Raw genomic sequence first — 57671 nt, forward strand, 5'->3', positions numbered from 1 at the left:
CCGCTGGCGGTTACCGATTATCTGGGCCTGACCAAGGGCACCGTGTCGCAGTCGCTCAAGGCGCTGGAGACCCATGGTTTTCTGACCAAGGTTCCGGACGCCCGAGACAAACGCAGCGTGCATCTGGAATTGACGACCACTGCACGCGAGCTGATCGACGCAGTGATGCCGCCGGATTTCCTGAGCAATGCCGCGCAACGCATGGGCGCGCGTGCCGGCGATCTGGAAGGCTTGTTGCTGGAGTTGCTGCGCAACATTCAACACAGCGAAAACGTACCCAGTTACGGGCTTTGCCGGACTTGTCGCTTCTACCAGACATCGACTGCCGGCGCCGTCTGCGGATTGACCGGCGAAGCGTTGGCCCCGCCGGAAATCGAACTGATCTGTCGCGAGCATCGGTTACCTGAAGAAATCCCTGTTTGATCTTCTTTGTGCCACGGCTGTGACTAATCCTCACGGCTCCCTGTTTTCTCTACGATGCGTAATGCCCCGTGACACTTGATCGCAAGCGTCTTTCCAGCGTGCACTAGGCTTTAAATGCCGGCCCATTACGGGCCGGCATTGCTGTTTCTGGAGGATTGTTTTTGATTCAAGGAGCGACCGATCATGGATGATCTGGTGAAAGAAGTGATTCCGCTGTTGCAGTACCTGATCCCGGGGTTTGTCTCGGCCTGGATTTTCTACACCCTGACGGCGTTCAAACGGCCGGATACGTTCGGGCAGATTGTGCAGGCGTTGATTTTCACGTTTGTGATTCACTGGATGGTGTTGGGGGTTGGAGCGGTTTGTGTGTGGGTGGGGGAGAAGGGGTTTTCTGTAGGGAAGTGGGATGCGAAGGCTGAAGCGTTGTGGGCATTTTTTGCATCGCTGGTACTCGGGTTGTTGGCCTGTTGCCTGTCAGCGAATGGCAAGTTACATGGTTGGTTGCGCAGCAGAAACGTCACGAAACAATCTTCCTACCCCAGTCAATGGTTCAGCGCATTTGCGAAATATGATCGCGTTATCACCCTGCATTTGGATGATGAAAGGCGCGTTCTAGGGTGGCCGGTGGACTGGCCACCCGAGTCAACCAGCGGGCAGTTTGTGATGCAGTATCCCTGCTGGATCAACGAGGATGGAACGGAGGTGCCTATTAGTGCGGAATTTTTGTTGATAGATTCCACAAGGGTTAAATGGGTTGAATTCAGCCCTGTATCAGAGGGTTCATCATGACCGCCAGAGCATCACAACCAATACCGCCACATATAAAGCGTCTTTTTGTAGGGCCGGACGGAAAGCGGCTGGAGAAACCATTGATCGAGGCATCAAAGGCACCTCCTCCGCCGAAGTACCCTCCATATCCTCATACCCATTCCTAGCCCCATCCATCCTTCACCGCCCGGCGAATGCCCTCCAGCAACATCGCAAACGCCGGGTTGTCGTTGTTCTCCCGCCAGATCAGATGCAGCTCGCTCTGAACCCCTTCGCCCAGATCGATCTCGCGAAACACCACACTCCTGAACACCACACTGGTCGCGCAACGCGGCACCAGCGCCAGGCCCATGCCCGCATTGACCAGCGCCAGAATCGTCAGCGAAGACCCCAGCCATTGCACGTAATCCGGAGCGACCCGGGCGGAGCGCAGCATGCCGGTGAGCAATTCGTTGAACGGCGGATAGGCCGCGTGGGAATACATCAGGAAGGGTTGCCCATCCAGATCCTTCACTGAAACGTCGTCTGCCTCCGCCAGTCGATGGCCGCTCGGCACCGCCAGCACAAACGGCTCGCGCACCAGACATTCGGTGGCGTAACCCGGCTCGAGCAATGGCGCGCGGACGATGCCCAGGTCGATGCGACGGGCACGCAGGGCTTCGTGTTGCTGATAGGTGTTCATTTCAGTCAGGTCGATCTTCACCTGCGGCTGCTTGAGGCGCGCCTCGGCGATGACCTTGGGCAGAAACTCGTACACCGCGCTGCCGACAAAACTGATGTTCACCGAACCGATATCGCCCTCGGCAAAGCGCCGGGCGGTGACGGCAGCCTGTTGCGCGCGTTCGAGCAGATTCTGCGCTTCGATGAAAAACGCCCGGCCGGCAGCGGTGAGCGCCACGCTGCGAGTGCTGCGGGTAAACAGTTCGACACCCAGGTGATGCTCCAGCAACTGGATCTGCCGGCTCAATGGCGGCTGGGTCATGTTCAACCGCTCGGCAGCGCGACGAAAGTTGAGTTCGGTGGCGACAGTGGTAAAGCAGCGCAGTTGGGTGAGTTCGAACATTGATCTAATCCAGGTATCAATCGAATGCCAAGTTAGATTAGACGGGATCAATTGCCCCGTCCATGATCGCTCTACGCCTCAAAGGCCACCGCTATCCCTACAAAAACAAAGATCGGGAGTCGCCCCTTGAATACCCTCCAGAGTCCGCCGGACATCACGGTACTCGCCCGCGCCGCTGCCAAGGTCAAGCGCCATGTGCTGCCGTTGTTCGTGGTGATGTTCATCGTCAATTACATCGACCGGGTCAACATCGGTTTCGTGCGCAGTCATCTGGAAACCGATCTGGGTATTGGCGCCGCTGCTTATGGCCTTGGCGCCGGTTTGTTTTTCATCGGTTACGCCTTGTTTGAAGTGCCGTCCAACATGCTTCTGCAACGCTACGGCGCCCGCGCCTGGCTGACGCGGATCATGTTCACCTGGGGCGCAGCGGCGATGGCCATGGCGTTCGTCAAAGGCGAAACCAGTTTCTACGTGCTGCGCTTCATCCTGGGCGCTGCCGAGGCTGGGTTCTTCCCTGGAATCATCTATTACTTCACCCAATGGCTGCCGGCCTCGGAGCGCGGCAAGACCATGGCGGTGTTTCTCAGCGGTTCGGCGATTGCTTCGGTGATATCCGGCCCGGTGTCCGGCGCGCTGTTGCATATCAGCGGTCTGGGCCTGCACGGCTGGCAATGGATGTTCCTGATCGAAGGCGCCGCGTCGGTGGTGCTCTGCGGGTTTGTCTGGTTCTGGCTGCAATCCCATCCGCGCCAGGCCAAGTGGCTGAGCGAAGAGGAGCGCGAGGCGCTGGTGGCCGCGATCGCCGAGGAGCAGCGTGCCCGCGAAGCAACCCACGTCGCCAAACCTTCGATGTTCAAACTGTTGGCTGACCGGCAGATCGCGCTGTTCTGCTTCATCTACTTCTCTATCGCCCTGACGATCTACGGTGCCACCTTCTGGCTGCCGAGCATGATCAAGAAAATGGGCAACCTCGGCGATTTCCAGGTCGGACTTCTCAACTCGGTGCCGTGGATCATTTCCATCGTCGCGATGTACGGCTTTGCGGCGCTGGCCGGCAAGTGGAAATTCCAGCAGGCGTGGGTCGCGCTGACTCTGGTGATCGCCGCGTTCGGCATGTTCATGTCCACCACCGGAGGGCCGATTTTCGCCTTCGTCGCGATCTGTTTTGCGGCCATCGGTTTCAAGGCGGCTTCGGCGCTGTTCTGGCCGATTCCGCAAAGCTATCTGGATGCGCGCATCGCGGCGGCGGTGATCGCGCTGATCAACTCCATCGGCAATCTGGGTGGCTTCGTTGCGCCGACCGCGTTCGGTTTTCTGGAGCAGACCACCGGCTCCATCGAGGGCGGCCTGTATGGTCTGGCCGCAACTTCGCTGGTGGCAGCAGTGGTGATTTTCTTCGCCCGCATGGCGCCCGGCACCAAAGGCAAAACCCCGGCAAAGCCTGAACCCGAGACCGCCGTTGCGCCGACGGCCAATCCGGTGGCGAGCCACTGATTCCGACTCAACAGGAGCGTCATTTTGAAAATTACTCGTGTCACCGTCACTCCGATCGCTTTCCGTGATCCGCCGCTGCTCAACGCCAGTGGCATCCACGAACCGTTTGCCCTGCGCTCGATCATCGAGATCGAAAGCGACAACGGCTATATCGGTCTCGGCGAAAGCTACGGCGATGCCCCGGCACTGGCGATCCAGCAACAGTTGCAATCGCAGTTGATCGGCCTCGATCCGTTCAACCTCAATCAGTTGCGTCGGATCGTTCAGGCCACGGTCGCTGCCCACAAACCGGCCAGTCTGGCGGGTGCCGAACTGGCGCCCGGTTCCCACGCCAGCAAGGCCGTCAGTAACGCGTATTCGGCATTCGAAGTGGCGTTTCTCGACTTGCAGGCGCGCTATTTGAATGTGCCGTTGGTGGACCTGTTGGGCGGGGCGGTGCGTGATGAAGTGCCGTTCAGCGCCTACCTGTTTTTCAAGTATGCGCAGCACGTTGATTCACCGTACAAACCGGACAACTGGGGCGAGGCGCTGAATGAACAGCAGATCGTCGCCCAGGCCGCGCGAATGATCGAGGCTTATGGCTTCAAGAGCATCAAACTCAAGGCCGGCACGTTGCCGCCGGAACACGAAGTGGCGTGCATCAAGGCGCTGAAAAAGGCCTTTCCCGGTTATCCGCTGCGCATCGATCCCAACGGCAACTGGTCGCTGGAAACCTCCATCCGCATGGCCGAGTTGCTGGGTGATGACCTGCAGTATTACGAAGACCCGACCCCGGGCCTCGAAGGGATGGCCGAACTGCACAAACGCACCGGGCTGCCGCTGGCGACCAACATGGTGGTCACCGATTTCGACGAATTCCGCCGTAGCGTCGCGTTGAACAGCATGCAGATTGTCCTCGCCGATCACCATTACTGGGGCGGCCTGCGCGACACCCAGACCCTGGCGAAAATGTGCGACACCTTCGGCCTCGGCGTGTCGATGCATTCCAACTCACACCTGGGCATCAGCCTGATGGCGATGGCTCACGTGGCGGCCGCCGTGCCGAATCTGGACTACGCCTGCGACACCCATTACCCGTGGCAGGAGCCGGATGAAGAAGTGATCAAGGGCGGCAAACTGCCGATCGTCGACGGCTGCGTGAAGATCACTCGTGCACCGGGCCTGGGGCTGGAACTGGATCACGATCAACTGGGCAAGCTGCATGACCAGTATCTGACCTGCGGCATTCGTCAGCGCGATGATGTGCGGCAGATGCAGCGCTACAAACCTGACTGGAAAGCGCTGAAGCCGCGATTCTGATCGAGCAAAACCAGAGGGCGCCAAACGGCGCCCTCAGTTGTTTCAGAGCGTGCGTATCAGCCAGTCGCGAAACGCCTTCAGCGACGCCAGCGACTCATTACGCGCCGGGTACACCAGGTAATAGCTGCGCCGGCTGCTGATCGGTTCACCCAGTTGCAGCAGCTCGCCGTTGTGCAACTCATCCTCCACCAGAATCCTCGGCACCAGCCCGATGCCGATATTGGCGCGCACCGCCTGGATCAGGTGCGAGGTCATCTCGAAACTCGGGCCGATGCGCATGCTGCGATGGGGCAGGGCGTGATGGCTGAACCACTCGGACCAGGCCTGAGCGTTGCTGCTGACGTTGAGCAGCAGTTGCCCGGCGATATCCTTGTCGGCAGTGAGACGTTCGGCATCGGACAACTGCGTGCTGGCGATCACCACCAATTCTTCAGTGTGCAGGCGGTGGGCGGTCAGCCCCGGCCAGTCACCGCCGCCGACGCAAATCGCCGCGTCGATTTCGCTGGTGTCGAAGTCGATCGTTTCGATGCGTGAATGCAGGTGCACTGTCATGCCCGGGTGCGCGGTGTAGAAATCCTTCAAGCGCGGCAGCAGCCATTTGGAGCCGAAGGTCGGCAGGGTCGCCAGGCGCAAACTGTGGATGCCCGAGCCAAACGCCATGGCCTTCAACGTCGCGCTGCGAATCTGGCCGAGGGCTTCGGACAGTTCGCGTTGGTACATGCGCCCGACGTCGGTAAGGATCACCCGCCGGCCTTCGCGGCTGAACAGGCGCATGCCGAGCATCTTTTCCAGAATCTGCACCTGACGACTGACCGCGCTCTGGGTCAGCGACAGTTCGTGGGCGGCGCGGGTGTAGCTTTCATGGCGTGCGGCGGCTTCAAACGCCAGCAGCAACGACATCGAGGGAGTGAGGGTTCGCGGATTCATTCGTTTTAGTCATGGATTGCGGGTCGATTTTACGGTTGTCCCGGCGTCGCTCTGCAATGAACATAAGGCCTATGAGATGGCGGGAGCGTGACGCAATCATTCATTGCGCACAACTGTTCACCGCCACACGGCCCGTTTTTGACCGAGATTGCCCTCCCGATGATTGCCCAGCTGTCGCCTTCCACCGCGCTGAACACCGATTACCAACAGTTTCTCAAAGCCCTTGAAACCGGCGGTTTTCGCGGCGAAATCAGTGCCGACTACGCCAGCCGCGTGGTGCTGGCCACTGACAACTCGATCTACCAGCGCTTGCCGCAAGCGGCGGTATTCCCGCGTGACGCCGACGACGTGGCGCTGCTGGCGCGCCTGATCGCCGAACCGGCGTACCAGAAAGTGGTGATCACGCCTCGCGGCGGCGGCACCGGTACCAACGGCCAGTCGTTGACCGATGGCATCGTCGTCGACTTGTCGCGGCACATGAACCGCATCCTCGAAATCAACGTTGAACAGCGTTGGGTGCGGGTGCAGGCCGGTGTGGTGAAGGACCAACTGAACGCCGCCCTGAAATCCGCCGGGCTGTTTTTCGCCCCGGAACTGTCGACCTCCAACCGCGCTACGGTCGGCGGCATGATCAACACCGACGCCAGCGGCCAGGGCAGTTGCACCTACGGCAAGACCCGCGACCACGTGCTGGAACTGCACATGGTCCTGCGGGGTGGCGAGCGCTTGCACGGTCGCCCGCTGGAAGAAAGCGAGCTGACAGCGGAGTGTGCTCGCGAGGGCCGGGCCGGTGAGGTGTATCGCTGTGCGCGGCAGATCATTGATGAGCAGGGCGAGCTGATCCGGGAAACCTTCCCCGATCTCAATCGCTGCCTGACCGGCTACGACCTGGCGCACCTGCGCGAGGCCGACAACCGTTTCAACCTCAACAGCGTGCTGTGCGGCGCCGAGGGTTCGCTGGGGTTTGTGGTCGAGGCCAAACTCAACGTATTGCCGATCCCCAAGCACACGATGCTGGTGAACATTCGCTACGCCGGCTTCATGGATGCCTTGCGCGATGCCCGGGCGCTGATGGCGCTCAAGCCGCTGTCGATTGAAACCGTCGACTCCAAAGTGCTGTTGCTGGCGATGCAGGACATCGTCTGGCATGGCGTCGCCGAGTACTTTCCGGAAAGCGCCGAGCGGCCGACGCTGGGGATCAACCTGGTGGAGTTCTGCGGTGACGATCCCGAGGAGCTGCAAGGTCGGGTCGAGGCCTTCGTCCGGCACCTGGGCACTGACGCCACAGTCGAGCGCCTGGGCCATACGCTGGCTGTCGGTCATGCAGCGGTGAATCGCGTTTATGGCATGCGCAAACGCGCAGTGGGTCTGCTCGGCAACGTCGCCGGTGAAGCGCGGCCACAGCCGTTTGTCGAAGACACCGCCGTGCCACCGCAACACCTGGCCGAGTACATCGCCGAACTGCGCGACCTGCTCGACAGCCATAAGCTGCAATACGGCATGTTTGGCCACGTCGATGCCGGCGTGCTGCACGTACGGCCGATTCTCGACATGAAAGACCCACAACAAGCCGCACTGGTGCGCCCGGTGTCGGACGGCGTCGCCGCGTTGACCCAGCGTTACGGCGGCCTGCTGTGGGGTGAGCACGGCAAGGGCCTGCGTTCGGAATATGCGCCGGCGTTCTTCGGTGAGTTGTACCCGGCGTTGCAAGCCTTGAAGGCGGCGTTCGATCCGTTCAACCAGTTCAACCCCGGCAAGATCGCCACGCCGAACATTCCCGGCGCTGTATTGTTGAAGATTGACGAAGTGACCCTGCGCGGCGAACTCGATCGGCAGATCGACGAAAAAGTCTGGCAGGACTACGGCGCGGCGATGCACTGCAACGGCAACGGCGCCTGCTACAACTTCGATCCCGACGACGCCATGTGCCCGTCGTGGAAAGCCACCCGCCAGCGCGCGCAATCGCCCAAGGGCCGCGCTTCGCTGATTCGCGAATGGCTGCGTTTGCAGGGCGAGGCGGGTGTTGATGTGTTGGCCGATGCCAGCCGCCGTCCGCCGTTTTTCAGCACATTGCTGCAGCGCTGGCGCAACAGTCGTGCGCAGGAACAGGACTTCTCCCACGAGGTGTACGACGCCATGGCCGGCTGCCTGGCGTGCAAGTCCTGCGCGGGGCAGTGCCCGGTGAAAGTGAACGTGCCGGACTTCCGCTCGCGGTTTCTCGAGCTGTACCACACCCGTTATCTGCGGCCGGCGCGGGATTATCTGATCGCCTCGCTGGAGTACACGATTCCGTACATGGCGCGGATTCCGTTGCTCTACAACGGCGTGATGGGCGCCTCGTTCAGCCGGCGCTTGATCGAGCGCCTTGGCGGCATGGTCGATGTGCCGTTGCTCAGCCGTTTCGATTTTTATGCGGCGATGCGTCGCTGGCAGGTTCAGCCGGCGTCGGTCGAGGTACTTTCGGCGCTGACCCAGGCGCAACGTGAACGCAGCGTGGTGCTGGTGCAGGACGCGTTCACGCGGTATTTCGAGGCGCCGCTGCTGGCGGATCTGATCGAGCTGATTTCGCGTCTCGGTTATCAGGTTTATCTGGCGCCGTTCAGTGCCAACGGCAAGCCGCTGCACGTGCAGGGTTTCCTGTCGGCGTTCAATCGCGCGGCGTTGCGCAATGCCGGGCAGTTGCGCGCGCTGGCCGAGATCGGGGTGCCGTTGGTGGGGCTCGATCCGGCGATGACTCTGGTCTATCGCCAGGAATATCTGAAAGTCCCTGGGATGGAGCAATGCCCGGAGGTGGCGCTGGTGCAGGAGTGGTTGCTCAAGGTCATGCCGGAGCAGGCCGATCAGCGCCGCGAGGACACCTTCCGCCTGCTGGCGCATTGCACCGAGAAAACCAACGCCCCGGCCGCCACCCGGCAATGGGAGCAGGTGTTCGAACGTGTCGGCCTGAAGCTGGCGACCCAGGCCACCGGGTGCTGTGGGATGTCCGGTACTTACGGACACGAAGCGCGCAATCGCGAGACCTCGGCGGTGATTTACGAGCAGTCCTGGGCGAAGCAGATCGAGGCGCCGGCGGAGAAGGGCGAGGCGCTGGCCACCGGGTATTCCTGCCGTAGTCAGGTCAAGCGCCAAGCCGATCGACAGTTACGCCATCCGTTGCAGGTCGTGCTGGAAACCCTGCGTACCGCGTGATCGCTGCTTGAGAACCACTGGCGATTGGATCGGTTTTTCATGTTATAAGGTAACGCAAATTATGCGGCCGCTTTCGGGCGGCTGCATCGATCAACCTTTCGATTGCGATACTTCCATGACGATTGCGGTTCCCCGTTCTGCCCCCTCGGCCACTGGCCGGTTGCTGTCCATTGATGCGCTGCGTGGCCTGGTGATTCTGTTCATGTTGCTGGACCACGTGCGCGAAACCTTTCTGCTGCATCGACAGGTCAGCGACCCGATGGACATCGCCAGCACGGAACCGGCGCTGTTCTTCAGCCGCACCCTGGCACATCTGTGCGCGCCGGTGTTCGTGCTGCTGACCGGGTTGTCGGCGTGGCTGTTCGGCGAGAAGTACGACGGCAAGGCTGACGTCAGTGCCTTCCTGTTCAAGCGCGGTTTGTTTCTGGTGGCGCTCGAATTCACCCTGGTGAATTTCGCCTGGACGTTCCAGCTGCCGCCGACCGTGATCTACCTGCAAGTGATATGGGCGATCGGCCTGAGCATGATCGCGCTGTCGCTGCTGGTCTGGCTGCCACGCTGGCTGCTGCTGACGTTGAGCGTTGCGATCATCGCCGGGCACAACCTGCTCGACGGACTGCACTTCCCGACCGAGTCGGCACTGCACGTGCCATGGGCAATCCTGCATGACCGCGGTTGGATCGAGGCCGGCGAGACTTTGCGTCTGCGCACCTCGTACCCGTTGTTGCCGTGGATCGGCGTGATCGGGCTGGGTTACGCGCTGGGGCCGTGGTTCGCTCGCGCAGCCGATGCCGGCGTGCGCCAGCGCCGTTTGTTGATCGGTGGTGTCGCCGGGCTGCTGGGCTTTGTGGCACTGCGGCTGGTCAACGGTTACGGCGAGAAACCCTGGGCTTTCGGTGACAGCGGTGTGCAAACCCTGATGAGCTTTTTCAACATCACCAAATACCCGCCGTCGCTGTTGTTCATCACGTTGACGGTGAGTGTCGGGCTACTGCTGTTGCTGGTGTTCGAGCGCGCGCAGGATCGACGCTGGATTCGCTGGCTGACGGTGTTCGGCTCGGCGCCGATGTTTTTCTACCTGCTGCACCTGTACGCGCTGAAGGTGCTGTACCTGATTGGCGTGGCGCTGTTCGGGCTCAATCAGGGCACCTATTTCGGTTTCTCGTCGGTGACGGCGGTGTGGCTGGCGGCGATGGTGCTGGCGGTCGCTTTGTTCCCGGCCGTGCGCTGGTTTTCGGCACTGAAGGCCCGACGCCGTGACATCGCCTGGTTGAAGTATCTGTAGAACGGCTCAGCTCGTTTTGCCCTCGCGGGCATTGCGGACGAAGTCGATAAACGCCTTGAGCGGCGCCGGTACATGGCGTCGGCTCGGGTAGTACAGGTGCAGGCCGGGATAGTACGGACACCAGTCCGCCAGCACCTGCACCAGCCGTCCGCTCGCCAAGTGCTCGCGAGCCATGTCCTCGAACACATACGCCAGTCCCAAGCCCTGCAACGCCGGGCCGATCATCAGGCTGACATCGCCCAGGGTCAGGGGGCCGTTGACCTCGATTTCCTGTTCAATGCCACCGCGTTCGAATTCCCAACGGTACATCGAACCGCTCGGGAACCGATGTCGGATGCAGGGAAGGGCATGCAAATCTTCAGGTTTCTGTGGCGCGGGATGTCGTTCGAAAAAACCGGGCGAGCCGACCACCACTGAACGCAGATTCGGTCCGATGGGCATCGACACCATGTCAGCTTCCAGCCGGTTGCCGAAGCGTACACCTGCATCGAATCCTGAGGCGACGATATCCAGCAGCGCATCGCTCTCGACTACTTCCAGACGAATATCCGGGTAAATCTTCAGAAACTCGCTGGCTATAGGCAGCAGCACCAGCTCGCACGCCTGGCGCCCGGAGGTAATGCGCAGATTGCCCGAGGGCTTGTCGCGAAAGTGATTGAGGTCTTCAAGCGCATCTTCGATATCGCGAAACGCCGGTTTCAGCCGCGCATACAACCGTTCGCCCGCCTCGGTCAGAGCCACGCTGCGGGTGGTGCGATTGAACAGGCGCACGCCGAGGCGATTTTCCAGCGCTCGCAATGAATGGCTCAGCGCCGACGGCGTCAGGCCCAGATCCACCGCTGCACGGCTGAAGTTCAAGTGCTGGGCAATGCAGAGAAAGATCGACAGATCCGTCGTGGACGGGTTTTTCATTTGTGAGTGCCTTTCACAAAGTCATGCAAATTTGTTGGGATTATCACATCAGTAGCACGGCTTTAAAGTCGACTCAACTCATCAAGAAGGCCCGGCAATCTCGCCAGGGTCACCGACAGGAGGAGTTGATATGCGTACCTGGCTGATTACCGGAGCTTCCCGTGGTTTTGGCACCCTTATCGCTGAACAGGCCCTGCGTGCCGGTGACGCGGTGATTGCCACCGCCCGCAACCCGCAAGACATCACCGACCGCCTCGGCGAACACCCGAACCTGCTGGCCGTGCGGCTGGACGTCACCCGCGAAGAGGAAGCCCACCAAGCGGTGGCAGCAGGCATCAAGCGCTTCGGTCGCATCGACGTGCTGATCAACAATGCCGGCTTCGGCGTGTTGGGCGCCGTTGAAGAAACCAGCGCCAGCGAAACCGAGCGCCTGTTCGCCACCAACGTGTTCGGCCTGCTCAACGTCACCCGCGCCGTCCTGCCACACATGCGCGCCCAGCGCAGCGGACGGGTCATCAATATCTCGTCGATTGGCGGTTATCAGGCCTACGTGGGCTGGGGTGTCTACGGCTCGACCAAGTTCGCAGTGGAAGGCATCAGCGAAGCGCTGCATCAGGAACTGGCGCCGCTGGGCATTCATGCCACGGTGGTCGAACCGGGCTTCTTCCGCACCGACTTCCTCGACGAACAATCGCTGATCAAGACCGCGCTGGTGCTGCCGGACTATGACGAAACCGTCGGCAAGATGCGCACGTTTGCCGAAGCGGCCAACCATGCACAACCGGGCGATCCGCTGAAGTTTGCCGAAGCGATGCTGGCGCTGGTCAACGCGCCGAACCCGCCGCAGCGGCTGGCGTTGGGCAGCGACACGATTGCGCGGATCGAAGCGAAGAACCGTTTGGTGGCGCAGGAACTGGCCGGGTGGAATGAGCTGGCGTTGTCCACGGATTTCAAGGACTGACCTAGCCCCTCGTTGAAGCTATCGCAGGCTGCGCTCTATTGATCGCAGCCTGATTTTCTTTTCATTGGATGAAATCATGACAAACGTCTCCCAACACCAAGGCACGCGCGACAAGCTGCTGATCCTCGCGGCCATTTGCCTGTCGGCGCTGGTCCTTCCGTTAAGTTTTACCGGTGGCGCGGTGGCGACGCCGGCCATCGGCCGTGACCTGGGCGGCAGCCCTGTGGCGCTGACCTGGATCACCAATGCGTTCATGTTGTCGTTCGGCAGTCTGCTGATGGCGGCGGGGGCGTTGGCCGATGTCTATGGACGCAAGCGCCTGTTCACCGCCGGCATGCTGTTGTTCACCGCAGCGTCGATTGCCCAGAGCCTGGCGCCTTCGGTGTTCTGGCTGGATGTGTTGCGGGCGATTCAGGGAGTGGCCGGTGCTGCGGCGCTGGCCAGCGGTTCGGCGGCGTTGGCGCAGGAGTTCGAAGGTCATGCGCGCACCCGTGCGTACAGCATGCTCGGCACCACGTTTGGTATCGGTCTCGCGTTCGGCCCGTTGGTGGCCGGAGCGTTGATCGAGGCGTTCAACTGGCGCGCGATCTTTGTGTTCACCGCGCTGATTGGTGTGATCGCGATGGTCTTCGGCCTGCCGCGCATGCGTGAAACCCGCGACCCCGACGCCAGCGGTCTCGACTGGGCGGGTACCGTGACGTTCAGCTCGGTGCTTGCGCTGTTCACGTTCGGAGTGATCCAGGCGCCCGAAAGCGGTTGGAGCAGTCCGTTAGTGGTCGGTCTGTTGGGTGCTTCCGCGTTGTTGCTGGCGCTGTTCGTCTTCATCGAAATGCGCGTCAAACGCCCGATGCTCGATCTGACGCTGTTCCGCTTTCCGCGCTTCGTCGGCGTGCAGATGCTGCCGATCGGCACCTGCTATTGCTACATCGTGCTGGTGGTCATGCTGCCGCTGCGCTTTATCGGCGTCGAAGGCTTGAGTGAAATCGATGCCGGTCTGCTGTTGCTGGCGCTGTCGGCACCGATGCTGGTGGTGCCGATGCTTGCGGCGTCCATGACACGTTTTGTTTCGGCGGGAGTCTTGTCGGGCGTGGGTTTTTTGATTGCCGCCGTGGGGCTGCACTGGCTGAGCCTGTACAACGTCGACGAGCCGAAATTTGCGCTGGTGGTGCCGATGGTATTGATCGGAATCGGCGCGGGTCTGCCGTGGGGCTTGATGGATGGACTGTCGGTCAGCGTGGTGCCGAAAGAGCGCGCCGGCATGGCGGCCGGGATCTTCAACACGGTGCGGGTGGCGGGTGAGGGGATTGCGCTGGCCAGTGTCGCGGCGATTCTTGCTTCGCTGCTACACACGAATCTACAAGCAGTGGCCGGCGGTGCAGACGCAGCGCTGATTGCCGAGACCGCGCACCGGGTGACCACAGGTGATATGGCCCATGCGATCAACACAGTTCCGGGGTTGGCTAACGAACGGCTGGTGCAGGGTTACGCCTCGGCGTTCCAGTATCTGCTGCACATCCTGACGATCATCACCCTGGTGTCGGCGGCTGTGGTGCTGGGGCTATTAAGCAAAGATCGGACGGTGCCGGAACCCCAACAGGCTGCGGCATAAATGAAAAAGCCCGGAAGCGCAAAACGCTTCCGGGCTTTTTTCATTGGATCAGCGGCGATCCAGCCACACCGTCTGCGCATTGCAGAACTCGCGCACGCCGAAGTGCGACAGCTCACGGCCGAAACCGCTTTTCTTCACGCCGCCGAAGGTCACGCGCGGGTCGCTGGCGGAGTAACCGTTGATGAACACGCCGCCGGTTTCCAGTTCGCTGGTCAGTTGCTGGGCCAGGGCGACGTTGGCGGTGTAGATCGTGGCAGTCAGGCCGAACTCGCTGTCATTGGCCAGCGCTACAGCGTGGGCGCAGTCGCGAGCGGTAATGATCGAGGCCACCGGGCCGAACAGTTCCTGTTTGAACGAAGTCATGCGGTCGGTGACGTCGGCCAGTACGGTCGGCTCGTAGTAGTTGCCCGAACCCTCTACTTTGCCGCCGCCGAGCAGCAGGGTGGCGCCTTCTTCCAGGGTGTCGCGCACTTGTTGATCCAGTTCGTCGCGCAGATCGAAACGGGCCATCGGGCCGATGTAGTTGTCGGCGGACAATGGATCGCCCATCTTCAACTGGCGAGTGGCTTCGACGAATTTGCGGGTGAATTCTTCAACCACGCCTTCTTCGATGATCAGACGTTTGGCAGCGGCGCAGACCTGGCCTGAGTTCTGGTAACGACCGATCACGGCCGCTTGCACGGCTTCGTCGATATCGGCGTCGTTGAGCACGATAAACGGATCGGAGCCGCCCAGTTCCAGCACGCACTTCTTCAGCGCAGCACCGGCCTGTGCGCCGATGGCCATGCCGGCGCGGACGCTGCCGGTCAGGGTTACGGCGGCAATGCGCGAATCGGCAATGGCGGTCGAAACGCCTTCCGGGGTGACGTTGATCACTTCAAACACGCCATCGGCAAAACCGGCGCGGGTGAAGGCGTCGCGCAGCAGGTAGGCGCTGCCCATCACGTTCGGCGCATGTTTGAGCACGTAAGTGTTGCCGGCGATCAGGGCCGGGACCGCACCGCGAAGCACTTGCCAGATCGGGAAGTTCCACGGCATCACGGCGAGGATCGGGCCGAGCGGACGGTACTCGATACGTGCCTTACCGCCCTCGACCAGGGTCGCTTCGGCGTTGAGCATGGCCGGGCCGTGTTCGGCATACCACTCGCAGAGCTTGGCGCATTTCTCGATTTCGCCACGAGCCTGGGCGATCGGTTTGCCCATTTCCTGGGTGATCATGGTCGCCATGGCTTCGCTGCTGTCACGCAGCGCGCCGGCCAGCGCAGTCAGGGCGCGGGAGCGATCCTGCAGCGGTTTGCGTTTCCACTTGTTGAAGCCGAAGGCGGCGCGGGTCAGCGCAGCGTCGAGGGCTTCGGCGGATTCGAAAGCGTAATGACCGATCTGCTCGCCGGTGGCGGGATTGATCGAGATAGCGTGGGTCTGGCTGGAAATCGGGCTCATGGCATCGTCCTGCGAGGTCAGTGGATGCGCTCAGAGTAGGGTGGCGTTTGGTTTCTGGAAACTGAATAATAAAGAGCGTTTCTTTCACGATTGGAGAATGACTGTGGATCTGGTGCAACTGGAAATTTTCAAGGCTGTTGCCGAGCACGGCAGCATCAGCGCGGCGGCGGCGCAGATCCATCGCGTGCCGTCGAACCTGACGACCCGCATCAAACAGTTGGAGGAAGATCTGGGCGTCGACCTGTTCATCCGTGAGAAAAGCCGCTTGCGCCTGTCGCCGGCGGGCTGGAGTTTTCTCGAGTACGCACGGCGCATCCTTGACCTGGTCCAGGAAGCCCGCGCCACGGTGGCCGGCGAGGAACCGCAAGGCGCGTTCCCGCTGGGCTCCCTGGAAAGCACGGCGGCGGTGCGGATTCCCGGTTTGCTGGCAACCTATAACCAGCAACACCCGAAGGTCGATCTGGACCTGTCGACCGGGCCGTCCGGGACGATGATCGACGGTGTGCTTTCCGGGCGACTGGCGGCCGCGTTCGTCGACGGCCCGGTCCTGCATCCGGCGCTGGAGGGCATCCCGGCGTTCGAAGAAGAAATGGTCATCATCTCGCCACTGCATCACGGGCCGATCCAGCGCGCGGCGGACGTGAACGGCGAGAACATCTATGCGTTCCGCTCGAACTGCTCCTATCGCCATCACTTCGAAAAATGGTTCAGCACCGATGCTGCCGTGCCCGGCAAGATTTTTGAAATGGAGTCTTATCACGGCATGCTTGCCTGCGTCAGCGCGGGCGCCGGTCTGGCTTTGATGCCGCGCAGCATGCTGCAGAGCATGCCCGGTTGCGCGACGGTGAGTGTCTGGCCGCTGGCGTCGGATTTCCGCTATCTGACGACGTGGCTGGTATGGCGGCGGGGTACGGTTTCGCGCAGTCTGAGCATGTTTGTGCGCTTGCTGGAAGAGCGCGGTGTGGTGCGCGCAGAAGAGAATTGACCCTATGGGTTCGGGTCTCTCCATGAAGACCTGCTCATTTGATTGAAAAGCGTGCCCGGTTCGGTGATTCGCCGAACCGGGCATTTTTTATTGTCCGTCTATGCTGCGGGGCAGGTCGAGCGGATTACCGTCGCGCAACACCTCCGGCAGCAATGCATCGGGAAAGCCCTGATACGCCACCGGCCGCAAAAAGCGTTCGATCGAGGTCATGCCGACCGAGGTGAAGCGGCTGTCCGAGGTAGCCGGGAACGGCCCGCCGTGTACCGTAGCGAAGGTCACTTCCTGCGGATGGGCAAAGGCGTTGACCACGATGCGCCCGGTGCGGCGTTCGAGGATCGGCAGCAGACGCCGGGCCAGATCCAGATCGCGGTCTTCAAGGTGAATGGCTGCGCTCAGTTGGCCCTTGAACGAACGGGCAACCGCCAGCAGCTCTTCTTCATCGTTGACCGTTACCAACAGCGCCGCCGGACCGAACACTTCATGGGCCAGCGCCGGTTCGCTGAGCAGGCGTTGACCGTCAACTTCCAGCAGCGCCGAGCGCCCTTCAAACTGGCCATCCGCCGGAGCGCCGACCGCTACCAGATTCGCTCCCACGCTTTCCATCGCCACCAGGCCTTTGACGTATGAACCGTGAATCCCCGGCGTCAACATTGTGCGTGCCGGCGCTTCGCTGACTCGCTTGATCATGGCGCTGCGCAGCGCGTGCAGACCTTCGCCCTCGACCGCGATCAGGATCGACGGACACAGACAGGCTTGACCGACATTCACCAGCATCCGTTCGATAAAGCCATCGCCGATTTCGCCGCCACGTGCGGACAGCGCTGCGGGCAAAATGAACGTCGGGTTGACGCTGGTCATTTCGGTAAACACCGGAATCGGATCAGGCCGCAACTGCGCGCGACGATAAAGCGCCATGCCGCCCACCTCTGAACCGGTGAACGTCACCGCTTTAATCAAAGGATGATCGACCAGCGCCTCACCGATGGCATTGCCGCCACCGCGCACCATCGAAAAAACACCCTCGTGCAAGCCATGCTTCTGCACCGCTTTACGGATGGCGCTAGCCTGGATTTCCGAGGCTCCAGGATGCGCGTTGTGCGCCTTGAGAATCACCGTCGCACCGGCTGCAAGTGCCGACGCGGTGTCGCCACCGGCCACCGAATAGGAGATCGGAAAGTTGCTCGCACCGAAGATCGCCACCGGGCCGATGGCAACTTTCTGCAGGCGATGATCCATCCGTGGTCGCGGCTGTCGATCAGGTTGCGCCGGGTCTATCGCCAGTTGCAGAAAGCGCCCCTTGCGCACCACCTCGGCGAACTGACGGAACTGGGTCGCAGCTTTGGCGGCTTCGCCTTCCAGTTGTGCATGGGGCAGGCCGGTTTCCAGCGCGGCCCGGGCAGCCATTTCTTCGCGCACGGCGTCGAGGTTGTCGGCGATGCTTTCCAGAAACGCCGCACGTTCGGTCAGCGAGGTGTGGCTATAGCTATCGAATGCCGCGTCGGCGAGGGTTGCAGCCTGATCGACTTGCGCCGCGCCGCCGAAGGCAAAATCCGGCTCGATCAGCGTGTTGGTCGCTGGATTCAGCGCCTTCATCGTGCCCTCGGTGGCGGCGACGTCAGTGGCGCCGATCAGCAGGTGGCCGGTCAGATTCATTTCGCTTCACCCTGCGACTGAAGAGTGGCGATCAGTTCGTCTGTAGTGGTGATGACATGAGCGAAGGTCGGGCCGTTGAGTTCGTGGGCGGCGTGCATCATTTCCTCTTTGAACGCGGCGGTCGCATCGCGCACCAGCGTGACGTGATAGCCGAGTTCGGACGCATAGCGCGCGGTGGCTTCGATGCAGGTGTTGGCCAGCAGGCCGACGATGATCACGTGAGTGATGCCTTGCTGCTTCAGGCGAAAATCCAGGTCGGTGTTGGCGAAACCGCTGGAGCCCCAGTGTTCCTGAACCACGATGTCGCCGTCCTTCGGCGCGAAATCCGGGTGCCATTCGCCACCCCATTCGCCGCGCGCGAAGTGGTGCATGTGCATGATCTTTTGTTGGGTCGGGGTTGGGTGATCCCAGTTCTCGTAGTCGCCTTTTACCCAGCGGTGATGCGGTACGATGACGACCGGAATCGGCAGGGCCCGCACGGCGCGATCGAGTTTGCGCAGGTTGTCGAGCAGGCCGTTCTGCTCGGCCATCGGTTTGAGCAGCGGAAAGATCTTGCCGCCGTCGGAGAGAAAATCGTTGTACGGATCGACCAGCAGGTAGGCGGTTCTGTCGAGCGGATAGAGAGGTTTCGACATGACGATGGACTCCGGCAATGAGAGTGATCGATGCTCAGGGCTTGTTCCCGCATCGTGTTGATATGATAATCATAGTAACTGTGAAAGAGGCAAGCCCTGATGGCTGTAAACGATAGTCTTCCCGACACGCTGTGCCCGATTTCCCGGGCCGAGGCGATCGTCGGCGACCGCTGGACGGTGCTGGTTTTGCGCGAATTGTTCATGGGCAGCCACCGCTATGACGAGATCCTGGCGCAGACCGGCGGCACGCCGCAGATGATTGCCGCCCGTCTGAAAAGCCTGGAGGCGCACGGACTGGTCGAGCGTCGCTTGTACAACGAGCGGCCGAAACGCTACGAGTACCACCTCACTGCAAAGGGCGAGGCGTTTTACCCGGTGGTGATTGCGTTACGTGCCTGGGGCGAGACCTGGTGCAAGTCGCCGGAGGAAGGGCTGGCGGTGAACATGACCCACAAGAACTGCAACCACAGCGCCGGACTCGGGCCGTTGTGCGATCACTGCGGTGAGGTGTTGCGCCGTGAGGATTTGATCAGCCAGCCTCAAGAGGCGTACGCCGCGGAACGGCAGGCGCGGCGTGAGGCGTTCAAGGCGAAATAGACGGCTCCATCCAAAACAAAAAAGGCCCTCATTTGCGAGGGCCTTCGTGTGTCAGCTCAGAACGAATGGCTTACAGACTGCCCGCCAGTTTTCCGGAAGTCAGCCGCCGACGATAAGCACTGTCACGAGTCGCCAGCCAGAAATACAGCGGCGAGGTCACCAGCAAGCCAACCACCCACGACAGGTCCGCACCGTTGATGTGCGCCGACACCGGACCGACGTACAGCGGCGTGTTCATGAATGGAATCTGCACCGCGATACCGATCGCATACGCCAGCAAGGCTTGCGGGTTGTAGCGGCCGTAGATGCCGCCATCGACCTGGAAGATCGAGCCGATGTCGTACTGGCCTTTGTGGATGGCGTAGAAGTCGATCAGGTTGATCGCGGTCCACGGCACCAACACCACCAGCAACACCAGCACCATGTCGACGAAGTGGCCGATGAAGTCTGCCGAAGCGCCGACCGCAGCGAAGCAGCAGGCCAGCAGCACGATGATCGAAATCACGGCGCGGCTCTTGGCGGTCGGGATCCAGCGGTAAGCGAAAGTCTGCACCAGGGTGATCAGCGACAGCACCGCGCCATACAGGTTGAGGGCGTTGTGGCTGATGACGCTGAGCAGGAACAGCACCAGCATCAACGGGCCGATGGCGCCGGTGGCGAGTTTCACCGCGTCCATGGTGTCCATGCCCACCGGTGTTGCCAGCACGGCAACGGCGCCGAACACGAACGACAGGCTCGAGCCCAGCGCCGATCCCAGATAGGTCGTCCAGAAGGTCGCCGCCACCGGCACGTTCGCCGGCAGGTAACGCGAGTAGTCCGACACGTAAGGCGCAAACGCGATCTGCCACAGCGCCGCCAGCGAGACCGTCGCAAGCCAGCCCGAAAGGTTGAAGCTGCCGCGCGTGAGGAAATCATCGGTCTGGATGTGGGTGAGGATGTAGCCGAAGCCGATCACGATACCGATCCCCAAGACCCAGGTGCCGATGCGGTTGAGCACGTGGATGAAGCGGTAACCGATGATCCCGATGATCCCCGAACCCAGCGCACCGATGACGATGCCGACCGGCACCGGAACGCTGTCGACCACGCCATGCAGCGACTTGCCGGCCAGCACAATGTTGGAGGCGAAGAAGCCGATGTACATGACGCCGGCAATCAACACCACCAACAGCGCGCCGAGGGAGCCGAACTGCGCGCGGCTCTGGATCATCTGCGGAATGCCCATCTGCGGGCCTTGCGCCGAGTGCAGCGCCATCAGCACACCGCCGACCAGATGGCCAACCAGAATGGCGACGATGCCCCATACCAGATTCAGGTGAAACAACTGCACGCCGAGGGCGCCGGTGACGATGGGCAACGGCGCAATGTTGCCGCCGAACCAGAGGGTGAACAGATCCCTGACCTTTCCGTGGCGATCTTCGGGCGGCACGTAGCCGATCGTGTGTTTCTCAATGAGCGGTGCGGACGTTGTTGCAGAGGTGGCCATGACGAACTCCAAGGCAAGGACGAGTACGTGGACGTACTTCAGTGAGCGCCGGCACGGACGGCGCATTTCTTGTTGGGGTTGATCATGGGCAAGGAAAGGGGAGAGATAAATTAGTAGTTTTGTTGCTTCAGGCGTTAAAAAAACGAGGCTCTCCGGTCAGCTGAAAACGCTCTGTCTCGGGTGTTTCAGCGCTATGAACGACAACGCAGCTGACCTCCATCGGAGCAGCTGTCTGTCGGTGTTATTGCGGCTCGGCTGCGGACTTGATCCAGCAGCCAGACCGGTCTTTCAAAGGCGAATAGACGCCAACATTCGATGCAACATTTCATCGCAGGCCGTGAGCTGATCGACGCTGACGAACTCGTCCGGCTTGTGGCCCTGATCCATGCTGCCGGGGCCGCACACCACCGTGGGAATCCCCACTGCGTCAAACAAGCCACCTTCGGTCCCAAACGCAACAGTACCGAAATCGTCCGAACCACAGAACGTGGCGATCAATTCCGCAGCCTTGCTTCGGGCATCGGTGGCCAGCCCCGGATAGGCCGACAGTTCGCTGAAACGGATATCGCTCTGCTCGCTGACGGCCCGCATGCGCGGCAGCATTTGCTGTTCGGCATAGGTCTTGAGTTGCTGCGCGACGACCGCCGGATCCTGCGAGGGCAGGGCGCGGATTTCGAAGTCGAAACGACAGTCGGCGGGGACGATGTTCAACGCCTTGCCACCGTTGATCACGCCGGTTTGCACCGTGGAGTACGGCGGGTCGAAACGCGGATCGAGGTGCTCGTCCTTGAGTTGCCGGCCGATGCGTCCCAGCTCGCCGATCAGCTCGGCGGCGCACTCGATGGCGTTCACTCCGAGCGGCGCGTAGGCCGAGTGACAGGCATGACCCTGGACATCGCAACGCATTGCCAGTTTGCCCTTGTGCCCGAGCACCGGTTTGAGTTCGGTCGGCTCGCCGATGATGCACAGCAGCGGTTTGACCGGACGCTGCTCCAGCACCTTGAGCAACGAGCGCACGCCGAGGCAGCCGACTTCTTCGTCATAGGACAAAGCAATGTGCACCGGCAGTCGCAACGGTGCTTCGAGCAACGACGGCACCAGCGCCAGCACGCAGGCGATGTAGCCCTTCATGTCCGCCGTGCCGCGACCGTAAAGCTTGCCGTCACGCTCGCTGAGTTCGAACGGCGGCAGCGTCCACGGCTGGCCATCGACGGGCACCACATCGGTGTGCCCCGACAACACGATGCCCGGCTGATCGGCCGGGCCAATCGTGGCGAACAGATTGGCCTTGCTGCGCTCATCGTTGTAGATCAGCTCGCATGGCACGTCGAAACTTTCGAGGTAGCTGCGCACGAAATCGATCAATTGCAGGTTGGACTCGCGGCTGGTGGTGTCGAACCCCACCAGCGTCTTGAGCAACGCGACGCTGTCGCTCATCGGTCGTCTCCGGCAACCCCGTAGCCCGGCGCCTTGGCCGGATCGAGGGCGCGGTCGATGTAGTCCTGCAACTGCGGGCGATAGGCGTCCCAGAGTTTCTGCAATTGACCGATCGGGTCTTCATCGGCCCAGTCGACCCGCAGGTTGACGATGGGCCAGGTCAGTTCACCCACCACGACCACAGCTGCCGAATGCACCGGACCTGCTTCACCGCCCAGGGCCTGGGCGGCGTGCAGGGCGTTGATCAGGCGATCGGCCAATTGACCTTCGCCTTCTTCAAACGCGCTGACCATGGCTTCGATCACCGAGCGCCCGGCGAGCATGTTGCCCGCCGCCACGCATTGCTCGCCCGACACGGCGTTGTGCACGCCCAGGGTTTGCGCGCCGCTGAAATGCGCGGTCTGGCCGAGGTGATTGACCGCCGTGATCTGCCGGTACTGGCTGTAGCCGTTGCGGGTCAGCACCTTGTCCAGCGCCGCCTCGGGCGCCAGGCCTTGCTCCATCAAAGCGAGCACTTCCGGGCCGAGCGACGGCAGGGTGATGTTCTGGCTCGACACCGCGCCGACACCCGGCAACAACCACGGGCAGCGGGCGCCGACGGCAATGCTGGAGGAGCTGATGGCGATGCCGAACTGACCGGTTTCGGGGCAACGGGCGGCGATGGAAAATGTCATGTGTGGCCTCCTTTCGCTAAGGTCGAATTACTCGGGAATCACCGCAACCACATCAATTTCCATCAGCCACTGCGGTTGACCCAAAGCCGACACCACCAGCCCGGTGGAGATCGGGAACACGCCCTTCAGCCATTTGCCGACTTCCTGGTACACCGGCTCGCGGTAGCGCGGGTCGATCAGGTAAGTGGTGGTCTTGACGATATGGCTCAGGTCGCTGCCGGCCTCTTCGAGCAGTTGCTTGACGTTGCGCATGGCCTGTTCGGTCTGCGCGCGCGGGTCGCCGAGACCGACCAGTTCACCGTCGAAATTGGTCCCGACCTGACCACGGACATACACGGTGTTGCCGGCGCGCACGGCCTGGCACAGGTCGTTGTCCAGGGTCTGGTTCGGGTAAGTGTCCTTGGTGTTGAACATGCGGATGCGGGTGTGGGTTGGCTGACTCATGTGCGGCTCCTGACGAATTCGGACCCGGCGCGACGGGCGCCGGGATTGAAGAGGGAAATCAAGCGTCGACGGTGTCGACAGCGTTGTTGTGCAGCGCGGCTTCGCGTTGTTCGGCATCGCGATAGGCCAGGTATTTGCGCTGGGTGGCGATGTGATCGGCCACGTGCTTGGCGTCGTGCCACACGCCCCAGATGAACGACGAACCACGTCGCGACTGCCACGGCAAGCCGAGGAAATACACGCCCGATTCGCTGGACACACCGCGCTGGTGTTGCGGCTTGCCGTTGTCGTCGAAAGCCGCGACTTTCAGCCACGAATAGTCCACCGCAAACCCGGTGGCCCAGATGATCGAGGTGATACCGGCGGCGGCCAGATCGAGATCGGCCAGCGGGTTTTTCACGCATTCAGGATCCGGATAAGTCTCGCGGGCTTCCGGTTCCAGCGGCAGGTCGAGGCCGTTGCGTTCGATGTAGGCGTCGGCGGCATCCAGCAGCGCGAGGTAGTTCTCGTCGCCACGCTTGAGGTTGTCGCGCAGGTCCTGTTTGAAGGTCACCACGCCGTCGCTGAACGATTCGGTGACGCCAACCAGGGTCATGCCTCGATGGGCCAGACCACGGAAGTCGATGGTGCGGCCACCGTGGGCACCGCTGACGGCGATGGTCACGTGCTCGCGGCCGGGTTTCATCGCGGCTTGATCCCACTCGCCGAGCACGCCCAGCCACCAGCAGAAATCACGGTTGCGGTAAGCGCGAGGAGGGCGGTCATGGGCGCCAACCGAGAGGTAAACCTGCTTGCCCGAGCGCTGCAATTCATCGGCGATCTGTACGCCCGACGAACCGGCACCGACCACCAGCACTGCGCCGGCCGGCAGTTGCTGCGGGTTGCGATAGTCGGCCGAGTGAATCTGCAGCAGGCGCTCATCTTTCGGTGCAATGGCCGGGATCACCGGACGCTGGAACGGGCCGGTGGCGGCAACGACGCGGGCGGCTTCGATCACGCCCTCGGAGGTCTCGACGGTGAAGCCCGGACGCCCGACATTGCGCACCACGCTTTTCACATCGACGCCAGTGCGGATCGGCGCGTTGAATTTCTTTGCATACGCTTCGAAGTAATCGGCGACACGTTCCTTGTGGGCAAAACCGTCCGGATCGACATCATCGAATTCCATCCCCGGAAACCGGTCGTGCCACGCCGGACCGTTGGCCACCAGCGAGTCCCAGCGCCCGGTGCGCCAGCGTTCGGCAACGCGGTTGCGCTCCAGCACCAGGTGCGGCACGCCGAGTTTGCTCAGGTGTTCACTCATGGCCACACCCGCTTGACCGGCGCCGACAACAAGCGTGTCTGTTTTTATTATTTCAGTGGTCATCTCTGATCCCTTCTCACGAGGCCGTTGGATTCAGGTCGCTGTCGACCCTGTTCTCTGTGCTTGGGATCAGACTAGGGAGGGGGTGGTTATCGGTAAAATATTATTAAGCTGGCATGTGAAGATAAAAACGTGATGCAGAGGCCTGAAAGCCCCGTAAATACGGGGCTTCACCTTGGCACCGGAATCCGGGACAACAAAAAAAAGGACCGCCGACAGGGTAGTCGACGGCCCTTTTCAAGGCGTGTTCAGATCACAAGGACTCAGCGATCGAGAAACGCCAGCAGGTCTTCATTCAATTGCTGCGCATGAGTCACCGCAAAGCCGTGCGGCGCACCTGCGTAGACTTTCAGTTCAGCGCCCTTGATTTGCGCGGCCGCTTGTTTGCCGGTGGTTTCGAACGGAACAATCTGATCGCCATCGCCGTGAATCACCAACGTCGGCACATCGATTTTCGCCATGTCCGGGCGGAAGTCGGTTTCCGAGAATGCAGTGACGCAATCCACGGTGCCTTTGAGCGAGGCCAGCAGGGCGATGTTCAGGGTTTGGGTCAGCACGCCATCGGAGACTGTCTGACCCTGATTGGTGCCGTAGAACGGGGCATTGAAGTCCGCGATGAACTGCGCACGATCCTTCAGCAGGCCAGCCTTGATTCCGTCGAACACCGACTTGTCGACGCCTTCGGCAAAGTCCGGTTTCTTGCCGAACAGCGGTGTCACCGCGCCCAGCAACACCAGTCCGGCAACGCGCTCGCTGCCGTGGCGTGCGATGTAGCGGCTGACATCGCCGCCGCCCATGGAGAAGCCGACCAGGGTCACGTCACGCAGATCCAGGTGCTCGATCAGTTGCGCGATGTCATCGGCGAAGGTGTCGTAGTCGTAGCCGGTCCACGGCTGCTCGGAACGGCCGAAGCCACGACGGTCAAAGGCGATGGTGCGATAGCCGCGGCTGCTCAGGTATTCCATCTGGTATTCCCACATGTCAGCATCCAGCGGCCAGCCGTGACTGAACAGCACGGGCTTGCCGCTGCCCCAGTCCTTGAAATAGATCTCGGTGCCGTCTTGGGTCGTGAACGTGCTCATGAAAACTCCTTGGGTGTGGGCCTGCGAGGATGCCGTGATGGCAGCGTTCACTATCGCGACAAAGGGCATTGGCCACTTGTACGCAGGTGCTAAGTTTCGAGCCGCACGCGTTAACGATTTGACGGCATGAGTTGTAAGATGCAACCGCATCGAACCTGCCGTTTTGCCGGAGACACCCGAAATGAAGCGCAAAAGCCTTGCGGGCAATGCCTGCCCGATCGCCCGGACACTCGATCTGATCGGTGACTGGTGGTCGTTGCTGATCATCCGCGATGCGCTGGAAGGCATCAGTCGTTTCAGCGATTTCGAGAAGAGCCTGGAAATCGCCAAGAACATGTTGAGCACCCGGCTCAAAGGGCTGGTCGAGCGCGACATCCTGCGCTTGGTGCCAGCGTCCGATGGCAGCGCTTACAAGGAATACGTGCTGACCGAAAAGGGTCGGGCGTTGCAAACTGTGATCGTTGCGTTGTCGCAGTGGGGTGGGGAGTTCATGTTCGAGCCTGGCGAGCCGGGGTCGGTGATGGTGGATGCGCAGAAGCGTCAGCCGATCAGGAAGCTTCAGTTGCTGTCGGCCGATGGTCGGGTGCTGGCGCCGGAAGATGTGGCGACGAAACTGGCGGTTGAGCATTGAGATGATGTGATTCACCGATTCCGGAAGACTTTTACTGATGCCGCTGGTCGGCAATACATATTTAGTAATGACAAAAATTGACGTCAGAATAGTGGCTCATTACTATCGCGCCACTATTCTGATATCAGTTTCCGTCTCGAGGGATCGAACATGTCCTCACCCGCCCTCGTGGCGAGGTTGTGCCTGGCTTTGCTATGCCTTTCTCCACTCCAAACCGCACTTGCAGCACCCACCCCCGGTGAAACCGACCTGATCCGCGAACGCCAGAATCGTCTGCTCGAAGAGCAGCAGCGGCGGCTCGAAGAGCTCAAGGATCTGCCCGGTGAAGAGGCCAAGCCGGCGCAGCCGGAAGCCCCCGCCGACACACGTTGCTTTCAGATCAACGACATCGAGCTCAAAGGCGCCGACAGCCTGTCGGAGAACGACAAGAGCCGTTTGCTCAAGCCCTACATCGGCCAGTGTCTCGGTGTGCCTCAGCTGAATGAAGTGCTGAAGGTCATCACCGATCACTACATCGAGAAGGGTTGGGTGACCAGCCGTGCTTATCTGCCACAGCAGGATCTGTCCGGTGGACACCTGAAAGTGCTGGTGGTCGAAGGCAAACTCGAGGGCTTGAAAGGCGCCGATAACAGCAAGCTCTCGGAGCGTGAGTTGTCGATGGCGTTTCCCGGCAAGGCCGGCGAGTTGGTGAATCTGCGCGAGATCGAGCAAATGGTCGATCAGCTCAATCGCCTCCCTTCCAACCAGGCCAAGATGGAGCTGTCGCCAGGCAAGAACGTCGGCGGCAGTGAGGTGCTGGTCACCAACACCCCGCAGAAACCATGGCGCGCCGGGCTGTCGCGAAGCAACGACGGCCAGCGCAGCACCGGTGAGCAGCAGTGGGGCACGACATTCGACTGGGACAGCCCGCTGGGTCTGGCTGATCAGTTGAGTCTGCGCGGCGGTCACGATGCGATGACCGATCACCAGCACACCTCCAACAACGCCATGCTCAACTACAACCTGCCGTGGGGCTGGTGGAACTTCAGCTACACCTACAGCCAGAGTGAGTACCGCTCGCAAATCGCGGCCAACGGCTACAACTTCAAGCAGACTGGCGAAAGCGAAAACCATCAGCTGCGCGCCGAGCGGGTGATCCACCGCGACTCGGTCAGCAAGACCTCCCTCAACGCCGGCCTGTCGTATCTGCGCACCAACAACTTCATCGAAGACAGCAAGCTCAAGCTGAGCAGCAACCGCATCAGCGAAGCGCAGTTCGGCTTCAACCACGGGCGGCGTATCGGCAGCGCCTTCGTCAACTTCGACGCCGGCATGCAGGAAGGCATCGGTGCATTCGACGCTCAGGGCAGCCACGACCCGGGCCCCGGCGAGCCGGATGCGCGTTACCGCAAATACACCGCCACCCTGAGCTATCTGCAGCCATTCAAAGTGTGGGGCGAGTCCTTCACCTTCAGCAGCCTGATGACCGGTCAGCGCAGCGAAGACGTTCTGTTCAGCCCGCAACGCACCAGCCTCGGCGGGTTGTCGTCGATCCGTGGCTACAAGGACCAGTCGCTGTCCGGCGACAGCGGCGGCTACTGGCGCAACGACCTGCGCTGGTCGCGCCCGGTGAGTGCCGAATGGTTGCGCCCTGTGTTCGCCGAATACGGCACCAGCCTCGGCTACGACCAGGGCGTGATCCGTGGCGACCGCTATAACGGCGACCAGCACGGGCGGATGTCGAGCAACTCGCTGGAGCTGTTCGCCCGGGGCGAGCATGTGGCCGCAAGCGTGACCTTCGCTCATTCCCTGGAGCGGCCGGATGTGCTGACCGAACGCGAAGCGCCGATCTACTTCCGTCTGGATTTCTTCATCTAATTACATTTACCCGAGACCACCGACATGGACGTTCGTCAGTACGCCTTTATTGCTCGACAGTCATCTGCAGACGTAGAAAAACACGAGCACTTCTGGGGCATGCCCAAGCGCGGACTGGCGTTCTTGCTGGCCAACGTCATGTTCTGGCAACCGATGTGGGCACAGGCGGACGGCATCGTGGTGGCCAATCCCGGCACAAGCCTGGGTCAGGCGGGCAACGGCGTGCCTATCGTCAACATCGCCACACCCAACGCTGCAGGCCTGTCGCACAACCAGTTCCATGACTACAACGTCGGTGCGCAGGGCGTCATCCTCAACAACGTGGCGGCGCAGACCGGGCAGACACAACTGGGCGGGATCATCGTCGGCAACCCCAACCTGACCAATCGGGTGGCAGCCCAGGCGATTCTCAACGAGGTAATCAGTGGCAATCCCAGTCAGTTGCGCGGCTACACCGAAGTCGCGGGGCAGTCGGCGCGGGTGATCGTCGCCAACCCTTACGGCATCACCTGTAACGGTTGCGGGTTCATCAACTCCCCACGGGTGACCCTGACAACCGGCAAACCGGTGATCGATGGCATGGGGCGGCTGGACCGCTTTCAGGTCGATCAGGGCAGCGTCGCCATCGAAGGTGCGGGGCTCAATGCCAGTAACGTCGACCGCTTCGAGATCATCACCCGCAGCGCAAAAATCAACGCTGAAATTCAGGCGCAGAACCTGACCATCGTGGCCGGTCGCAACGACGTGAACGCGCAAAGCCTCGATGCGACGGCGCGAGCAGACGATGGCAGTGCCAGGCCGCAACTGGCGATCGACTCTTCCGCGCTCGGCGGGATGTACGCCGGGGCGATCAAACTGGTGGGCACCGAGTCCGGGGTCGGGGTGAAACTGGCGGGCAACCTGGCGGCCAGTGGCGGTGATATCCAGATTGATGCCAACGGGCAATTGACCGTGGCGCAGGTTTCTGCGGCCAATGCCGTCAACATCAAGGCGTCCAGCCTCGATGCGCAAGGCCCGGTCTACGCCGGCACCAGTGCTAATTTGCAAACCCAGGGCAATCTGACCAACCAGCAGACCCTTGCGGCTCGCGACAGCATCAACCTCAGCGCCGGTGGGCAACTGACCAACAACGGCATCGTCGAGGCCGGTGTCAATGCGGATAACACTCGTAACAACGCGGGTGATGTAAACCTCAGCGCCGGCAGTCTCGGCAACGTCAACAAGAGTGTACTGGCCAGCCGCAACCTCACCGTCAGTGTGGGGCAAACCCTGAACAACCAGGGCGGCACATTGAGCTCGCAGAACACTCGGGTGTCGGCTTCGACGCTGGACAACCAGAACAAGGGCCGGGTGCTGAGCACCGGCGCCCTCAATCTCAACGTCGGCCAGGCGCTAAATGGCGGCGGCCTGATCAACAGCACCGGATCACTCGACGCAACCATCGGCCAGTTCAATAACCGTGGCGGCGAACTGTCGAGCCTGCAGGATGCGACGCTGCGCATGGGGAGCCTGGACAACGTGGCAGGTCTGGTAAATGCCGGCAGGGCGCTGAGCATCACTGCCACAGGCGCGATCAACAACCAGAACGGCAGACTGACGTCGCTCGACAGCCTATCGCTCAATGCCGGGCACGTCGATAACAGCAACAAGGGCCGGATCGCCAGCAACAAGTCTTTGGCGATGAATGCCGCCAGCCTCGATCAACACGACGGCGGTCAACTCACCAGCGATACGTCACTGACGCTGGATCTGAACAACGGCGACTTGAATAACCAGACCGGCCTGATCAACGCACCGCTGCTGGTACTGAAAAACCTGCGACAGGTTGATAACCGTAACGGCGAAATCTCCAGTGCCCAGGCCTTCACACTGGCGGCCGCAAGCCTGGACAACAGCAACGGCAAACTGCTGAGCAATCAAACCCTGACCCTGCGCGTGCAGCAGGCGTTGACCAATATCAAGGGGCTCATCGCTGCTGCCGGCATTGATGCTCAAACCGGCAGCCTGAACAATAACGGCGGCACATTCACCAGCCGCGCAGATCTGAGTCTGCGGGCTGACGGCCGTCTGGACAATCAGGACAGGGGCCTGATCAATGCCTCCCGCAATCTCGACATCACTGCCGCGAGCGTGAACAACCAGAACGGCGGTTCGCTGCTGGGCAGTGCCATCGCCATTGATTTCAGCGGTGCGATGGGCGATCTCGACAACTGCAAGGGATTGATTACCACCAAGGGACAGTTGAGCATCAGCCACCTGCGGGACCTGAACAACCAGGGTGGCGAGTTTTCCAGCGACCTCAGCTACACGCTTACTGCACGCAATATGGACAACAGCGACGGCAAGCTTTTCAGCCGTCAGCGGCTGGATTTGAACGCAGACACCACGCGTAATCTCAACGGCCTGATTTCCGGCTGGCAGGGCCTGACCCTGCTCGGTGGCAGTCTCGACAACCGTAACCACGGCACCCTGTCCAGCCGTGACGGCGACCTGTTGGTGGATCTCACGGGCGATATCCGTAACAGCAACACCGGCGCGCTGGTCAGTAAAGGCACCTTGAAGGTCAATGCTGCCAGTCTCGACAACTCGGACAGCGGCGTTCTCTCCAGTGAGGGCGCGCAAGCCCTGATCCTCACCGGCACTTTGAACAACGCTCAGGGTGGCCTGATCGACAGCGGTAGCGATCTGGACATTAAAGCCAAACGCCTGGACAACACCAAAGCGACCATCAACGCCAAGCGGGACATCCGTTTTACCGGCACTGATCTGGATAACACCGAAGGCGTTCTGGCCAGTGATGCGCCTGTCAATCTCGACCTGCTTGGCACGCTGACCAATACCAGAGGCCAACTGGTTGCTGCCGGCCCGCTGGTGATCACCCGTGCCGCGCAGATCAATAACCAGGGCGGCAAACTGGTGAGCCAGAAGCTGCTCAGTCTGTTGACCGGCGGTCTCGACAACCGCAACAGCGGTACCGTCGCTGCCAACGACAGCCTGACGCTTGTCGCCAGCGGCGCCGTGCAAAACAGTGGCGGCCTGATCTACAGCGATGCGGCCGATCTGCAACTGAACGCCGCCAGCCTCGACAACGCCGGGGGATCGCTGCAAAGCGAAGGCGCACTCACCGTCAAGGTCGGTGGTGCGATCGATAACCAGAAGGGGCGACTCGTTGCCAAGTCCGGCAACCTCGACGTCACTGCCGCCAGTCTCGACAGCCGCGGCGGTGTGCTGTCCAGCCTCAAAAGCGCTTTCACTGCACAGATCGGCGGCTTGTTGCGCAATGGGCAGGGAGGCGTGATCCAGGCTCAGCACGTCACACTCAAGGCCCTGGCCGGTCTCGACAACGAGAGCGGACGGATCGCTGCGCAAAGCGGTGACACGACCCTTGATCTGGGCAACACCGGCAATTTCATCAACCGCAACGGTGTGCTGGTCGCCAGGCAGCGTGTCAGCGTCACCGGCAGGGATTTCGATAATAGTGGCGACACGGGTGGCCAGATCGCCGGCCAACAAATCGATCTCAGCCTGCGCGGCGCCCTGAACAACCGCAAAGGCATCATCGAAAGCGCCAGCACCCTGAGCGTCGGCGCCGCCAGCGTCGATAACCAGACCGGTCAGTTGCGCGCACTGGGCAACACCGGCAAAACCGCGTTCAGCGTGGGCGGACTGTTCGATAACCGCAACGGCGCCGTTGAAAGCGCCAACAGTGACTTCAGCCTTGGGGCGGGTGGATTGTTGAACGCGGGCGGTAACGTGCTGCATGTCGGGAGCGGGATTTTCGACATTGCCACCGCTCAACTCGGCAGCGCTGGCGGCAGCTTCGTCACGCGCGGCGCCCTGACGCTGGCGGCGGATAGCTGGACCAACGGCAGCGTGATCCAGGCCGACCGCTTGACCGTCAACATCAACAACTTCAACCAGACCGCAGGTGGTCAATTGCTGGCGTCCAGCAAGCTGACAGGTAGTGGTGGTTACTGGAACAACGACGGGATGATCGCCAGTGACGGATCGCTGGATCTGACCTTGTGGGGCAACTATTCCGGCAACGGTCGCACCAGCAGCCTCGGCGACCTGACGCTCAAAAGCGGTCAACTGACCCTCGGCGCCGGGACCAGCATTGCCGGTGGCGGCAATTCCACGGTCAATATCAACGGCCTGTTGAGCAATCAGGGGCGGCTGACATCCAGCGGCGACCTGACCCTCACGGCTGCCACTGTCAACAACTACGGCACCCTCGGCGCCGGCAAAGACCTGACCCTGACCACCGGCGCACTGTTGAACGACAGAGGCCTGATCACCAGTGGCGGTGACATGCGTCTGCTGCTGTCCAGTTTCACCAATGCCTACGGCAACGTATACGGTCTGAGCAATGTGCACATCGGCCGGGATCGCGACAGCGCCAAGGCAGACTTGCTGGACAACCGTTCGGGTGAGATCTACAGCGCGCAGGACCTGACCATCAATGCCCTGACCGTGAACAACGTGAGGGACATTCTCGAATACACGGCACATGAAAAAAGCTCGGTAGTCATCACGCAGATCGACTGCAACCTGATCCCGATTGCCGGGTGTGATTTTCGCAGTGGCGGTCGCCGCAACGGGCATTGGGAAATCGCCGAAACCGATCGCCTGAAAGTCGACAACAGCAGCGCTGCCGCAAGCCTGACCAGCGGCGGCAATATGTCGATCAACGCTCAGGCGCTGAACAACGTCAGCAGCACCATCGCGGCCACCGGCAATATCAATGTGACTGCCGGCACCATCACCAACAAAGGCCTGCAAGAGCAGGAAATCATCACCAAGCGAACCTACTGGAACTACGTTGACCAGATCTTCGCCGCCGAGCCTGCCGCCAAAGCCTTCAACGACAAGAACGGCGGCACGCCTTCGGCCACCGTCGAAGCCGATTTGAGCCATTTCATCAGCCTTCTGGGCGGTGGCAAGCTGACCGAAAGCGTTTCCACCGTCACAGGCTCGGGCAGCTCCTACGACGCCGTGATCCAGGCCGGCGGCAACATCAGACTGGATGCGGCCCAGACCATCGACAACAGCGTGGTGCGGCCTTATTACAGCTACGTCGCGGCGGGCAAGACCAACACCGACACCGGCGTTGGCAACGGCTACTCCACCGTGGTCAAGATCAATCCGCAACTGCCCCCGGACCTGGCCCAGCAACAGGTCAGCCCGATCGACTTGCCGGGCTTCAGCCTGCCGACAGGTCAGAACGGTCTTTTCCGCCTGAGTCAGGAGGGTGGCAGCGCCCCGGCCACTACCGGCCCGCAAAGCTGGACGCTCACCGGTGGCAAAGTCACCGGCGGCGTGTCGACCACACCGGTGACCGTCAATCGCGTACAGGGTCTGCCAAGCAACGCCGGCAAATCCCAGCCGCACAAATACCTGATCGAAACCAACCCGGTACTCACTGACCTCAAGCAGTTCATGAGTTCGGATTACCTGCTTCAGGGCCTGGGTTACGACGCCGATCAGAGCGCCAAGCGCCTGGGTGATGGCCTGTTCGAACAGAAACTGGTCCAGCAGGCCGTCGTCGCCCGGACGGGGCAGCGCTTCATCGACGGTCAGACCTCCGACGAGGGGGTCTTCAAGTACCTGATGGACAACGCCATCGCCAGCAAGAACACGTTGAACCTGAGTGTGGGCGTCAGTCTCAGTGCGCAGCAGGTCGCGGCGTTGACGCACGACATCGTCTGGCTCGAAGAGCGTGAAGTGAACGGCGAAAAAGTCCTGGTGCCGGTGCTGTACCTGGCCAACGCCAATAATCGTCTTGCGGCCACGGGCTCGTTGATCCAGGGTAAGGACGTCACGCTGATTGCCGGTGAAAACCTTGAAAACTCCGGCACGTTGCGCGCCAGTCAAAACCTCGATGCCACGGCCAAAAAAGATCTGGTGAGCAGTGGTCTGGTCGAGGCCGGCAACCTCTTGAAGCTGACGGCGACCGACAACCTGACTAACAAGGCCGGCGGGATCATCTCCGGTCGCGATGTCACGCTCACCGCCGAACGCGGCGACGTGATCAACGAACGCACCGTGACCACCCACCGTAGCAGTGACGGACGTCTCAGCGAAGAAACCGACTTCGTCGATAACGCGGCGCGCATCGAAGCGGCGAACGCACTGGTTATCGGCGCCGGTCGGGACATCAACAACACCGGCAGTGTGCTGAAGAGTGGCGGCGATACTACGCTGACAGCCGGGCGCGATGTACACATCGACTCGACCGAGCAGACGACAGACCGCAGCAATACCAACTATCAGTATTCGACGGTCAAGCAGCATGGCTCGGACGTCAACGTCGGCGGCACGCTCAAGGTTACGGCCCAGCGTGACGTTAGCGTTGTGGCGAGTAATGTCGAGGCCAAAGGCAATGTCGATATCAATGCCAAAGGCGACCTGACGATTGCTTCAGCGGCGGACGAATCCCATGCCAGCGGCTGGAACAAGAAGTTCCGTGCGGAGGAGGATCATGTACGTCAGCAGTCGAGCACCATCAAGGCGGGTGGGGATTTGGCCCTGAGAGCCGGCAACGACCTGACGCTCATCGCAAGCCAGGCAACGACTCAGGGTGAAGCCTTTGTCTTCGCCGGGGACAATTTGAACCTCGAGAGCGCCGCCGATACCGATTATTCCTATTACACCAAAACCAAGAAAGGTTCGTTCGGCAAGAAGAGCTCGACCATGACCGAGAGTGGCAGCGAAGAGGCGGTCGGGTCGGTCATTCAGGCTCAGGGCAAGACCATGCTGGTGGCAACGAACGACATCAATATCGAGGGCTCGAAAGTCAATAGCGACAAGGGCGGCCTCCACTTGATGGCAGGCAATGATGTGAACGTCACGGCTGCGCAAAACAGCGCGTTCAACGCCTCGGCATCCTCCAAGTCCGGTGGTCTGGGGCTGTCGAGCACCAGCAAGGCGAGTAGTGATTCTTCGAGCAGCACCTGGCTCTCAGGGTCGACCCTGGGCGGTGAGACTGTGCTGGTGCAGGCGGGACATGATCTGCTGGTCTCGGCCAGTAATGTGGTGTCGACGCGGCAGACGGATCTGCAGGCCCGCAATGACATTCGTATCGAAAGCGGTGTCGAGACCTTCAGTGCCGAGCATAGTCAGTCGACCAAAAAGTCGGGGTTGATGAGTTCCGGGGGGATTGGCGTGACCTTGGGCTCCTCCAAGCTCGCCTCCACTCAGTCCACTCATACCGAGACCCAGAAGGGCAGTACGGTGGGCAGTGTGCTGGGTAACGTGAACATCACCGCGGGGAAAAACCTCACCATTAAAGCGTCGGACGCTATTGCCGGTGGCGATATCAGCCTGGCCGCTCAAAACGTCAATATTCTTGCTGCGCAGAACGAAAGCAGCACTCGACAGACTCAGGAAAGTAAAAAAAGCGGTCTGACGCTGGCGTTGTCGGGTGTTGTCGGAGAGGCCGTGAATACTGCCTATCAGACTGCGCAGGCAGCCAGGCATGAAGATGACACGCGTCTGGCAGCACTTCAGGGAGTCAAGGCAGGGCTTTCAGGCTATCAGGCTTACCAGGCTGCGCAGGCATTGAGCTCGGGCGCCGAGGCTGGCAGTTTCGCAGGCATCAGTTTGTCTCTGGGCACGCAGAAATCCACCTCGACTCAAGTCCAGGAACAAAGTGTCAGTCAGGGCAGTACGCTGACCGCCGGCAAAAACCTGTACATCGTTGCGACGGGCAGTGGCAAGGCCGGTTTCGCTGACGGTGACATCAACATCCAGGGCAGCAAACTGCAAGCCACCAACGACATGGTGGTGGTTGCCAATCGTGACGTTAATCTTCTGGCTGCGGCCAACACGCAGAAGGTTGAAGGATCGAATTCCAGTAGCGGCGGCGCTGTCGGTATCAGTCTTGGGGTTGGCTCCAGCGGTGCCGGGCTGAGTATCTTTGCCAATGGCAACAAAGGCGTAGGCAAGGAATCCGGCAACGGCACGACATGGACCGAAACCACGCTGGATGCGGGCAACAAACTGAAGATCGGCAGTGGGCGCGACACCAATCTGATCGGCGCTCAGGCCAATGCCCAGCAGGTGGTGGCGAATGTCGGCCGCAACCTGACGCTGACCAGCTTGCAGGACACTGACCGCTACGACTCCAAACAGACCAATGTCAGTGGGGGCGCCAGCTTTACCTTCGGTTCGATGACGGGCAGCGGATCGCTCAGCGTCAGCAAGGACAAGATCAAATCCAACTTTGACAGTGTGCAGGAACAGACAGGGATTTATGCCGGGAAGGGCGGTTTCCAGCTGGAGGTCGGCGGACATACCCAGCTCAACGGCAGTGTCATCGCCAGCACCGCGACCGCTGACAAAAACATCCTGAGTACCGGAACGCTGGGCTGGGCGGACATCGACAACAAGGCTGACTTCTCCAGTCAGCACCAAAGTGTCAGTGCCAGCAGCAGCGGTGGTGCGGGTGCCCAGCTTCTCGGGAACATGGGCAGCATGCTGCTTGTCGGCAGCAACAACAGCGGTCACGCCAGCAGCACCACGAACTCGGCGATTTCCGGTGCAACGCTGCTCATTCGTGACAAGAACAATCAACAGCAGGACGTGTCGACGCTCAGTCGCGATGTGGAGAATGCCAACAACGCGCTGAGTCCGATCTTCAACAAGGAGAAAGAACAGCAACGACTTCGTCAGGCGCAACTGATCGGTGAGATCGGCAGCCAGACGATGAACATCGTTCGAACCCAGGGCATGATTGCAGCCAGCAAGGCTGCCGAGGCAGAGCTGACACCAGAGCAACGCAAGATGCCGGGCGCCAGTCCGGATGCTTCCTATGAAGATCGCCAGGCTTACATTGCCGTGCTTCAAGCGACCAACGCCTACAAGAACACAATGTCCAGCTATGGCACCGGTGGCAGTTTCCAGCAGGCTGCACAGGCGGTGACCGCAGCGATCCAGGGGCTGGCAGGCGGCAACATTGCACAGGCGCTGGTGGGAGCTTCCGCTCCCTACCTGGCTGAAACCATCAAGAAGATGACAGCGGGCAATGAAGAAGCAAGGGTCATGGCCCACGCCGTTCTCGGCGCGTTGACTGCGGCCGTTCAAGGCAGCAATGCCGCGGCAGGTGCCACCGGTGCGGCTGTCTCGGCGGTGAGTACCGATCTGATCATGCAGGCGTTGTATGGCACGACGGATGTGAGGTCGTTGACCGAAAGTCAGAAGCAGAGCGTATCGGCGTTGGCCACCCTGGCCAGCGGCATTTCCGGTGGCATCATCGGGGGTGATACCGCATCTGCTGTCGCAGCTGCGCAGGCCGGGAAAAACACGGCCGAAAACAACGACATGTTCCTGATACCATCGGGAGCTGCAGCAATGTCCCTTGCCGAGTGGGCCGTCGGACAGGGTTACTCGAACGAGCAAATTGCCAAAGTACTGAAGGACGAGCGAGAAGGCGTCGGCTTTGAGGGGCCGACTGCAAAAGGGATGATCCAGGGCTACCTGATCTTTGCGGCCGGTCCGCTGGTCGGAACCGAGCTGACTGCAGGTCTCGTCGCCATGGCGGCGGGGGCAGCAATATCGGGCGGGGCGAATGTCAGCTATCAACTGACCAAAGGAGAGAAATTCAGCTATTCCGATGCATTCATTGCGACGCTGGTCGGTGCCTTGACTCAAGGCAAGGGCTTTGTCGCTACCCAGAGTGTGGGGCTTAGCGGCGCCTACGCCGGCAGTTTGATCAAGGGTGAAGATCCAATCCTGCCGATGATCGGCTCGTTTGCCGGGACGACCATCGGGTTCAAGGGGGGGCCTGTTATCAGCAATACACTCAAGCCCTACCTCGGCGAAACGGCGGCGACGACCGTGGGCAATTCGGCGGTATCTTATGGTTCTGAGGCTATCGGAGATTATATTCAAGATCTGGGAGGCAAAAAGTGAAGACTGACAAAATCAGTGTCCGCCAGATTGTCGGTTTATTGATCCGAACCTATATGCTCTTTGTTTTGGTAGGCGCATGTGTCGTGGCGATAGCCACAGTTGCTTATTACTTTAAACATGGTGAGTGGGCGTTTAGCCTGAAGGGGGTCATCAGAACATTGATAGGGGCCGGAATTTACTCATCTTTCGCTGTCGTGTCCTTGTTCTTACAAGCATTCCTTGCCAGGCGCAAAATCAGACACGAAAAGCAAAAAGACTGAGCCTTGGAAGAATGCCTCCCCCTAAAAAAACGCCCCGAACCTGTCGGGGCGTTTTTTATTGTGGATACCCCCTGCGGCGTATCACCGAAACGCCGGCACCACATGCTTGATAAACAGCTCCAGCGATTTCTTCTTCTCCGCATGCGGCAAGCTGTTGTCGCACCAGAAGCTGAACTCATCCACCCCCAGTTCCTGGTAGTACTTGATCCGCGGAATGATCTCTTCCGGCGTGCCGATCATGGCGGTTTTGTGCAGGCTCTCCAGTTCAAACTCCGGACGTCCGGCAAACTTCTCTTCCGGGCTCGGGGCGAGGAAGCCGTTCACCGGCACTTCCTTGTTGCCGAACCACGCGTCGAACGTGCGATAGAAACGTGAGATGGCTTTCGCGCCAACCTTCCAGCCTTCCGGGTCATCCGCCGAGTGCACGTGGGTATGACGCAGCACCATCAGTTGCGGGCGCGGCACGTCGGGGTTGTTGTCCAGCGCAGTCTGGAACTTGTTCTTCAGATCGAGGACTTCTTCATCGCCCTTCATCAATGGCGTGACCATTACGTTGCAGCCGTTGGCCACGGCGAAGTTGTGCGAGTCCGGGTCGCGGGCGGCGATCCACATCGGCGGGTTCGGCTTTTGGATCGGTTTCGGCACGCTGGTGGAGGTGGGGAATTTCCAGATCTCGCCGTTGTGGGCGTAGTCGCCTTGCCACAGCGCGCGCACCACCGGGACCATTTCCCGTAGCGCCTGACCGCCGCTGGAGGCGGGCATACCGCCGGCCATGCGATCGAACTCCACCTGATAGGCGCCGCGCGCCAGGCCTACTTCCATCCGGCCGTTGCTGATCACGTCGAGCAATGCGCATTCACCGGCAACCCGCAGCGGATGCCAGAACGGCGCGATGATGGTGCCGGCGCCCAGATGAATGGTGGTGGTCTTGGCCGCGAGGTAGGCCAGCAGCGGCATCGGGCTCGGCGAGATGGTGTATTCCATCGCGTGGTGTTCGCCGATCCACACGGTGCTGAAACCGCCGGCCTCGGCCATCAACGTCAGTTCGGTCAGGTCTTCGAACAGTTGACGGTGGCTGACGCTTTCGTCCCAGCGCTCCATGTGTACGAACAGGGAAAATTTCATGACGCTACCTCGAATCTCTTGTGGTTGGCCGGTCGCTTGCCGGCCTGTTTAAGTGCAATCGTGCAGATCAGGCGAAGGCGGGCAGGGCGCCCATCTTGCCGTGGCAGTACACCAGCGGGCCGGCGTCCTGCTGAGGGACGATGAGGTTTTTCACCGCGCCGACCATGATCGCGTGGTCGCCGCCTTCGTATTCGCGCCACAGCTCACATTCGATGATAGCTGTCGCGTTGGCCAGGATCGGGTTGCCCAGTTCGCTCAGCGTCCACTCGATGCCCTGCGCCTTGTCCTTGCCTTTGCGGGCGAACGCATAGGCTTCGCTCTGTTGGCCGCCGGACAGGACGTGAATGGCAAAGCGTTTGTTCTTGATCAGGACAGGGTAGGAGTCGGAACTGTAGTTGGGGCAGAACAGCACCAGGGCCGGATCCATCGACAGCGAACTGAAAGCGCTGGCGGTCAGGCCGACGATCTGGCCGTCGTCATCCAGCGTGGTGATGACGGTAACGCCGGACGGGAACGAGCCCATGACTTGTTTGTAGACGGCAGCATCGATCATTGGTCAATCCTCGAGTGCGGTGAAGCGTGTTTTTATGTGTTTATGGGTCTGATGGTATACCGTAATACATCGATTGCAAGCGCTTTTTTGGTGAAACGATAAACGTGGTTCATCCGTCGGAAACTCAGCATTCACGGGGCTTTTCTCTAGCCGTGAACGCTGGCTATCAGGGAGGATGCCGGATCAGATGCCGTCGTAAACAGCGGATCAGTCTTGTGAAAATGTTGGAATACCATAATATGGTCTTCATCTGAGGGGCGGCCACGAAGCTCCCCCGGTTTGGCTTCATACAACGATAAGAACAGACCCAATCGAGTTCATTTTTATGTCCCAGATGTCCCGGCAAGATCCGTTGATCGAGAATCACACGGTCGACTACGTCCCACTCGCGGAACGCCACGGGAAGGCCCGCGACCTTTTCACCCTTTGGTTCAGCACCAACATTGCGCCACTGCCCATTGTCACCGGCGCCATGGTGGTTCAGGTGTTTCATCTCGACCTGTTCTGGGGGCTGCTGGCGATTGCGCTGGGGCACATGATCGGCGGGGTGGTGATCGCCCTGGCGTCGGCGCAAGGTCCGCGCATGGGCATTCCGCAGATGGTCCAGAGTCGGGGCCAGTTCGGGCGTTACGGCGCGCTATTGATCGTGTTCTTCGCCGCGATCATCTATATCGGCTTCTTCATTTCCAACATCGTGCTGGCCGGCAAATCCATCGTCGGCATTGCGCCGTCGGTGCCGGCGCCGTTGAGCATTCTGATCGGCGCCCTCAGCGCCACGGCCATCGGCGTGATCGGCTACAACTTCATCCACACGCTCAATCGCATCGGCACCTGGGTGATGGGCAGTGCGCTGCTAGCCGGGTTCATCTACATCTTTGCCCATGAGTTGCCGGCGGACTTCTTTACCCGTGGCAGCTTCAATCTTTCGGGATGGCTGGCGACGGTGTCCCTGGGGATCATCTGGCAGATCAGTTTCTCGCCGTACGTCTCCGACTATTCCCGTTACCTGCCGGCGGACATCGGTATCGGCAAGCCATTTATCGCGACTTATCTGGGCGCCACGCTGGGCACGATTCTGTCGTTCACCTTCGGCTCGGTGGCGGTGCTGGCAACCCCGGAAGGCACCGAGGCGATGGCAGCGGTCAAGCAGTCCACCGGTTGGCTGGGGCCGATTCTGATGGTGCTGTTCCTGCTCAACATCATCAGCCATAACGCGCTGAATCTGTATGGCGCGGTACTGTCGATCATCACCTCGATCCAGACCTTCGCCAGCCAGTGGACGCCGAGCATCAAGGTGCGGGTGATCCTGTCGAGCGTGGTGCTGGCGGGATGCTGCGTTGTAGCGCTGGGCGCGTCGGCGGATTTCATTTCCGAATTCATCGGATTAATTCTGGCGTTGCTGCTGGTGCTGGTGCCGTGGGCGTCGATCAACCTGATCGACTTCTACCTGATCAAGCGCGGCAGCTATGACATCGCCTCGATCTTCCGCGCCGACGGTGGCATTTATGGGCGCTTCAACCTGCACGCGATCATTGCCTACTTCATCGGCATTATCGTGCAGCTGCCATTCGCCAACACGTCGCTGTACGTCGGGCCGTACGCCAATCTGGTGGAAGGCGCGGACCTGTCGTGGCTGGTCGGCCTGATCGTGACATGCCCGCTGTATTACTGCCTGGCGACCCGTGGACAGACCCAGCAGAGCAGGGCGGCGCGGTTGGGTTTCACCGACTGATCCTTCGCAGGCTGCTCAAACAATGCCCGGCACTTCGCCGGGCATTGTTGTTTCCGCATCCCGGCGGTCACGCAAATTGGCCATTTCGATCCCCTTTTGGCCAACGGGCTACTGTGCCGCGTCTACGCTGTCAGGAAGAATCGAAGCCACAACAAAATGCTGCACCTTCCTTGCCCTTGGCTGATTTGCTAGCCGCTGCCGTGTACAGAACATAAAAACCATCGACTCACGCTGCATTCGGGGAAACACAACATGGTCACGATGAAACGCATTCTGGGCGCTACTGTTTTCGGGCTGACGCTGCTGGCCAGCGCCGTACAGGCCGAACAGCGCGAACTGCGGGTGTACAACTGGGCGGATTACATCCTGCCGTCGGTGCCCAAGGATTTCGCCTCCAAAAGCAACATCAAAGTGACCTGGGACACCTTCGACACCAACGAATCCCTCGAAGCCAAGCTGCTGACCGGCAACTCCGGCTATGACCTGGTGGTGCCGTCGAACCAGTTCCTCGATACCCAGATCAAGGCCGGCGTGTTCCAGAAACTCGACAAGTCCAAGTTGCCGAACTGGAGTCACCAGGACCCGGCGCTGCTCAAGCTGCTCGACGCCAACGACCCCGGCAACCAGTACGGCGTGCCCTACATGGTCGGCACGGTGCTGATCGGTTTCAACCCGGCCAAGGTCAAGGCGGCGCTCGGCGAGAATGCGCCGGTGGACAGTTGGGACCTGGTGTTCAAACCGGAGAACATGGAAAAGCTGAAATCCTGCGGCGTGGCGATGCTCGATTCGCCGTCGGAAATCCTGCCGCTGGCTCTGCACTACCTGGGCCTGGACCCGAACAGCCAGAACCCGGCCGACTATGAGAAAGCCAAGGACCTGATGCTCAAGGTTCGCCCTTACGTCACCTACTTCAACTCGGCCAAGTACATGACCGACATCGCCAACGGCGACATCTGCGTGGCCATCGGTTATTCCGGCAGCTTCTACCAATTCGGCAACCGCGCCAAAGAGGCGGGCAACGGCGTGGTGGTCGACTGGCGCCTGCCGAAGGAAGGCGCGCCGATCTGGTTCGACACCTTCGCCATTCCGAAGAGCGCGAAGAACGTCGAAGAGGCCCACGAGTTCCTCAACACCTTGCTCGATCCGAAGGTCATCGCTTCGATCAGCGACTTCCTCGGCTACCCGAATGCCAACAAGGATTCGCTGCCGCTGATCAACAAGGAAATCACCGGCAACCCGAACCTGACGCCGACCAGCGAAGCACTGAAGAAACTTTACGTGGTGCAGCCGTTGCCGCAGAAACTGGAGCGGGTGCGGACCCGGGTGTGGACCAGTATCAAGTCGGATAAATAAGCTCAAAGCCGAGGGAGCGAATCCGTTCGCTCCCTCGGCCGTTATTTCGCCTGACTTTCTTCAGGCGACTTGTCCTTCGTCAGGATCAGACTCAGCACCACCGACGCCAGAATTAGCCCGCCAACAATCGCCAGCGACCACTCCACCGGCATGTGAAACCACGGCATCACCGTCATTTTCCCGCCGATGAACACCAGCACCAGCGCCAGCCCATACTTGAGCAGATGAAAACGGTCGGCCATGTCCGCCAGCAAAAAGTACAGTGCCCGCAGCCCCATGATCGCGAAGATGTTCGAGGTGAAAATGATGAAAGGATCGGTGGTCACCGCGAAAATCGCCGGGATGCTGTCGACCGCGAACATCAGGTCGCTGGCCTCGATCAGCACCAATACCAGAAACATCGGCGTGGCCCAGCGCACACCGTTCTGCAGCACGAAAAAACGCTCGCCGTGAAAGCCGTTGGTGATCCGCAGATGCCCGCGCACCCAGCGCAGGAGCGGGTTGTTATCGAGGTCCGGTTGCTGCTCGGCGAACACCAGCATCTTGATCCCGGTGATGATCAGGAACACGCCGAACACATACAGCAGCCAGGTGAACTGCGATACCAGCCATACGCCGGCAAAGATCATCGCTGCGCGCATCACGATCGCCCCGAGCACGCCGTACAGCAGCACCCGGCGCTGCAACTCCGGCGGCACGGCGAAGTAGCTGAAGATCATCACGAAGACGAACATGTTGTCGATCGAAAGCGACTGCTCGATCAGGTAACCGGTGAGGAATTCCAGGGTCTTGACCTTGGCGATTTCGGGCCCGAATTCGCCGTTGAGATACCACCAGAGCAACCCGGCGAAGGCCATCGCCAGCATGCACCAGGCGATCACCCAGGATGAGGCTTCCCGTACCGAAACCCGATGCGCCTTGCGCCCACCGAAGACGAACAGGTCGACGGCCAGCATGGCGAGGACAAAAACGATGAAGGCGACCCACATCCAGGGTTCGCCGATGTTGATGGGGTGCATGCCGTTCTCCCTGTCTTTATGTTTTTCGGGGTAGACGGGGCCATGCTAGTAGGAGCCTTCCGGCAAAGAAAAATCGTTTATTTCGTGGTTATTGTTCGTGAATAACGAAGTGTCGGTCGACACGGGCAGAGCGCGGGTAATACTTCATTCAGCACTTCTTTGCTAACCTCGCTGTCGAGTCAGTCCACCACTTTGGGAGCTACGATCATCGACACGCCAGATCCTCAAGCCGTCTGCAGCCCGATCACCAGCGCTGCCATATTCATCGTGGCGACCCTAAACGCCGAGGCCGAGGCCGCCGAAAAAGTCCGTGGCTGGTGCGCCGATATCGCCGGCCTGACGCGCTCGGTCGGCAAGCGCGTCCCCTCGGGAAACCTGTCCTGTGTCTGCGGATTTTCTTCCAGCGCGTGGGACCGTCTGTTCGGCAGTCCGCGCCCTGCGTCCCTGCATGACTTTCGCGAATTCGGCGTGGAAGGGCGGCGCGCCGTTTCCACGCCAGGCGACTTGCTGCTGCACATTCGCGCCGATCAAATGGACCTGTGTTTCGAACTGGCAACGCAATTGATGTCGGCGCTGGACGGCGCCGTGACGGTAACGGATGAAGTGCAGGGTTTCCGCTATTTCGACATGCGCAGCATCATCGGTTTCGTCGACGGCACGGAAAATCCGGTCGGCCGCAAAGCCGAGCATTTCACCCTCGTGGGCGATGAAGATCAGCCGTTCAGTGGCAGCAGTTACGTTTTGGTGCAGAAGTACCTGCACAACATGAAGGCGTGGAACGAATTGCCGGTCGAGGCGCAGGAGCGGGTGATCGGGCGCACCAAACTGTCCGATATCGAGCTGGATGATTCGGTCAAACCGAGCAATTCCCACAGTGCGTTGACCACCATCACCAAGGACGGCGAAGAGGTGAAAATCCTGCGCGACAACATGCCGTTCGGCCGGCCCGGCGCGGGGGAGTTCGGCACTTATTTCATTGGCTACGCGCGTTCGCCGGACCCGCTGGAACAGATGCTGGAGAACATGTTTGTCGGCAAGCCGCCGGGCAACTACGACCGGTTGCTGGACTTCAGCACGGCGGTCACCGGCAGTCTGTTCTTTGTGCCTTCGGCGGATTTACTGGAAGAGTTGGCAGAGCGATAAAAAAACGGCGGGATCAATTGATCCCGCCGTTTTGCATTTACTTGCCTGCCGCCAGCGCTGGCGTGCGTGGCGGTACCAGACGCTTGGAGCCGGTGGCCTCGAATGCCGCTGCCAGGCGCAGCAACGTCGAGTCGTCATAGGCCCGCCCGGCGAACGTCAGCCCCACCGGCATGCCGATGTCGGCCATCACGCCCATCGGCACGGTGACGGTCGGCACGCCGAGGTGGCGGATTGCGAGGTTGCCGTTGGCGACCCAGATGCCGTTGCTCCAGGCGATGTCCGCCGAAGCCGGGTTGACGTCAGCGTCGGCCGGACCCACGTCGGCGTTGGTTGGGAACAGCACAGCGTCGAGGCCGAGTTTATCCATCCAGTCTTCGAGGTCGAGCTTGCGAGTCTTCTCCAGACCGCGCAGGCCGTCCGGCAGGGTCGGGATCTGATCCCACGGCGTGATGCCGCGCTGGGCCATGCGCACGTATTCGTCCATGCCGGCAGCGAGGTCGCCTTCACGGTTGGGCAGGGTGCCCGGGTCGTGCGGGAAGATTTTCGGCCCGTCGACGTCTGCCAGACGGTTGAGTTTCGGGTCGCCGTTGGCGCGCAGGAAATCATCGAAGGCCCAGGCCGACAGGTCCCACAGTTCGTGGTGCATGAACTCTTTGGAGACGATGCCGCGATTGAACACGGTCGGCGCACCCGGACGATCGCCTTCGCAGTTGGAGACCAGCGGGAAATCCACTTCGATCACTTCGGCGCCGGCGGCTTCGAGGGCCTGACGCGCCTGTTTCCACAAATCGATCACCGAAGCGCGGGTGTTGATGCGTTGCCCGGTCGGGCCGCCGATGCCCGGCTCGTCGCTGGTGCCGGCCTCAGGGTCGGCGTTGATGTACATGCGCGGCACGCCCAGGCGTTTGCCGGCCAGTGCATCACTTTTCACCGCGAGTTCAAGGTAAGAAGCCGGGCGCACCGAGGCGACGCTCGGGATCGGCACCCAGGGTTGCAGGCGCCACAGGTCGCCACGGGTGTCGGTGTCTTCGGCGACGACTACGTCGAGCACTTCCAGCAGGTCGGCCATGGTGCGGGCGTACGGCACCACCACGTCCATGGTCGGCGTCAGCGGCCAGTTGCCGCGTACCGAAATCACCCCGCGCGACGGGGTGTAGGCGCACAGGCCGTTGTTCGACGCCGGGCCGCGACCGCTCGACCAGGTCTCTTCCGCCAGACCGAATGCCGAGAAGCTGGCAGCGGTGGCAGTGCCGGCGCCATTCGACGAGCCGGAAGCAAATGGCGCCGTCAGATAAGCGGCGTTGTACGGGCTTTCGGCGCGGCCATAGACGCCACGCTGCATCCCGCCATTGGCCATCGGCGGCATGTTGGTCTTGCCCAGGCAGATCGCACCGCCAGCACGCAGGCGCTCGATGGTGAACGCGTCGCGCTGGGCCACCAGATCGGCGAAGGCCGGGCTGCCGGACGCGGCGGTCAGGCCTTTGACCAGATAGCTGTCCTTGGCGGTGTAGGGGATGCCGTCCAGCGGACCGAGGGTTTCGCCCTTGGCGCGACGGGCATCGGAAGCTTGCGCTTCTTTCAGCGCCTCAGGGTTGCGCACGATCACTGCGTTCAGGGCAGTGGCGGTGTCCGGGCCGTCAAAGGCGTCGATGCGCGCCAGGTAGGCCTGGACCAGTTCAACCGCGGTGGTCTGGCCGGATTCGAGCGCCGCGCGCAATTGGGCAATGGAAACTTCAGTGACTTCGATCATGCTGTTACCGCCGACAGGTTCGCTAAAGGGTGGTTGATCATTGTTATCGTCGAAAGATGTCAAAGATTCTTGATGGGCGAAACTCTACCCTGAAATTTGTCCAATGGCATGCATAAAGTCGATAAATATCGGTTAATTTCATCGGAAAAACTCTCCCGGTGTTTCACCGAACTGTTGGCGAAACGCCGCGATAAACGCCGAGGTAGAGTCATAACCACAGGCCAAAGCCACGTCGGTGACGCGTTCGCCGCGTTCCAGCGGTGTCAGCGCACCCAGCAAACGCAGGCGCTGGCGCCAAGTGCGGAAGGTCAAACCGGTGTCGCGCAGGAACAGCCGAGTCAGAGTTTTCTCGGTCACGCCGAATTTTTCACTCCAGTGCGCCAGGGTGGTCTGCTGTTCCGGATGTTGCTCCAGGCTCTGATAGATCTGACGCAAACGACTGTCTTGCGGCAGTGGCAGCATCAGATCGATGGGCGGAGCATCGGCGAGTTGATCGAGGATTACCTGAGCCAGGCGCCCGTGCGGGCCGCTCTGGTCATATTCGACAGGTATCTGACTGAAGGCCCGGATCAGCTCACGCAAAAGATCACTGACGCCGAGCACATGACACCGCTCCGGTGCCCAACTGGCGACGCTGCAATCGATGTACAGGCTGCGCATTTCCGTGTGCGGCGAACTGAATACCCGATGCGGCATGCCCGCCGGAATCCACACCGCACGCTCCGGCGGCGCAACGAAACGACCGACGGCGGTCTGTACTTCAAGCACGCCCTGGATCGCGTAGGACAACTGCACCCACGGATGACTGTGACGGCGGGTCAGCGCGCGATTGGGCAGAGATTCGGTACGTCCGTACAGCGGACGCGGCAGGCTGGGCAGCCCTGGAATGCTGCGTCTGACGCTCTTGTCGTGTCCTTTTGGCGGCATCTGTGGTTTCTTCGGCGTTAGTCGGTAATTTCCAGTCACGTTAGAGTCGCTGCCACGTACTGGCAACCCCCGGATGAACAAACCATGACGCGCCCACGATTTTTGCCCGACAACTTCACCCTGACCCTGATCGGCGTGGTGCTGCTGGCCAGCTTCCTGCCCGCCAGCGGTCAGGTCGCGACCGGTTTCGGCTGGCTGACCAACATCGCCATCGCGCTGCTGTTTTTCCTGCACGGTGCCAAGCTGTCTCGCGAATCGATCATCGCTGGCGCCGGCCACTGGCGCCTGCATTTGCTGGTGTTCGGCCTGACTTTTGTCCTGTTCCCGCTACTGGGGCTTGCGCTCAAACCGCTGTTGTCGCCGCTGATCGGTGATCAGCTGTACATGGGCATGCTGTACCTGTGTGCGCTGCCGGCCACGGTGCAATCGGCGATTGCTTTCACCTCGCTGGCGCGGGGCAACATTCCGGCGGCGATCTGCAGCGCGGCGGCGTCCAGCCTGTTCGGGATTTTCCTCACGCCGCTGCTGGTGACGCTGCTGCTGAACGTCCACGGCGACGGCGGCTCGACCCTCGACGCGATCGTGAAAATCAGTGTGCAACTGCTGCTGCCGTTCATTGCCGGTCAGATCGCCCGTCGCTGGATCGGCGCCTGGGTCGGTCGCAACAAGAACTGGCTGAAGTTCGTCGATCAGGGCTCGATTCTGCTGGTGGTCTACGGTGCGTTCAGCGAAGCGGTGAACGAGGGCATCTGGCACCAGATTCCGGTGATCGAACTGCTGGGGCTGGTCGTGGCGTGCTGCGTCCTGCTGGCGCTTGTGCTGCTGGCGTCCACAGTGCTGGGCAAACTGTTCGGTTTCAATCTGGAAGACCGCATCACCATTCTGTTCTGCGGCTCGAAAAAGAGCCTGGCCACCGGTGTGCCGATGGCGCAGGTGTTGTTTGCCGGCAGCACGATTGGCGTGTTGATCCTGCCGCTGATGCTGTTCCATCAGATTCAGTTGATGGTTTGCGCGGTGCTGGCGCAGCGCTATGCGAAGCGGCAGGAATCGGTGCCTGAACTGATGGCCCAGGTCGATCCTTGATCTCGGCTGCCAGCGCTAGCCCGCACCGGAATACTTGACTGCCGCCGCAGCCCGCGACGGCACGTTGAGCACCCGCAACAACGACGACACATGAATCCGCACCGTGAACGGCGAAATATCCAGTTCACGGGCGATTTCCTTGTTGGTCTTGCCTTGGGCGATCAGCCGCAGCACCTCTTGCTGACGCGGGGTGAGGGCGGTACCGGTGTCCAGCGGCAGCAGGCCGGACGGGGCGAATTTCACCAGTACCTCACCTTCACGAATCGCCCGGATCGCCTGACCCATCTCATCGGGTGCGATGTTCTTGCCGATAAAACCATCGATGCCGGCGGCCATGACGTCGCCGATCAGCGCTTCGTCATCGACCATCGACACCACGATCAGGGTGGTTCGCGGCAAACGCCGGCGCAGTTCCGCGAGCTGGCTGACACACGTCAGGCCGGGAAAACGCAGGTCGAGGATCAAGGTGTCGGGCTCATCACCGGCCGGCAGCAGGGCGAGCACGGCGTCGAGGTCGCCGGCCTCTTCGATCAGGGCTTCGGGCAGCAGACGCTGGACGGTGCGCAGCAACGCTTCGCGAAACAACGGGTGATCGTCGGCTATGATGATTCGGCACGCCATGGCGCAACCCTCCCTGGGTCTGCATTGCTCATGGCATGCACCTTAGCATCGGGCGAAGGCATTGCCTGTTGATTCGTGCGTTTATGACGACTGCTGCACAAGGACGTTCCCCCATGAAGTTCGAAAAGAACACCGAGCTTGACCAGGCCAATCTGCGCATCATCATCGCCAGCATCGCGCTGGTTTACATGGCCGTGCTCGGTTTCCTGCCGGGCCAGCGCTTCGATACCTATCTGCCGGTGGTCACTTACATTTCCCTGTTTTTGCTGGCCTCCGTCGTGCTGCGCCAGGCCATCGTGCGCTGGCCGGGACATTATCCGGCGCGGCGGATTTTCGGCATGCTTCACGATTACACCGGCACCAGTTTCGGGCTGGTGGTCGGCGGCGAGGCGGCGTTGCCCATTTATGCCGTCATGGTCTGGGTCAATCTCGGTAACGGCATGCGCTACGGCTCGCGCTACCTGGCGATCGCCACGGTGCTGGCGTTGCTGGCGCTGCTGGCGGTCTATCGGTTGACGCCGTACTGGCAGGCGCAACCGTTCATGGTGTTGATGCTGATGATCACCAGCACGGTGATTCCGGTGTATGCGCACTTGCTGCTGGAACGCACGCGCAAGGCATCGGAAGAAGCGGTCGCCGCCAATCTGGAAAAGTCGCGTTTCCTGGCCCAGGCCAGCCATGACCTGCGTCAGCCGATCCACTCCATCGGGTTGTTTACCGCGTGCCTGCGCGAGTCGCGGCTGGGCGAAGAGGAGCGGCGGCTGGTGGACAGCATCGACCGCTCGCTGCTCAACGTGTCGCAGCTGTTTCGCTCGATTCTCGATCTCTACACCCTCGACAACGGGCGGATTCTGCCCCGCTTGCAGACGCTTGAGCTGGGTGAATGGCTGGCGGATCTGATCCGCCAGAACGCCGAAGCTGCACGCTGGGCAGGTGTGGAGCTGCGTTTGCGGCCTTGCGAGCACTGGGTGCGCACCGATCCGGCGTTGCTCGCGACGATGGTGCAGAACGTGCTCTCCAATTGCTTCAAATACGGCGCGCACCGGCCGGTGCTGATCGGTGTGCGCAAGCGCGGCGCAGGGTTGGCCATCGCGATCTATGACCGCGGTAACGGCATCGCCGAAGAGCATTTGCCCAAGGTGTTCGAGGAGTTTTATCGGGTTCGCCAGTTGCGCGACAAGGACGTCGAAGGCGTGGGTCTGGGGCTGTCGATTGTCCGGCGTCTGGGGCAGTTGATCGGTGTTGATGTCGCGATCCGCTCACGGCTGGGGCATGGCACGGCGGTGACCTTGCATGGACTGCCGCTGGCGCCGCCGCAGGTGCCGGTCAATCGTGAAGAGGTTCGGCAAATCGGTTTGCTGACGGGGTTGAAGGTGTGTCTGGTGGAAGATGATCGCAACGTTCTGCTGGCGACTTCGGCGTTGCTCGAGCGCTGGGGCTGCGTTGTGCAGGCTGAGCTGAGCGGGCAGGGCCTGGTCACGGACTGCGACATCATCGTTGCCGACTATGACCTCGGCTCCCACAGCACCGGTATCGAGTGCATCGACGAGGTTCGCCGTCAGCGCGGTTATGCGGTCCCGGCCATGATCATCACCGGGCATGACATCGAAAAAATCCAGGCGGCCCTGCATGACCGACAGATCGCCATTCTGTCCAAGCCGGTACGCCCGGCCGAGCTGCGCGCGACCCTGCGTGCGCTGCGCGACCGGCAGACCGAAGCGGTCAGCGCTTACACAGATAGTCCTGCGTGATGGTGGTTTGCAGGCAGTTGTACTGGCCCATGGTGCGGCAGATGTTTTTCTCCGAGCCCGATACTTCGGCGCTCTTGTAGCCCCAGACCTTGCAACGGCCTTCAGCCGTGGCCAACCCTTGAGCGGCGGAGGTTTGCCCGCTCTCGAACTGGCCCAGTTCATAGGAGACCTGGACAACGCCGTCGGTCTTGCTGCCGCCGGTGGCTTCCCATTGTTTTGGGGTGGCGCAGCCGGTCAGAACGACGGCCGCGAGGCTGAGGGTGGCGATGAGTGTTTTCATGATCGAGCGCAATCCTTTACCGGATGAGAAGAGGCATTTGAACGGTTTTTCTGCACCGGATTATTGGTACGGAATCGGCGACGCGCCTTTGGGCAGGCAAGACAGCGGAGGCGTCATGATGCCCATGCTGGCCACCGCGATGATCGCGCCGCTGGGCAACTCGCAGTTGTATTCGCCGGCGGCGGTGTAGGCGGTGTAGTAGGTCAGGGTGCTGTCATTGCGGATGTTGCCGATCTTGGTGACGGGTTGGCCGATAACAGTCTGGGCGCGTTCGCGCATGCTGTCTTCGGTGGGTTTGGCGGTCTGGCAACCGCTGGCGCCGAGGAGCAGGGCACCGAGAACCGTGATCTTGGCGAGGCTGAGCTGCAGTTTCATGGTGTTTCTTCCTTGGTGTTGTTGTTTTTCCAGGCACAACGATCCCGCGCACTGCACAGCGGCAATGCTGGGAAGCGTCGGGGGTTGCGAGGGAATATAACGCCAGGGATCGGGGTGGTCGATTAGCACAAATGTGCTAGTACGGCGCAACCAGCGGTGGGCTGGTTGCGCCGATAGCGGTTATTGAGGACTGTTGAACTGGTCCGAATAGCTGCCGCTCATGAGGGCGGAAGCCACCTGGTCGGAGCCGACGCCTGCGCGGGAATAGGCGAGCCGGTTGGCACCGACTTTGTCTGCGCCATCGGCGGCGAGGGCGCCGGCGCCGACGTGGTCGGAGCCGTCAGAAGCTACTGCGCCGGCGCCGACATGGTCGGAACCGTCAGAGGCGACCGCTCCAGCGCCAACATGATCGGAACCGTCAGAGGCAACGGCCCCAGCACCTACGTGATCGGCGCCGTCAGAGGCGACTGCACCTGCACCAACGTGATCGGCGCCGTCAGAAGCTACAGCTCCAGCGCCAACGCGATCCGCGCCATCAGAGGCGACAGCGCCTGCACCGACATGATCGGAACCGTCAGAAGCAACGGCCCCTGCGCCGACATGGTCTGAGCCGTCAGAGGCAACTGCTCCGGCGCCGACGTGATCCGCGCCATCAGAGGCGACAGCGCCTGCGCCGACATGATCGGAGCCGTCTGAAGCAACGGCGCCAGCACCGACATGATCTGCGCCATCAGATGCGACTGCACCAGCGCCAACATGATCGGCACCATCAGAAGCAACCGCCCCCGCACCCACATGATCCGCCCCATCCGACGCCAATGCCTGCGCCTTCGCAGCCCAGACATTGGGCATTGCCACCGTTGCCGCAACTGCCAGGACGAGGCCCGGCCAAAGCGTGTGCTTCATGATTTTCTCCACGCCCCATCAGCCAAACAGCAACCGAGCGTTACCCGTCATTCGTTCATTGACGGAAGGCTCGTCGGCCCGGGGTCAACCAGATTGGTGAATGGCACGGGGGCACCGGAAGGTGCACGGGTGTCGACGGTTTACAGGAAATCTGGACAGCGAACTGAAAAGTATAGTTCGCCCTCGGCGGAAGGCAGGCTGAAGGGTCGTGAAGGCGATAGTCGGTTCGCTTCCTTGAAGGCCTGCGCTAGAAAACAATCAGTCTAAAAACCGCGTAGCGCAATGTAGCGTGTTTGCTAGGCTCAAGAATGTAGGCGAAGACGCAGACTGATGCGCAAGCGGATAGCGAGGAAGCGTTGGGCGCGTTCCGAAGGGTACACGGTTAGAAAGAACCCCGCGCTGGGTTCCAGCCCTTATGCCGTGTGAAGCAGCAGAGCACATTGCCTGTACTGTGGGAGTCCTGAGAAACCTCGTAAGCCAGAGACCAGCACTGGCCGCCTACTCAAACACCAAAGCCCGCCTCGTGCGGGCTTTGACGTTCTCGGGCCTTAGATACTGGCCAACGCCTGCGCCAGATCCGCACGCAGGTCTTCGATGTCCTCGACACCCACCGACAGACGCACCAGGCTGTCACCGATGCCGAGCTTGGCACGGGTTTCCGCCGGGATGGTCGCGTGAGTCATGATCGCAGGGTGCTCGATCAGACTTTCCACACCGCCGAGGCTTTCGGCCAGAGCGAAGATCTGCACGTTCTCCAGGAAGCGCCGAGCGCCCGCCAGATCACTGTTCAGATCCAAGGAAATCATCCCGCCGAAACCACGCATCTGACGCTTGGCCAGTTCGTGCTGCGGGTGGGATTCCAGACCCGGGTAGTAGACGCGTTTGACCTGCGGCTGCTGCTCCAGCCAGCGCGCCAGCTCCAGTGCGTTGCTGCAATGACGCTCCATACGCAGCGCCAGCGTCTTCACGCCGCGCAGGGTGAGGAACGCGTCGAACGGGCCGGAGATGGCGCCGACAGCGTTCTGCAGGAAACCCAGACGCTCGGCCAGCGCAGGATTGTCACCGACCACCGCGATCCCGCCGATCACGTCGGAGTGACCGTTCAGGTATTTGGTGGTCGAGTGCAGCACGATGTCGAAACCCAGTTCCAGCGGCCGCTGGATCCACGGGCTGGCGAAGGTGTTGTCGGCCACGCAGATGATTCCGCGGGCCTTGCAGATGCGCGCGATGGCGGTGAGGTCGGATAGGCTCAGCAACGGGTTGGTCGGCGTTTCCACCATGACCATACGTGTGTCGTCCTGCAACGATGCTTCGAACGCCGACAGGTCGGCCAGATCGACGTAGCTGAACCGATGCCCGGCACTGCGCTGGCGCACCTTGTCGAACAGGCGGAACGTGCCGCCGTACAGGTCATTGCCGGAGACGATGTGTGACCCGGCGTCGATCAGCTCGAGCACGGTGGAAATGGTTGCCAGCCCGGACGCGAAGGCGAACGCCTGGGTGCCGCCCTCCAGATCCGCCACGCAACGCTCCAGGGCAAATCGCGTCGGGTTGTGCGAGCGGCCGTAGTCAAACCCCTTGTGCACGCCGGGGCTGTCTTGCAGGTAGGTGGAGTTGGCGTAGATCGGCGGCATCAGCGCACCGGTGGTCGGGTCCGGCGTTTGCCCGGCGTGGATCACGCGGGTGGCGAAGCCCTGTTGACGGGCGTTCTTGTCGTGCTGGCTCATGCCAGGGATCTCCGTAATTGATTGAGCATGTCGACGCGGGTGATCAGGCCGTGGAAGCCTGACGCGTCGGCGATGATGGCCACCAGGCCGCTGCTGAGCACGGCTTCCAGTTCAGCCAGCGTGGCGCCGGGGGCGAGGGTTTGCAACTTGTCGGTCATCGCGCTGGCGACGGGTTTGCTGAAGAGCGAGGCGTCTTCGTGTACCCGCACCAGAATGTCCGACTCGTCGATCACGCCGACCAGTTGCTTGCCATCCACCAGCACCGGCAGTTGCGAAACATCTGCCAGGCGCATGCGCTGGAAGGCGGTCATCAGCGTATCGTCCGGTCCGACGCTGACGACTTTGCCGTCTTCGAAACGTCGGGCAATCAGGTCGCGCAGGTCGCCGTAGCGTTTGCGCTGCAGCAGGCCCTGATCGGTCATCCACTGGTCGTTGTAGACCTTCGACAGGTAACGGGTGCCGGTGTCGCAGACGAAGCTGACCACGCGTTTCGGCTCGGTCTGTTCGCGGCAATAACGCAGCGCGGCGGCCAGCAGGGTGCCGGTGGACGAGCCACCCAGAATGCCTTCGGCTTTCAGCAACTGACGGGCGTGATCGAAGCTCTCTTCGTCGCTGATCGAGTAGGCGCTGCGCACGCTCGACAGGTCGGTGATCGACGGAATGAAGTCTTCGCCGATGCCTTCCACCGCCCAGGATCCGGCGGTGCCCAAGTGCTTGCTGCGGCTGTATTCAGCCATCACCGAACCGACCGGGTCGGCCAGGACCATTTCAAGGTCCGGTTGCACGCGTTTGAAGAAACGGGTCAGGCCGGTCAGCGTGCCGGCCGAGCCGACGCCGACCACGATCGCGTCCAGGTCATGCTCGGTCTGGGCCCAGATTTCCGGCCCGGTGCTGCACTCGTGGGCCAGCGGGTTGGCCGGGTTGTTGAACTGGTCGGCGAAGAACGCGCCGGGAATGTCCTTGGCCAGACGCGCGGCGACATCCTGGTAGTACTCGGGATGACCCTTGCCGACATCGGAGCGGGTGATGTGCACTTCGGCGCCCATGGCCTTGAGGTGCAGGACTTTTTCGGTGGACATTTTGTCCGGCACCACCAGCACGACGCGGTAGCCCTTGGCGCGGCCGACCAGGGCCAGGCCCAGACCGGTGTTGCCGGCGGTGGCCTCGACGATCGTACCGCCCGGTTGCAGTCGACCATCGCGTTCAGCGGCGTCGATCATGGCTAGACCGATGCGGTCCTTGATCGAACCGCCGGGGTTCTGTGATTCGAGTTTGAGAAACAGGGTGCAGGGACCGGTATCGAAGCGGGTGACTTGTACCAGCGGCGTATTGCCGATCAGCCCAAGTACGGCAGGGCGTGAATCCTTTGACATCTCTTCACCTCTTTGTGGTGTTGATCGCGTTCCATTCGCGGGGAAAAAGCTCGCGTGCAACATAGGCTCAGACCTGCGCTGTCGCAACCTTTAAACGGCCGGAAATACTGCCATTTCGATCTAACGATAGAACGAAATCAGCGAGGGCAAGGAAGTGATTTGCAGGGGTTTATACGCAGGCGTCATCGAGTATTGAAAGGGCGTCTTCGGCGTCACGAAGCGCTTGATCCGGCAGTGAAAATCCTGCAGCGAAAACCGCTCAGTGGTTGCTCATCAGACCGTGCAGCACACCCAGCCTCAGACCGGGTTCGGACGGCACCATTTGCGAGATCCCGAACACTTTGAACGCTGCCAGCATGACCACCAGACCGCCGGGCAGAATGCTCTGGCGATGGGGTTGCAGGCCGGCCAGTTTCAGCTGTTGAACATTGCTGACTTCCAGCAGGCGCAACGACAACCGCAACAGGCCGCCGTAGGTGATGCCGCTCTCGCCATGATCGTTCAGGCGATTGGCCTTGAGCACTTTGGCGAGCATCCGCGCGGTGCCCGAAGAGCCGATCGTCTGCTGCCAGCCCTGGGCGCGATAACGTCGGGCGACTTTTTCGAATTGCAGAATGGCTACCCGTTCGGCTTCTTGCAGCGCACCGGGGGAAATCTCACCGCTGCGAAAGTAACGGGTGCTCAAGGTGCCGCTGCCGAGGGCGATGCTTTCGGTCAGCAGCGGTTGCGCGCCCTGGCCGAGAATCAGTTCGGTGGAGCCGCCGCCAATGTCGACCACCAGACGCATGTCATCGGCGACCGGCAGAGTGTGGGCCACACCGGCGTACACCAGACGCGCTTCTTCATGGCCGGAAATCACATCGATGCGAAACCCCAGATGCCGTTCCGCGCTGGCCAGAAACAGCTGCGCATTGTCCGCCTCGCGCACCGCGCTGGTGGCCACCGCACGCACACGACCGGGCTCGAAACCGCGTAGCTTCTTGCCGAACCGCGCCAGCGCCTGCCAGCCGCGATCCAGCGCCATTTCGTCGAGTGCCCGGCCGTCGAAACCTTCGGCCAGTCGCACCGGTTCGCGCAAGGTTTTGACCTCCTGAATCATGAAGCCCTTTCTGCTGCGCACCGACTGGCCAATCATCATGCGAAAGGCATTGGAACCGAGGTCGATGGCGGCAAACAGCGAGGTGTCTTCTTTCATGGGGATCCTTGCAAATCATCCGTCGGGAGGCGCGGGACGGTTTGCGAGGATTCTGCCGTGGGTTCGATGACAACCTGATGACGCGGGCGGGGCGGTTCAGTGAATTCATCGCTGTCATGACACTGTCATTATCGGCTGTCCATACTTTGCCCCAATACATCGCGTGCTTTTCATGATTCGGCTGCCTTCCGGGCAGCTTTTTTTTGCCCGGAATTTACCGGGCGTGCAAAATTTGCAATCCCGGACGATGCACGATTAATATACGATCCATATACACTTCGTATCGGATATTGCCATGGGCATCGTAAAGATTTCAGAGGACATGCACGAGAATCTGCGCATCTCCAGCAACGCACTCAGCCGCTCGATCAA

General features: G+C 61.0%; 44 protein-coding genes (2 of these 44 running past the window's edge). 20 read left to right on the forward strand and 24 right to left on the reverse strand.

The window, feature by feature from the left end; translation table 11 throughout:
• Positions 1-423, forward strand: the 3' portion of a protein-coding gene (locus CAF74_RS09615) for a MarR family winged helix-turn-helix transcriptional regulator (RefSeq protein ID WP_085746194.1). The gene continues 144 nt to the left of window position 1, outside the view; the window shows 423 of its 567 coding nt (coding positions 145-567); its start codon lies off the left edge, out of view; its stop codon occupies positions 421-423.
• A gap of 183 nt (positions 424-606) precedes the next feature.
• Positions 607-1212, forward strand: a complete 606-nt coding sequence (locus tag CAF74_RS09620; RefSeq protein ID WP_085746195.1) for a DUF6338 family protein — start codon at positions 607-609, stop codon at positions 1210-1212.
• 142 nt (positions 1213-1354) lie between these two features.
• On the opposite strand, the gene CAF74_RS09625 is transcribed toward CAF74_RS09620, so the two are convergent.
• On the reverse strand, positions 1355-2254 hold the full coding sequence (locus tag CAF74_RS09625) for a LysR substrate-binding domain-containing protein (protein WP_085746196.1): 900 nt from the start codon (positions 2252-2254) through the stop codon (positions 1355-1357).
• 126 nt (positions 2255-2380) lie between these two features.
• Between CAF74_RS09625 and CAF74_RS09630 the strand changes: the two genes are divergently transcribed.
• Positions 2381-3748, forward strand: coding sequence for an MFS transporter (locus CAF74_RS09630; protein WP_085746197.1), 1368 nt, complete (start codon positions 2381-2383; stop codon positions 3746-3748).
• Between the two features lie 24 nt (positions 3749-3772).
• A complete protein-coding gene (locus CAF74_RS09635) occupies positions 3773-5047 on the forward strand; it encodes a glucarate dehydratase family protein (RefSeq protein ID WP_085746198.1) in 1275 nt (424 codons plus the stop codon).
• A 42-nt stretch (positions 5048-5089) separates the two neighbouring features.
• On the opposite strand, the gene CAF74_RS09640 is transcribed toward CAF74_RS09635, so the two are convergent.
• On the reverse strand, positions 5090-5974 hold the full coding sequence (locus tag CAF74_RS09640) for a LysR substrate-binding domain-containing protein (protein ID WP_173892765.1): 885 nt from the start codon (positions 5972-5974) through the stop codon (positions 5090-5092).
• 159 nt (positions 5975-6133) lie between these two features.
• Here CAF74_RS09640 and CAF74_RS09645 point away from each other — a divergent pair, with 159 nt between their 5' ends.
• The gene (locus tag CAF74_RS09645) at positions 6134-9163 is read left to right on the forward strand and encodes an FAD-binding and (Fe-S)-binding domain-containing protein (protein ID WP_085746200.1); all 3030 of its coding nucleotides are present in this window, start codon (positions 6134-6136) and stop codon (positions 9161-9163) included.
• 115 nt (positions 9164-9278) lie between these two features.
• Positions 9279-10448, forward strand: coding sequence for a DUF1624 domain-containing protein (locus CAF74_RS09650; protein ID WP_085746272.1), 1170 nt, complete (start codon positions 9279-9281; stop codon positions 10446-10448).
• Between the two features lie 6 nt (positions 10449-10454).
• Here the strand turns inward: CAF74_RS09650 and CAF74_RS09655 are convergent, their stop codons facing one another.
• The gene (locus CAF74_RS09655) at positions 10455-11360 is read right to left on the reverse strand and encodes a LysR family transcriptional regulator (RefSeq protein WP_085746201.1); all 906 of its coding nucleotides are present in this window, start codon (positions 11358-11360) and stop codon (positions 10455-10457) included.
• Between the two features lie 130 nt (positions 11361-11490).
• Between CAF74_RS09655 and CAF74_RS09660 the strand changes: the two genes are divergently transcribed.
• Both CAF74_RS09660 and CAF74_RS09665 read left to right on the forward strand, forming a co-directional pair.
• On the forward strand, positions 11491-12321 hold the full coding sequence (locus tag CAF74_RS09660; RefSeq protein ID WP_085746202.1) for an oxidoreductase: 831 nt from the start codon (positions 11491-11493) through the stop codon (positions 12319-12321).
• A gap of 76 nt (positions 12322-12397) precedes the next feature.
• Positions 12398-13930, forward strand: a complete 1533-nt coding sequence (locus CAF74_RS09665) for an MFS transporter (RefSeq protein ID WP_085746203.1) — start codon at positions 12398-12400, stop codon at positions 13928-13930.
• Positions 13931-13978: 48 nt separating this feature from the next.
• Here the strand turns inward: CAF74_RS09665 and CAF74_RS09670 are convergent, their stop codons facing one another.
• On the reverse strand, positions 13979-15370 hold the full coding sequence (locus CAF74_RS09670) for an aldehyde dehydrogenase family protein (RefSeq protein ID WP_085746204.1): 1392 nt from the start codon (positions 15368-15370) through the stop codon (positions 13979-13981).
• A 103-nt stretch (positions 15371-15473) separates the two neighbouring features.
• On the opposite strand from CAF74_RS09670, the gene CAF74_RS09675 reads away from it, so the two are divergent.
• Positions 15474-16355, forward strand: coding sequence for a LysR family transcriptional regulator (locus tag CAF74_RS09675; RefSeq protein ID WP_007950470.1), 882 nt, complete (start codon positions 15474-15476; stop codon positions 16353-16355).
• Between the two features lie 87 nt (positions 16356-16442).
• Here the strand turns inward: CAF74_RS09675 and CAF74_RS09680 are convergent, their stop codons facing one another.
• Complete coding sequence (locus CAF74_RS09680) at positions 16443-18008, reverse strand: aldehyde dehydrogenase (NADP(+)) (protein ID WP_085746205.1); 1566 nt, start codon at positions 18006-18008, stop codon at positions 16443-16445.
• Positions 18005-18643 (reverse strand): isochorismatase family cysteine hydrolase, encoded by a 639-nt coding sequence (locus CAF74_RS09685; RefSeq protein ID WP_085746206.1) that lies wholly within the window; start codon positions 18641-18643, stop codon positions 18005-18007. Before CAF74_RS09685 ends, CAF74_RS09680 begins: the two co-directional genes overlap by 4 nt.
• Before the next feature lie 99 nt (positions 18644-18742).
• On the opposite strand from CAF74_RS09685, the gene CAF74_RS09690 reads away from it, so the two are divergent.
• Positions 18743-19240 (forward strand): helix-turn-helix domain-containing protein, encoded by a 498-nt coding sequence (locus CAF74_RS09690; RefSeq protein ID WP_085746207.1) that lies wholly within the window; start codon positions 18743-18745, stop codon positions 19238-19240.
• Positions 19241-19310: 70 nt separating this feature from the next.
• Here the strand turns inward: CAF74_RS09690 and CAF74_RS09695 are convergent, their stop codons facing one another.
• From CAF74_RS09695 to CAF74_RS09720, 6 genes are all read right to left on the reverse strand, one after another.
• Positions 19311-20726, reverse strand: coding sequence for a cytosine permease (locus tag CAF74_RS09695; RefSeq protein WP_085746208.1), 1416 nt, complete (start codon positions 20724-20726; stop codon positions 19311-19313).
• 288 nt (positions 20727-21014) lie between these two features.
• Entirely contained in the window at positions 21015-22163 is a 1149-nt protein-coding gene (gene argE, locus CAF74_RS09700) for an acetylornithine deacetylase (RefSeq protein ID WP_085746209.1), read from the reverse strand.
• Complete coding sequence (locus CAF74_RS09705; protein ID WP_085746210.1) at positions 22160-22837, reverse strand: DUF1028 domain-containing protein; 678 nt, start codon at positions 22835-22837, stop codon at positions 22160-22162. The genes argE and CAF74_RS09705 overlap by 4 nt, the downstream gene beginning before the upstream one ends.
• Before the next feature lie 27 nt (positions 22838-22864).
• Positions 22865-23281 carry a RidA family protein gene (locus tag CAF74_RS09710; RefSeq protein WP_007950460.1) on the reverse strand — a complete coding sequence of 139 codons (417 nt, stop codon included), beginning with the start codon at positions 23279-23281 and terminating at the stop codon, positions 22865-22867.
• A 58-nt stretch (positions 23282-23339) separates the two neighbouring features.
• Positions 23340-24647 (reverse strand): NAD(P)/FAD-dependent oxidoreductase, encoded by a 1308-nt coding sequence (locus CAF74_RS09715; protein ID WP_085746211.1) that lies wholly within the window; start codon positions 24645-24647, stop codon positions 23340-23342.
• Positions 24648-24907: 260 nt separating this feature from the next.
• Complete coding sequence (locus CAF74_RS09720) at positions 24908-25726, reverse strand: alpha/beta fold hydrolase (protein WP_085746212.1); 819 nt, start codon at positions 25724-25726, stop codon at positions 24908-24910.
• Between the two features lie 181 nt (positions 25727-25907).
• Between CAF74_RS09720 and CAF74_RS09725 the strand changes: the two genes are divergently transcribed.
• The 4 genes from CAF74_RS09725 to CAF74_RS09740 all read left to right on the forward strand — a co-directional run bounded on the left by CAF74_RS09725 (position 25908) and on the right by CAF74_RS09740 (position 38386).
• Positions 25908-26357 carry a helix-turn-helix domain-containing protein gene (locus CAF74_RS09725; protein ID WP_085746213.1) on the forward strand — a complete coding sequence of 150 codons (450 nt, stop codon included), beginning with the start codon at positions 25908-25910 and terminating at the stop codon, positions 26355-26357.
• 150 nt (positions 26358-26507) lie between these two features.
• Positions 26508-28214, forward strand: coding sequence for a ShlB/FhaC/HecB family hemolysin secretion/activation protein (locus CAF74_RS09730; RefSeq protein ID WP_085746214.1), 1707 nt, complete (start codon positions 26508-26510; stop codon positions 28212-28214).
• A 24-nt stretch (positions 28215-28238) separates the two neighbouring features.
• On the forward strand, positions 28239-38126 hold the full coding sequence (locus CAF74_RS09735; RefSeq protein ID WP_085746215.1) for a hemagglutinin repeat-containing protein: 9888 nt from the start codon (positions 28239-28241) through the stop codon (positions 38124-38126).
• On the forward strand, positions 38123-38386 hold the full coding sequence (locus CAF74_RS09740) for a hypothetical protein (protein WP_085746216.1): 264 nt from the start codon (positions 38123-38125) through the stop codon (positions 38384-38386). The genes CAF74_RS09735 and CAF74_RS09740 overlap by 4 nt, the downstream gene beginning before the upstream one ends.
• An 81-nt stretch (positions 38387-38467) precedes the next feature.
• Here the strand turns inward: CAF74_RS09740 and CAF74_RS09745 are convergent, their stop codons facing one another.
• Together CAF74_RS09745 and CAF74_RS09750 are read right to left on the reverse strand one after the other, a co-directional pair.
• Positions 38468-39511, reverse strand: coding sequence for an LLM class flavin-dependent oxidoreductase (locus tag CAF74_RS09745; RefSeq protein ID WP_007950451.1), 1044 nt, complete (start codon positions 39509-39511; stop codon positions 38468-38470).
• Between the two features lie 67 nt (positions 39512-39578).
• Entirely contained in the window at positions 39579-40064 is a 486-nt protein-coding gene (locus CAF74_RS09750) for a flavin reductase family protein (protein WP_007950450.1), read from the reverse strand.
• Between the two features lie 325 nt (positions 40065-40389).
• On the opposite strand from CAF74_RS09750, the gene CAF74_RS09755 reads away from it, so the two are divergent.
• Both CAF74_RS09755 and CAF74_RS09760 read left to right on the forward strand, forming a co-directional pair.
• On the forward strand, positions 40390-41796 hold the full coding sequence (locus CAF74_RS09755; RefSeq protein WP_085746217.1) for a cytosine permease: 1407 nt from the start codon (positions 40390-40392) through the stop codon (positions 41794-41796).
• A 252-nt stretch (positions 41797-42048) separates the two neighbouring features.
• Entirely contained in the window at positions 42049-43149 is a 1101-nt protein-coding gene (locus tag CAF74_RS09760) for a polyamine ABC transporter substrate-binding protein (protein ID WP_085746218.1), read from the forward strand.
• Between the two features lie 41 nt (positions 43150-43190).
• Here the strand turns inward: CAF74_RS09760 and CAF74_RS09765 are convergent, their stop codons facing one another.
• Positions 43191-44168, reverse strand: coding sequence for a TerC family protein (locus CAF74_RS09765; protein WP_085746219.1), 978 nt, complete (start codon positions 44166-44168; stop codon positions 43191-43193).
• 192 nt (positions 44169-44360) lie between these two features.
• Between CAF74_RS09765 and CAF74_RS09770 the strand changes: the two genes are divergently transcribed.
• A complete protein-coding gene (locus CAF74_RS09770) occupies positions 44361-45311 on the forward strand; it encodes a Dyp-type peroxidase (RefSeq protein ID WP_085746220.1) in 951 nt (316 codons plus the stop codon).
• A gap of 37 nt (positions 45312-45348) precedes the next feature.
• Here the strand turns inward: CAF74_RS09770 and CAF74_RS09775 are convergent, their stop codons facing one another.
• Positions 45349-47061: an amidase gene (locus CAF74_RS09775; protein WP_085746221.1), complete on the reverse strand. Its 1713-nt coding sequence runs from the start codon at positions 47059-47061 to the stop codon at positions 45349-45351.
• 138 nt (positions 47062-47199) lie between these two features.
• Entirely contained in the window at positions 47200-47988 is a 789-nt protein-coding gene (locus CAF74_RS09780; RefSeq protein WP_085746222.1) for a helix-turn-helix domain-containing protein, read from the reverse strand.
• 84 nt (positions 47989-48072) lie between these two features.
• Here CAF74_RS09780 and CAF74_RS09785 point away from each other — a divergent pair, with 84 nt between their 5' ends.
• On the forward strand, positions 48073-49071 hold the full coding sequence (locus tag CAF74_RS09785; protein WP_085603035.1) for a bile acid:sodium symporter family protein: 999 nt from the start codon (positions 48073-48075) through the stop codon (positions 49069-49071).
• A gap of 15 nt (positions 49072-49086) precedes the next feature.
• Here CAF74_RS09785 and CAF74_RS09790 read toward each other — a convergent pair whose 3' ends face one another.
• Complete coding sequence (locus tag CAF74_RS09790; RefSeq protein ID WP_085746223.1) at positions 49087-49692, reverse strand: response regulator transcription factor; 606 nt, start codon at positions 49690-49692, stop codon at positions 49087-49089.
• A gap of 113 nt (positions 49693-49805) precedes the next feature.
• Between CAF74_RS09790 and CAF74_RS09795 the strand changes: the two genes are divergently transcribed.
• The gene (locus CAF74_RS09795) at positions 49806-51443 is read left to right on the forward strand and encodes a hybrid sensor histidine kinase/response regulator (protein ID WP_085746224.1); all 1638 of its coding nucleotides are present in this window, start codon (positions 49806-49808) and stop codon (positions 51441-51443) included.
• On the opposite strand, the gene yecR is transcribed toward CAF74_RS09795, so the two are convergent.
• The 6 genes from yecR to CAF74_RS09825 all read right to left on the reverse strand — a co-directional run bounded on the left by yecR (position 51415) and on the right by CAF74_RS09825 (position 57299).
• Positions 51415-51723 carry a YecR family lipoprotein gene (gene yecR / locus CAF74_RS09800; protein ID WP_007950440.1) on the reverse strand — a complete coding sequence of 103 codons (309 nt, stop codon included), beginning with the start codon at positions 51721-51723 and terminating at the stop codon, positions 51415-51417. The genes CAF74_RS09795 and yecR overlap by 29 nt on opposite strands.
• A gap of 60 nt (positions 51724-51783) precedes the next feature.
• Positions 51784-52098 carry a hypothetical protein gene (locus tag CAF74_RS09805; protein ID WP_039766904.1) on the reverse strand — a complete coding sequence of 105 codons (315 nt, stop codon included), beginning with the start codon at positions 52096-52098 and terminating at the stop codon, positions 51784-51786.
• 503 nt (positions 52099-52601) lie between these two features.
• On the reverse strand, positions 52602-52856 hold the full coding sequence (locus CAF74_RS29250) for a hypothetical protein (protein ID WP_165369549.1): 255 nt from the start codon (positions 52854-52856) through the stop codon (positions 52602-52604).
• 696 nt (positions 52857-53552) lie between these two features.
• Positions 53553-54731 (reverse strand): cystathionine gamma-synthase, encoded by a 1179-nt coding sequence (locus CAF74_RS09815; RefSeq protein ID WP_085746225.1) that lies wholly within the window; start codon positions 54729-54731, stop codon positions 53553-53555.
• Positions 54728-56104, reverse strand: coding sequence for a pyridoxal-phosphate dependent enzyme (locus CAF74_RS09820; RefSeq protein ID WP_039766899.1), 1377 nt, complete (start codon positions 56102-56104; stop codon positions 54728-54730). The genes CAF74_RS09815 and CAF74_RS09820 overlap by 4 nt, the downstream gene beginning before the upstream one ends.
• A gap of 259 nt (positions 56105-56363) precedes the next feature.
• Positions 56364-57299 carry a Ppx/GppA family phosphatase gene (locus CAF74_RS09825; RefSeq protein ID WP_085746226.1) on the reverse strand — a complete coding sequence of 312 codons (936 nt, stop codon included), beginning with the start codon at positions 57297-57299 and terminating at the stop codon, positions 56364-56366.
• Positions 57300-57594: 295 nt separating this feature from the next.
• Here CAF74_RS09825 and CAF74_RS09830 point away from each other — a divergent pair, with 295 nt between their 5' ends.
• On the forward strand, positions 57595-57671 hold the start of the coding sequence (locus tag CAF74_RS09830) for a ParD-like family protein (protein WP_011334623.1). 184 nt of this gene lie beyond the right edge of the window; 77 of the gene's 261 nt are visible here — the first part of the coding sequence; it begins with the start codon at positions 57595-57597; the stop codon falls past the right edge of the window.

The organism is Pseudomonas sp. R45(2017) (genome assembly GCF_002112305.1).
Lineage (GTDB): Bacteria > Pseudomonadota > Gammaproteobacteria > Pseudomonadales > Pseudomonadaceae > Aquipseudomonas > Aquipseudomonas paraglycinae.

What these genes read in the sequence shown, in the direction of transcription:
- CAF74_RS09685 (WP_085746206.1), bottom strand. Translation starts at nt 18,643, where the DNA reads ATGTCGAAACCTCTCTATCCGCTCGACAGAACCGCCTACCTGCTGGTC.
- CAF74_RS09670 (WP_085746204.1), bottom strand. Translation starts at nt 15,370, where the DNA reads ATGAGCCCGATTTCCAGCCAGACCCACGCTATCTCGATCAATCCCGCC.
- CAF74_RS09795 (WP_085746224.1), top strand. Translation starts at nt 49,806, where the DNA reads ATGAAGTTCGAAAAGAACACCGAGCTTGACCAGGCCAATCTGCGCATC.
- CAF74_RS09735 (WP_085746215.1), top strand. Translation starts at nt 28,239, where the DNA reads ATGGACGTTCGTCAGTACGCCTTTATTGCTCGACAGTCATCTGCAGAC.
- CAF74_RS09625 (WP_085746196.1), bottom strand. Translation starts at nt 2,254, where the DNA reads ATGTTCGAACTCACCCAACTGCGCTGCTTTACCACTGTCGCCACCGAA.
- CAF74_RS09655 (WP_085746201.1), bottom strand. Translation starts at nt 11,360, where the DNA reads ATGAAAAACCCGTCCACGACGGATCTGTCGATCTTTCTCTGCATTGCC.
- CAF74_RS09650 (WP_085746272.1), top strand. Translation starts at nt 9,279, where the DNA reads ATGACGATTGCGGTTCCCCGTTCTGCCCCCTCGGCCACTGGCCGGTTG.
- CAF74_RS09745 (WP_007950451.1), bottom strand. Translation starts at nt 39,511, where the DNA reads ATGAAATTTTCCCTGTTCGTACACATGGAGCGCTGGGACGAAAGCGTC.
- CAF74_RS09805 (WP_039766904.1), bottom strand. Translation starts at nt 52,098, where the DNA reads ATGAAACTGCAGCTCAGCCTCGCCAAGATCACGGTTCTCGGTGCCCTG.
- CAF74_RS09690 (WP_085746207.1), top strand. Translation starts at nt 18,743, where the DNA reads ATGGCTGTAAACGATAGTCTTCCCGACACGCTGTGCCCGATTTCCCGG.
- CAF74_RS09695 (WP_085746208.1), bottom strand. Translation starts at nt 20,726, where the DNA reads ATGGCCACCTCTGCAACAACGTCCGCACCGCTCATTGAGAAACACACG.
- CAF74_RS09825 (WP_085746226.1), bottom strand. Translation starts at nt 57,299, where the DNA reads ATGAAAGAAGACACCTCGCTGTTTGCCGCCATCGACCTCGGTTCCAAT.
- CAF74_RS09760 (WP_085746218.1), top strand. Translation starts at nt 42,049, where the DNA reads ATGGTCACGATGAAACGCATTCTGGGCGCTACTGTTTTCGGGCTGACG.
- CAF74_RS09720 (WP_085746212.1), bottom strand. Translation starts at nt 25,726, where the DNA reads ATGAGCACGTTCACGACCCAAGACGGCACCGAGATCTATTTCAAGGAC.
- CAF74_RS09710 (WP_007950460.1), bottom strand. Translation starts at nt 23,281, where the DNA reads ATGAGTCAGCCAACCCACACCCGCATCCGCATGTTCAACACCAAGGAC.
- CAF74_RS09730 (WP_085746214.1), top strand. Translation starts at nt 26,508, where the DNA reads ATGTCCTCACCCGCCCTCGTGGCGAGGTTGTGCCTGGCTTTGCTATGC.
- CAF74_RS09705 (WP_085746210.1), bottom strand. Translation starts at nt 22,837, where the DNA reads ATGACATTTTCCATCGCCGCCCGTTGCCCCGAAACCGGTCAGTTCGGC.
- CAF74_RS09640 (WP_173892765.1), bottom strand. Translation starts at nt 5,974, where the DNA reads ATGAATCCGCGAACCCTCACTCCCTCGATGTCGTTGCTGCTGGCGTTT.
- CAF74_RS09755 (WP_085746217.1), top strand. Translation starts at nt 40,390, where the DNA reads ATGTCCCAGATGTCCCGGCAAGATCCGTTGATCGAGAATCACACGGTC.
- CAF74_RS09820 (WP_039766899.1), bottom strand. Translation starts at nt 56,104, where the DNA reads ATGTCAAAGGATTCACGCCCTGCCGTACTTGGGCTGATCGGCAATACG.
- CAF74_RS09765 (WP_085746219.1), bottom strand. Translation starts at nt 44,168, where the DNA reads ATGCACCCCATCAACATCGGCGAACCCTGGATGTGGGTCGCCTTCATC.
- CAF74_RS09790 (WP_085746223.1), bottom strand. Translation starts at nt 49,692, where the DNA reads ATGGCGTGCCGAATCATCATAGCCGACGATCACCCGTTGTTTCGCGAA.
- CAF74_RS09665 (WP_085746203.1), top strand. Translation starts at nt 12,398, where the DNA reads ATGACAAACGTCTCCCAACACCAAGGCACGCGCGACAAGCTGCTGATC.
- CAF74_RS09725 (WP_085746213.1), top strand. Translation starts at nt 25,908, where the DNA reads ATGAAGCGCAAAAGCCTTGCGGGCAATGCCTGCCCGATCGCCCGGACA.
- CAF74_RS29250 (WP_165369549.1), bottom strand. Translation starts at nt 52,856, where the DNA reads ATGTTGGCGCTGGTGCAGTCGCATCTGATGGCGCAGATCATGTCGGTG.
- CAF74_RS09645 (WP_085746200.1), top strand. Translation starts at nt 6,134, where the DNA reads ATGATTGCCCAGCTGTCGCCTTCCACCGCGCTGAACACCGATTACCAA.
- CAF74_RS09750 (WP_007950450.1), bottom strand. Translation starts at nt 40,064, where the DNA reads ATGATCGATGCTGCCGTCTACAAACAAGTCATGGGCTCGTTCCCGTCC.
- CAF74_RS09620 (WP_085746195.1), top strand. Translation starts at nt 607, where the DNA reads ATGGATGATCTGGTGAAAGAAGTGATTCCGCTGTTGCAGTACCTGATC.
- yecR (WP_007950440.1), bottom strand. Translation starts at nt 51,723, where the DNA reads ATGAAAACACTCATCGCCACCCTCAGCCTCGCGGCCGTCGTTCTGACC.
- CAF74_RS09660 (WP_085746202.1), top strand. Translation starts at nt 11,491, where the DNA reads ATGCGTACCTGGCTGATTACCGGAGCTTCCCGTGGTTTTGGCACCCTT.
- CAF74_RS09780 (WP_085746222.1), bottom strand. Translation starts at nt 47,988, where the DNA reads ATGCCGCCAAAAGGACACGACAAGAGCGTCAGACGCAGCATTCCAGGG.
- CAF74_RS09815 (WP_085746225.1), bottom strand. Translation starts at nt 54,731, where the DNA reads ATGAGCCAGCACGACAAGAACGCCCGTCAACAGGGCTTCGCCACCCGC.
- CAF74_RS09775 (WP_085746221.1), bottom strand. Translation starts at nt 47,061, where the DNA reads ATGATCGAAGTCACTGAAGTTTCCATTGCCCAATTGCGCGCGGCGCTC.
- CAF74_RS09785 (WP_085603035.1), top strand. Translation starts at nt 48,073, where the DNA reads ATGACGCGCCCACGATTTTTGCCCGACAACTTCACCCTGACCCTGATC.
- CAF74_RS09680 (WP_085746205.1), bottom strand. Translation starts at nt 18,008, where the DNA reads ATGAATCTGACCGGCCACCTGCTGATCGGCGCCACTGACGTCGCCGCC.
- CAF74_RS09715 (WP_085746211.1), bottom strand. Translation starts at nt 24,647, where the DNA reads ATGACCACTGAAATAATAAAAACAGACACGCTTGTTGTCGGCGCCGGT.
- argE (WP_085746209.1), bottom strand. Translation starts at nt 22,163, where the DNA reads ATGAGCGACAGCGTCGCGTTGCTCAAGACGCTGGTGGGGTTCGACACC.